The organism is Methylobacillus sp. MM3 (assembly GCF_001645185.1).
Lineage (GTDB): Bacteria > Pseudomonadota > Gammaproteobacteria > Burkholderiales > Methylophilaceae > MM2.
Genome location: NZ_LXTQ01000057.1, coordinates 1 through 57671, shown reverse-complemented (window position 1 = coordinate 57671; position 57671 = coordinate 1). Strand labels below are relative to the sequence as shown.

The window sequence follows — 57671 nt, the reverse complement described above, 5'->3', positions numbered from 1 at the left end:
CATTTAACAGGAGGAATGATAATGGTTCCCATTACCGGAATCAACGCAATTGTAAAGAAATGTTAGTTTTTCATGACATATTAGCGATCGCTATGACCCAAAGATTTTTCCGGTGCAATCCGGTCGCGTATCAGTTGCTTTAATTCCTTGGCCTCGGGGAACCGTCCGGCAGCCTTGCGCGAAAAGAGGATTTCACCGCCCAGCCTGACTTCAAAAATACCGCCCGAACCCGGCTTGAGGCAAACTCCACCTATCTCGCTTTCAAAAGTTGTCAGGAGTTCCTGCGCCATCCAGGCCGCACGCAACAACCAGCGACACTGCGTGCAATACTCAATTTCAACGATGCTCTCATTCATCCGAAAGACCTCTTGATTGGCAAGAAAAACATCATAATCTTTCGCTTGGCATGCCTGCCACAAATAGCGGAAAATGAACCCCGCAAAAAAATGCTGTCTTAAGAGTCATCCTCAATCAAGGAATTCTCATCACAATGCGCGCTAAATTACAAAAACTCAGCCTGATCAGCTTCGGTACCGTTCTGGGCGCCATGTTGTTCCTCAGCTACTCGGCCATTGCGGACAAGGAAACGAAACCGCAACTTCCGCTGGAAGACCTGCGTGCATTCGCAGAAGTGTTCGGCAAGATCAAGAGCGATTACGTCGAGCCGGTGGAAGACAAGAAGCTGATTTCCGAGGCGATCAACGGCATGTTGTCCGGCCTCGATCCGCACTCGGCCTATCTTGATGTGGATGCATTCAAGGATCTGCAGGCCGGAACTCAGGGTGAGTTCGGCGGATTGGGTATCGAAGTGGGCATGGAAGACGGCTTCGTCAAGGTCGTTTCCCCGATTGAAGATACGCCCGCCTATAAGGCCGGCCTGAAATCCGGTGACCTGATCATCAAACTCGACGAAACGCCGGTCAAGGGCATGACGCTGAATGACGCGGTGAAGCGCATGCGCGGCAAGCCCGATACGCAAATCACATTGACGGTGCTGCGCAAGACGGAAACCAAGCCGCTGATCATCACGCTGACCCGCGCCGTGATCAAGGTGCAGAGCGTCAAGTACAAGCTGGCCGAGCCCGGCTATGCCTATGCGCGCATCACGCAATTCCAGGAGCACACCGGCTCCGATCTCGCCAAGGCACTGAAGGCGATGCACACCGAAAACAAGGGCGACCTCAAAGGCCTGATCCTCGACCTGCGCAATAATCCAGGCGGCCTGCTGAATGCCGCAGTCGGTGTTTCCGCAGCCTTTTTGCCGCAGAACGAGCTTGTGGTTTATACCGAAGGCCGCATCGATGACGCCAAGATGCGCCTGACCGCGAACCCTGAAAACTACGTGCGCGGCGGTCCCAAGGATGATTACAACCATGACCTGCCGGCGGAAATGCGCTCCGTTCCCATGGTAGTGCTAATCAATGGCGGCTCGGCTTCGGCTTCCGAAATCGTCGCCGGCGCCCTGCAGGATCACAAGCGGGCCATCGTGCTGGGCACGCAAAGCTTCGGCAAGGGCTCGGTGCAAACCATCCTGCCGATGAACAACGGCACTGCGATCAAGCTGACTACAGCGCGTTACTTCACGCCCAAGGGCCGCTCGATCCAGGCAACCGGCATCGTTCCCGACATCCAGGTAGAAGAAGCAACGCTGAATCTGGCTGAACAGGGACTCAGCATCCGCGAGTCCGACCTCAGCCGTCACCTGCTGAACCCGAAGGATAACGGCACACCCTTAACGCCGGAGAAGCCGAGCAAGATCATCACGCCGGAGCCGGCTGTACCTGGAACCGAAAAGACCGACGACAAGGTTGCGCCTATGGAGCCCGGTTCCAAGAACGACTTCCAGTTTACACAGGCGGTCAATCTGTTGAAGGGTCTGCAAATCCTGCAGAAGAAGTAAGCCTGACGGAGTAACATGCATGGGCGGCCATCGTGCCGCCCATATTCTTTTATGACTGCAGAACTCATCGCACAATCGAATCCCACGCTCGCTGCCGAAGCGGATCGCTGCGTCGCCTGCGGCCTGTGTTTGCCGTATTGTCCGACCTACCGCAAAACACAGTCCGAAGCCGACTCCCCGCGCGGACGCATCCAGCTCATCAAAGCCGTTTCGGAAGGCAAACTACTCGCCAGCCCGCGCTTCGCGCAGCACATCGACCTCTGCCTTTCCTGCCGCGCCTGCGAAAGCGCGTGCCCGAACGGCGTGCGTTACGGTGCGCTGGCAGACAGCGCGCGCGCGATGATCGCCGGCAAACCAGGCTGGAAGCAGCGCGCGGCGAACTGGCTGCTGGAGCACCGCCGGGCCCTGGCCTTGGCCGGGCGCATCGCCCGCTTCGGGCAAATCACGGGCCTGCGCCGCGCCGCTACCGCATTGCTTCCCCGCCTCAAAGCTTCGGCCGAGCTCTTGCCCATCGTGCCCGCTCAGGAAATCTGGCGCACCTGCTATCCGGCGCATAACGCCAAGGGCGAAGTCGCGCTGTTCCTCGGCTGCGTGACTTCCGTTGCCGACACCGACACGTTGCGTGCGGCGATCCATGTGCTCAACCATCTCGGCTACACCGTGCGCGTGCCGCTAGATCAAGCTTGCTGCGGCGGGATTGCGCGGCAATCCGGAGACGCGGAAGCCTCCGCGCGCATGCTGGAGCGCAATGTCAATGCCTTCGCCAAATTGGGCGATATGCCGATGCTCACTGTCGCCAGCGGCTGCGGAAGCGGCCTGCGCGACCACATGGGCAAACAGGTCACGGACATTTCCGCTTTCCTCTCCGCCGCAAACTGGGGCGACGTGGTGCCGGACGCCTTGAGCGGCACGATCCATGTTCACGACTCCTGCACGCTGAGAAACGCGATGCGTCAGCATAGCGAGGTTTACTCCCTGCTGAAGCGTATCCCGCAAGCCGACGTATGTGCCTTGCCCGGCAACGGCCAGTGCTGCGGCGGTGCCGGCACCTACATGCTGACGCAACCAGAAATGGCACAGCGCCTGCGCGATGATAAAATCAGCGCATGCGCCGAATCCGGCGCCCGCCTGCTGGCGACATCCAACATCGGCTGCGCACTGTATATCGCCGCCGGCCTGCGCGAAAACGGCATGAATGTCGAGATTGCGCATCCCGTCGTCATTCTGGCCAAACAATTGGGGTGGAAACCATGAATCTGATCGACCGCTTCATCGCCGAATTCGACCAAGGTCTGCGTACCGTGCTGGCCGAAGCGCAAACCTTGCGCCCTTTCCCTGACCGCGATAAAAGCGAATCTCAGCTCAGCGATTCCGAAAAACGCCGCGCCGCCGCACTGATGCGCATCAATCATAGCGGCGAAGTCTGCGCCCAGGCGCTTTATAACGGACAAGCGCTTACCGCACGCAATCCGGCTACGGAGGCCGCTTTGCGTGAAGCCTCGCAGGAAGAAACCGAACACCTTGCCTGGTGCGAAAAGCGCATCAGGGAACTCGGCAGCCACAAGAGCTTCCTCAACCCGATGTTCTATGCCGGTTCCTTTGCCCTCGGCGCTTTCGCCGGCGCTCTAGGCGACAAATGGAATCTCGGCTTTCTCGCCGAAACCGAAAATCAGGTCGGCAAGCACATCGAAGGCCACCTCAAGCGCCTGCCCGACCAGGACGAGAAAAGCCGCGCCATCCTCGAACAGATGAAAATCGACGAAGCCAGGCACGCCACTACCGCCATTACCCACGGCGGCGCCCCCTTGCCGCTTCCGGTCAAGCTGGCGATGGAGCTCTCCTCAAAGATCATGACCAAAACAACGTACTGGATTTGAGGATGTGTTCACACTAATTTCACGACTGCGTTGTTTTAAGAAAGCGATGGATGCAAGGCGCACGGCACAGCGAATGATCATTCCATTCGCAAGCTGTGCAACACCGCAGACGCGCTTTCTTAAAACAACCCTCCGGGACGGGGGCGATTTGGGCGCCCTCCTTTGTCGCAAGCCACTCATTGTGAGCGACATAACTGCGTGTCTTGCTTCGCGGATGGCATCCCAAATCGCCCCCGTCGCAGACGCGAAATTAGTGTGAACACATCCTTTATGCCTCAATTCAAAGCCAACCTCGACACCTTCCCCGTCATCGACGGCATCGCTCGCCTGGAGTTGCTTGACAACACCGGCAAGATCGCCGGCGTCATCGAAAACAAGGCCGGCAGCCAGGGCTCGCTGCGTCTGTATCTGCATCTGGTAAATCTGTACGGCAGCATCACGCCGGAAGCTGCTGAAAAAGGATTGGAGCTATATGCGGAACATACTGCTGATGCTGAAGATAATCCGGGCAAGCACCCGAATATCGACCGCCTGTTTGAGGTGATAGAGAAACAGCAAACGCTGACGATACGCAAGATCGCAGCTTAATAAAAAAGCCGGCATGCCGGCTTTTTTATTGCTCACTACTTACCGTTGCACGACACGGCAATTTGCACAGACACGGTAATGTCTGGTGGGATGGATAGCATCATGAGTTACCTAGGCGCCAAGCGTAGCTTATGCTCCAGCCTGTTCCTCTACGATCTCGAAATCATGCGTAATCTCCGCCGTCTTCCCTAGCATCAGCGACGCCGAGCAATATTTCTCGGCCGACAGCTTGATCGCCCGCTCCACCTGCGCAGGAACGAGCTTGCGGCCCTTCACCACAAAGTGCACATGAATCTTGGTGAACACCTTGGGCACCTCGTCCGCCCGTTCAGCCTGGAGTTCCGCATAGCAGTCGGTGACGTCCTGGCGGGATTTTTTCAGGATGGTGACCACGTCGAAGGCGGTGCAGCTACCCATGCCGATCAGCAGCAACTCCATCGGGCGCATGCCGAGATTGCGACCGCCGGATTCCGGAGCACCGTCGATAACGATGGCATGGCCGGTTTCCGACTCGCCGACGAAGCAGACGTTTTCAACCCATTTGACGCGTGCGTGCATGATTTTTCCTGTAATGGTTCCGAATTAAGTGATTTTATCCGAAAGGAGCTTGTGTAAACTAACGTCAATTCATTTCGGAACGGCCCGCCATGCAGTACAAGGATCTACGCGACTTCCTCTCGCAACTCGAAACGCTCGGCGAACTGCGGCGCGTGAATGTGCCGGTAAACCCGAAACTTGAAATGACGGAAATCTGCGACCGCGTACTCAAATCCGGCGGCCCGGCCATCCTGTTCGAGCAACCTGCGGGCCATACCATACCGGTACTCGGCAATTTGTTCGGCACGCCGCGCCGGGTGGCATTGGGCATGGGGCAGGAAAATGTCGAGGCGCTACGCGATGTTGGCAAGCTGTTGGCCTTTCTGAAAGAGCCGGAGCCGCCGAAAGGGCTGCGCGATGCGTGGGAGAAATGGCCCAAGTTCAAGAAGATCCTCGACATGGCGCCCAAAACTGTCAGCCGTGCGCCGTGCCAGGAAGTGGTACTGGAGGGCGACGAAGTCGATCTCGCGAAACTCCCTATCCAGACCTGCTGGCCGGGAGACGCCGGGCCGCTGATTACCTGGGGCCTGACTGTAACCAAGGGGCCACTTAAAGAGCGGCAGAACCTCGGGATCTATCGCCAGCAGGTGATCGCCAGGAACAAGGTCATCATGCGCTGGTTGGCACATCGCGGCGGCGCGCTGGATTTTCGCGACTGGTGCAATGCGCACCCGGGAGAGCCGTTTCCGGTGGCGGTGGCACTGGGCGCCGATCCGGCGACCATACTCGGCGCGGTAACGCCGGTGCCGGATACCTTGTCCGAATACCAGTTTGCGGGATTGCTGCGCGGCGGCAAGACGGAAATCGTCAAATGTGTGAGCAACGGCCTGCATGTGCCGGCGGGGGCAGAAATCGTGCTCGAAGGCCACATCATGCCGGGCGAAACCGCGCCCGAAGGGCCGTTTGGCGATCACACCGGCTATTACAACGAAGTGGACAGCTTTCCGGTGTTCACGATCACGCATATCACCATGCGGCGTGACCCGATCTACCATAGCACCTATACCGGCAAGCCGCCGGACGAGCCGGCCGTGCTGGGCGTCGCACTCAACGAAGTGTTCGTGCCGCTGCTGCAGAAACAATTCCCCGAAATTACGGATTTCTACCTTCCGCCGGAGGGATGCAGCTATCGCCTCGCGGTCGTCAGCATGAAAAAGCAGTATCCCGGCCATGCCAAGCGCGTGTTGATGGGAGTGTGGAGTTTCCTGCGCCAGTTCATGTACACAAAATTCATCATCGTCACCGACGACGATGTGAACATTCGCGACTGGAAAGAAGTGGTATGGGCCATGACCACCCGAGTAGATGCGGCACGCGATACCGTGATTGTCGAGAATACGCCTATCGATTACCTGGACTTTGCCAGCCCGGTATCAGGCCTTGGCAGCAAGATGGGCATAGACGCCACCAACAAGTGGCGCGGCGAAACCACGCGCGAATGGGGCCGCCCGATCACGATGGACGAGGCGGTGAAATCGCGTGTGGATGCAATGTGGGATAGTTTGGGGCTGGAGTAGCGAAGCTATTCGCCAACGTTACCCCTCGCCCCAGCCTCTCTTCCTCAAAGGGGAGAACGGCTGAAAATGCGAGCGCCTGCGTTACAGGAGAGCGCTCGTAGCGCTGCCTGAATCCGCTTAATGCGACGGCGTATGCGTGTCCTTGGTTTTTTCCTCGTTCCAGATGCAGTAGCCCAGCCAGAAACATACGACTACCACGGTGAGAATAATCGTGGCCAACGACATGATTCCAACGGTCGATCCGAACAGTACTTTCAGCATGATGCCCTCCGCTTTGTTGTTAAATAATATATTAGGATAGTTTAATCCTAATTAAAGGCAAAAAACAAGCACCCGAAAGTGCTTGTTTTGATCACGATCCTTTAATCGCTCAGCGCAGGCCCAGCAACTCGACGTCGAATACCAGTGTGGCATTCGGCGGGATCACACCGCCTGCACCGCGCGTGCCATAGCCCATGTGCGACGGGATGATCAATGTGCGCTTGCCGCCGATCTTCATGCCTGCCACGCCTTCATCCCAACCGCGAATGACCTGGCCGCCGCCGAGATAGAAGGAAAACGGTTCGCCGCGATCGAGCGAGCTGTCGAACTTGTCGCCGTGACCGTCAGGTTTGCTGGGGTCGTACAGCCAGCCGGTGTAATGCACGGTGACCTCAACCGGGGGCACGGCTTCCTTGCCGTCGCCGATGGTCTGGTCGATTTTCATGAGATCGTTCACTGCCTTGGGCATGGTAGTCATGGTTTTTTCCTTGGATTGATGGTGAGCATCGACGGCAATCGCGCCGACGGCGAACAGGGCGAGCAGCGCAGCCCCGGCGAAAATAGTGGTTTTTTTCATGGAAGCCTCGAATGAGATTCGGAACGCGACATGATACCGCAAGAGCGCCCGTCTCTGCTCCTGCGCGAGCGCAAAAGTGGTCATGTTATGCAAGGGAATACTCCTGCTTGCAATTCAAGCGGGATGCTGGAATGCTTCGCTGTTCTGCGATGATTACTCACCTTATGTTTGCTGGATTCCGACAACTTTCGATACATGACGCGGCACAAGGCGCAGCGATTCCCGTGCTCGTGTTTTACCCCACGGAACTGCCCGCGACCACGGTAACGCTGGGGCCTTATCAGTTCGAGGTCAGCCCGGATGCGCCGATAGCGCAGGGCTCATATCCGATCGCCGTGATTTCGCACGGCAGCGGCGGCACGCACATCCTGTATCGCACCATCGCCATGCATCTGGCGAAAAACGGCTACGTGGTCGCGGTGCCGGAACATCCCGGAAACAACCGCCTCGACAATTCGCTGTACGGCACGGTGGATAATCTGGTCAATCGGCCGCGCCATGTAAGGCTGGTGATCGACGCGCTCATCGCGGATACCGAACTCGGACCAATAGTGGAAAAGGACAAGGCAGCGGTGATCGGGCACTCCATGGGCGGTTATACCGCACTGGCCGTGGCCGGCGGAACGCCCTGGTCCAGGGAAGGCAAGCCGGTAGCGGTCGAGACCGACGCGCGGGTGCGCGCCATCGTGCTGCTGGCCCCGGCCACGGCGTGGTATCAGCCCGAAAATGCGCTGGAAGGGGTCAAGGTGCCTATCCTGATGATGACCGGCGAGCACGACGACGTCACGCCGCAATGGCATGCGGACCTGGTATTGGATCGCGTGCCGGAACGGGAGCGCGTGCATTTTCGCGTGGTCGAAAACGCCGGGCATTTCTCGTTTCTCAGCCCGTTTCCGCCCAAGCTGAAAGCGGGCGGCTTTGCGCCCACATTGGACCCGGAGGGATTCGACCGCGAAGCGTTTCATGAAGAACTACCGGAAGAAATACGACAATTCCTCGACCGGCACCTGAAATTCGCCGGTTAATCGCGATAGTGGTATAGCCACTCCAGCAATGCCTCCTGCGCCGGCTTGCTGTTGGCAGCGCGGGTGTCGTTCACCATGAACACCACGACCCAGCGCCGACCCTGGGCATCGAGCAAATACCCCGCTACCGCCCTGACATTATCCAGCGAGCCGCTCTTGAGATGGGCGCGGCCCGCATATGCGCCGTTGGCCGTGCGCCGCTTGAGCGTGCCGTCCACGGCATACACGGGAAGAGAAGACATCAACTCCGGCATGAACGGATGATCATGCGCCGCAAGCAGCAATTCGCCGAGGTGCCGCGCACTGATGCGTTCGAGGCGAGAAAGCCCGGAACCGTTTTCGAGGACGAGCTCCGGGAAATCCAGGCCATTGGCTGCGAGCCAGGCGCGGATGACCTCAATGCCCTTGGCCGGACTGCCGGGCACGCCGCCGCGCTCTGCGCCCAGGGTCATCAGTAATTGGCGGGCCATCAGATTGTTGCTGTATTTATTGATCTGGCGGATCACATCCGAAAGCGGCGGCGACGTCATGGACACAATGGACGCCATATCCGGTGGCACGATGCCTTCGCGCATCCGGCCGTTAAGTATCCCGCCCTGCTCCCGCCATAAACTTCTGAATAGCTGGAAAACGTATTCCGCATGGCGCGGCAGGCTGAGGTCCAGGACTTTTTCGCCGCATTGAGCGGAATAAGTGCCGCTGAATACGATGACCAGCTTGTCATCGCGCTCCTGCACTTCGTACTCCAGCCGGTTTTTCCAGTCGCCGCAGCCGGTACGGTCGGCCTTGAGGCGATTGACGACCTGAAGTTGCGGCAGTTCGGGATCAACGGCGATGACGACGGCATCGCTTTCCGCGCGGAAATGGAAACCGGTGGCCTTGAAATTCACCAGCAGCGCATCCGGGCCCGCGTTGTAGGGACGATAGGGATCATCATCGAAAGCGCCGGGGTCGAAGGCGATGGACTCGAAATAGCTGCGATCCAGCACCAGATCGCCCCGGATTTCCTTGATCCCGGCGAGGCGAAGCGCGTGAACGAGGCTCCAGAATTTCTCCAGCGTCAGCGCCGGATCGCCATAGCCCTTGAGGATGAGATCGCCGTCGATAACACCTGCTACAGCCGGCCTGGAGGAGTAGATTTCAGTACGCCAGGTATAAGCCGGGCCCAGCATATCGAGACCGGCGTAAGTGGTCAGCAGCTTCATCACCGAGGCCGGATTCATCGGCTGTTCGGAATGCTCGGCGAGTACGGGTAGATTGGCATCGACGCGGCGGGCGTAAATCGAGACGGACGCCTCGGGAATACCGGCCGCTTTCAGCGCCTGGGCGACCGGCTCTGGCAGGGCCGCCGCCTGCGCCGCTGAGGCAAGGAATGCAAAAAGAAGAATGGCGAACCGCATCAGCCCATGACCTTGCGCAACACGGCAATCGTCTGGCATGCAAGCCATGCGATCTCATCGTCGGAAATCACATACGGAGGCATGAAATACACAGTGTTGCCGATGGGGCGCAGCAGCAGCCCGTGTGCCAGGGCTTCCTGGTAGAAACGGTGCGGGAAATCCGCCGGGGCATCGACCACGTCGAAAGCCCAGATCATGCCGGTGTTGCGCAGATGCGCGACGGGCATGTCGCACAGCGGCTGAAGGGCTGCGTTCATCTTTGCCTGCCTGCCGCGATTCGCGTTCAGGATGTCGTCTTCCTCGAAAATCGCCAGGGTCGCGAGTGCGGCGCGGCAGGCGAGTGCGTTGCCGGTGTAGCTGTGCGAGTGCAGAAACCCCCGTGTGACCGAGTCGTCGTAAAACGCCTGGTAAACCGTGTCGGTCGTCAGCACGGCGGAAAGCGGCAGGTAACCGCCGGTGATGCCTTTCGACACGCAGATGAAATCGGGGCGAATGCCGGCCTGCTCGCACGCGAACATCGTGCCGGTGCGGCCAAAGCCAACGGCGATTTCATCGGCGATCAAATGGACTGCATAGCGGTCGCAGAGCGCGCGGGCCTGCTTCAGGTAGGCCGGATGATACATCGCCATGCCGGCCGCGCCCTGCACCAGCGGCTCCAGGATCAGGGCGGCGATTTCCCCGTGATGCCCGACGAGGTAGCCGTCCAGCGCCTCGGCGCAGCGCAGTGCGTACTCCTCGGCGGACTCGCCCTCCTCCGCCAGCCGCCAGTCGGGGCTGGGCATCTGTACGCTTTGCCGCAGCAGGGGCGCGTAGGTGTCCTTGAACAGCGCGACGTCGGTGACCGAAAGCGCGCCTACGGTTTCGCCGTGATAACTGTTGTTCAGGCTGACGAAGCAGGACTTCTGCGGTTTGCCGGTGTTGCGCCAGTAATGAAAGCTCATCTTGAGCGCGATTTCCGTTGCGGAAGCGCCATCGGAACCGTAAAACGCATGCCCCAGCCCGGTGAGCACGCCGAGCTTCTCCGAAAGCTCGACCACCGGCTCGTGCGTAAAACCGGCGAGCATCACGTGTTCCAGCTTGTTCAGTTGATCACGCAGCGCGGCGTTGATGCGCGGATTGCCATGGCCAAACAGGTTGACCCACCATGAGCTGACGGCATCCAGGTAACGGTTGCCGTCGAAATCGTGCAGCCAGACGCCTTCGGCGCGCGCAATCGGCACCAGCGGCAGGTTTTCCAGCGATTTCATTTGCGTGCAGGGGTGCCACACGGCCGCGCTGCTTCTGTTGCGCCAGCTTTCGTTGTTCATTCGGTTTCCTCGGCGAAGCTGAGATCGATGACGCCGCCATTCATGCGTTCAAGCAGGACCTCAAGCGCGTGATGCGCCTGGCGCAATTGCGGAATGCCGGCACGGGCGTCACCATTGTTTCCGGCCTGGTAAAGCTCCATCAACCGCATGCCGATCCGGTGCATATCTTCATGCGCCAGTTCAAACTGCCGCAGCAGGCCATGATCGAACGTCTCCTCGCGGTCGGCATAGGCGATCCAGCGGCCGGTATGGCATTTGTGATGGTCCATGATCGGCCAGTTCGGCGGAGACGGCTGCCGGGACTGTAAGCACTCCACCATCCGGTTCATCCATTGCTTGCCCTCGATTTTCTTCAGTAGCGAAAGCGAATGTGCCGAAGAGATCGGCGATTGCGCGTAAGCCATCCATTCGGGGAAAGGCCGGAAATCCTTCGCCCATGGCAGGATCAGTTCGGCTGGCATCGGACGGGCAACGCCGTATCCCTGCACGACCTGGCAGCCCATGATGAGCAGCATCAAGCCATGTTCGCGGGTTTCGACGCCTTCGGCGACCACATCGCGCCGGAATGCGTGGGCCAGCCCGACCACTCCCTCGACGATGGCATAGTCGTCGGGATCGTCGATCATGTCGCGGACGAAGCTCTGGTCGATCTTGATCGTGCTTGCCGGCAAATGGCGCAAATGCGCCAGCGAGGAATAGCCGGTGCCGAAATCGTCCAGAGCGATGCTGACGCCCAGGTTGTCGCGACATGCCCCGATAATGGCGCTGACCGCCGACAGATCGCCCATGACGCTGCTTTCCAGGATTTCCAGTTCCAGGCGGGAAGCAGGAATATCCGGATGTTTCGACAACGCGGACTCAAGTTGCAGGAAGAAATCCTTCCATTGCAGGAACCGGGGAGAAAGATTCACGCTGACCTGGATATCGAGGCCGGCACTGCGCCAGGCACTGAGCTGCTCCAGCGCCTGCTCGATCACCCAGGCGCCCAGCACGTGCTCGAGCGCCGTCCCTTCGATTACCGGCAGAAACTGGGCTGGCGGCAGGGTGCCGCGCTCGGGATGATTCCAGCGGATGAGCGCTTCCGCGCCCAGCACTTCTCCGCTCTTCATATTCACCTTGGGCTGGTAATACAGGCAGAACTCGCCGGCGGCCAATGCCTCCTCAAGCCGGCCGAGCAGTTGACGACTGCTCTGTATCTGCTGGTCCTGCGCGGGATCGAACAGGCGGAAACGGTTGCGCCCGTCGAGCTTGGCCTGGTACATGGCCTGATCCGCATGGCGCAGCAAGGTATCGGGGTCGGCCTCGTCCATCGGATAAATAGTGACCCCGCTGCTGGCGGCAATCGTGACGGAGCGCTCATCGAACTGGTACGGCTGGGCAATGGCGGCGTGGATGCGGGCCATGGCCTGCTCGACCTGATCGACGGCATGGATATCGCCGATCAGCAGCGCAAACTCGTCGCCGCCAAGGCGCGATACGGTGTCTTCTCCACGCAGGCTGGCCTTGATGCGCGCCGCCACCTCGATCAGCAGACGGTCCCCGGCCTCGTGCCCCAGGCTGTCATTGACTTCCTTGAATCCGTCCAGATCGAGATAGCACACGGCAAGCATGGCCTGCTCGCGCCTGCAATGGGCAATCGCCTGCGCAAAGCGGTCGGCGAACAGCGTGCGGTTGGGCAGCCTGGTCAGCACGTCGTAATGCGCCATCAGTTCCAGCGTCTGCTGCTGAAGCTTGATCTGGGTGATATCCGAGAACAGGCTGACGTAATTCACGATATTGTCGCGTTCGTCGCGCAGTGCGGTAATCGTCAGCAATTCGGCATACATTTCACCGTTCTTCTTGCAGTTCCAGACTTCACCCTGCCAATGGCCGAGCGTCTTCAAATCCGTCCAGATCGCTTCGAAGAACTCGGGCGGATGCTTGTCGGACTTGAGCATGCTCGACTGCCGGCCGATGACTTCCTCCGGGGCATAACCGGTGATCTCGCTGAAGGTCGGATTGACGTCGACGATGGCGCCGGCAGCATCCATGATCAAGATGCCTTCATGTGCATCGCTGAACACGCGTGCCGCCAGGCTGAGTTTTTCTTCGGCGCGGCGGCGCAGGCCGATTTCACGGCGCAGGCGCCAGTTCCAGTAAAGAATGGACAGCATCAATACCAGCCCGCCGCCTCCATAGAGCACCATCGTTTTATAGGGAATGCCCGGCTCGATGCTGAGACCGTACCAGCGACTGACAATCGCATCTTTTTCCTCTTTCGGGATGCTGTCCAACGCCTTGTCCAGAATCGCGACCAGTTCCGGCTCGCTGGATACCACGGCCATCCGGTGTTCGCTGTAATAAGAAGTCACGCCAGCCACTTGCAGCCCGGCCAGACTGCTGCGCATGATTTCATAATTCGCAGAGGCGGTATCGCCGACATACGCCTCCGCCTTGCCCGCCGAAACGGCTTCCAGCGCCCGATGGACGCTGGGTACCGCCACCACCTCGATATCAGGATATTCGCGGCGTAGCGTCTCTTCCATGAAATAGCCTTTGACCACGCTCACGCGCTTTCCGCGCAGCCGCTCCAGATCCCCTAAATACCCGGAGCTTTGTGCGGTAACGATCGCTACGGACACGCGGCTGACAGGCTGGGTGAAGCGCAAGTAACGCTCACGCTCGGGCGTCTTGACGGCAAAGGCGATCATGTCCAGTTGCCGTTGTTTCGCCATATCCAGCACCGCCTGCCAGGACTGATCCTTGATGATATCCATGCGCACATCCAGCTTTTGCGCCACCAGCGCCAGCAGATCCGCCGCCATGCCCTGGTAGCGGCCTGTTTCGTCCACCCATTCGTAAGGTGCGAAATCGCGGTCGATACCAATGCGCAGTGTCTTGTGCGCCTTCAGCCAGGCCTGCTCCTTCTGTGACAGGCGCAATTCGTTTTGCGCTTTGTCGGGCAGGATGAAACCGTCCAGCGAGGCATCCTTTTTCGCCAAACCAAGCCGTTGGTAGATTTGCAGCAGATTGGCAAAACGCTTGTCGTCGATGCTGCCGAGCGGAATCAGTTGGGGCAGGATGAGGCCGGCCATTTCGCGCGCCTCGTAATCCAGGTGCTCCTTCGACACCGGCGCAATCCGGGAAACGTATTTTTGCCTGATCATGCGGGCGACCTCGTCCGGATGATCGAGCGCATACGCCCATCCTTTCAGCGTAGCGCGCCGCATTTTTTCCACGCGCTCCGGATGGCCGGCGATTTCGCCTTCGGTGGTAAACATCAGGTCGCCGGGGATATCGACGCCGTAATTGAGTGGGTTGATGACATTGAAGGCGATGCCTTTTTGCGTCAGCAGAAAAGGCTCGTTGGTGATATAGGCGGAAACCACATCCACCTTGCCCGTGACGAGATCCTCGTAATTGAAGCTGTGGCGTAGCCAGGTATAGCGATCCTGCCCAATGTCCGCCCCGGAAAACATCGCCAGCAGCGGGGCGTTGTTATTGCTGTCCATCATCACCCGCTTGCCGACCATTTCATAGGGGCTGACGATGCCCGAACTTCTCAGGGTGAGGAACACCAGGGGGTTATGCTGAAAAATACCGGCAATCGCCACCACTGGCTTGCCATTCAATCGGTCCAGCAACAAGCCCGAGTCATGTATGCCGTACTGGGCATGCCCATCCAGCACCCGGGCTGTGATCTCGGTGCCCGGAATGCGCTCCAGCAGGGTGACATCCAGGCCTTCGTCGGCGTAGTAGCCTTTTTCCCGGGCGGCGTAGTAGCCGGCAAACTGGAAGGAATGCAGCCATTTGAGCTGCACCGCGACTTTCTCGGCCTCCGGTGCTGCGGCGGCAAGCGCCGGACCAGGAATCCATTGCCCGAGCAGCAAGAAAAACCAACAGATGACTGCTCTCAACATAGAAGTGGGGCGCGGAATCAGGCCGAATAAAAGACATGCCGATTATACTGGAAGCCCGCCCCTCCGTTGCCAGCATTCCCTTCGAAATACAATCGGCGAAGTCGCAATTAAATCGATTGCAGGCAAGGACTTATTTCACTAGAGTACCCGCATCGACGGCATAGAAAATGCGGCCTAATGATTCAGACAATAAGATCAGGTTCGCCGAATATTTCCTTCCAGTTCGCCCGCCTATCCAAAGTGGCGGCTTTGGCAGTCGTTTATTATTTTCTCGCACGCTGGAGCCTGCTGCTGGCCTTCGAGGGCACCAACGCCTCCCCGATCTGGCCGCCTTCCGGCATCGCGTTCGGCGCGATGCTGCTGCTGGGCCGCAAAGTCTGGCCAGCCATCGCAATCGGGGCATTCTCCGCCAACCTGGCCGCGTTTTCGGCGAATTATCCTGTCGGCCTGCCGACGCTGGCGGCCTCGGCAGCCATCGCCGCCGGCAACACGCTGGAAGCGCTCGCCGGCTACGCCCTCTTGCGCCGCCTGAAAGTGCTCGACTCCCCGCTGGATCAACCGCAGCATGTGTTCCGCTTTCTGACGGCGGTACTGCTGATGTGCATGGTCAGCGCGGTCATCGGCACCACCACCTTGCTGGTGGGCGGCTTTACTCCAGTCTCGGCGTTGTGGCCGGTGTGGATCAACTGGTGGCTGGGCGACGTCGGCGGCGCCCTCGTCGTCACGCCGCTGATGCTCATCTGGCTGGCGAAGGGCGGGCCATCGCGGCAGATGCGATTCCGTCCGGGGTGGTCGATGGTGGCCGCGCTGGCCGTCTTTACACTGGCGTCGTGGCTGATCTTCGACGGCCATCACTCCGCCAACCATCTTGATCGCCTGCTGCTGTACCTGCATATGCCATTGATCGCGCTGATCGCCTACCGTTACGGCCAGCCCGGCGTATCGGTCGCCTTGCTGCTGCTTTCCGGCGCTGCCGTCTGGCACACGACCCACGGTACGGGGCCGTTCGCGACGGCCGACCTCAACAGCTCCCTGATCCTGCTCGTCACATTCATCGTGCTGTGCTGCATGACCGGCCAGATTCTCGCGGCGGACATCAATCAGCGGATGCAATTCCAGACCGCGCCGATTGCCTTTGGCGATGTGAAAGTGCCCTGGCTGACGCTGCTGGCGGCACTGGGGTTGACGATGTTCATCTGGCATACCGTATCGGAAGATGCAGAAAATGACGCACGCGACCATTTCGAATCTTTAGGCACCGAAGCCCAGCTACGCATTATCGAGCGCATGACGGATTACCAGCAGATCCTGCGCGGCGGCGTAGCCTTGTTCACCTCTTCCCAACGGGTCACACGCGAAGAGTGGCATAAATATGCGCGCGTTCTGGAAATCGACAAGCGCTTCCCCGGCATGCAGTCGTTCGCCTTTGCGGAGTGGGTGCACGCCCCGGACAAGCCGGCCCATGTCGCGCGCATCCGCAACGAAGGGTTTCCGGATTATGCGATCCGCCCGGCGGGCGAGCGCGAAGCCTATCTGCCGGTCAATTACATCGAGCCGTTCGACTGGCGCAACCAGCGCGCATTCGGCTACGACATGTACTCCGAAGCGGTGCGCAAAAAAGCGATCGCGCAGGCCGCAGATACCGGAAACACCACCATTTCCGGCAAGGTGAGGCTGGCCCAGGAAAACGGCCAGGACGAGCAGACTGGCTTCGTAATGTATGTCCCGGTTTATCGCAACGGCATGCCGATCGACACCGTGGAGCAGCGGCGGCACGCGCTGATGGGCTACGTCAGCAGCGGATTCCGCATGAACGACCTGATACAGGGCATCATGGGCGAGCAGTCTCCATGGCTGAGACTGGAAATTTTCGATGGCCAGCAGGCCAGCGAAGAGGCGAAAATGTTTGACAGCGCAGCACCCACGGCGAGGAAGCCGCAGGCGTATTCGGCGGACTTCCCGCTGCACATCGCGAATCATCTGTGGACACTGCACGCGACCTCGCTGCCCGCCTTCGAAAAAAACATAGATCACCAGAAAGCGCAGATCATCCTGACTGCGGGCATCATCGTCAGCCTGCTGCTGTTCATGCTGGTGCGCTCATTGGCGATCACGCGTGAAAGCGCGCTGGCGCTGGCGGACGACATGACCGCCGCACTGCGCACTTCGGAATTGGAGCTGCGCAAGCTGAACAGCCGTCTCGCGCTCGCTGCCGAGGCCGGCGGTATCGGCGTGTGGGACTGGAATGTGCAAACCGGACGCATGGCCTGGGATGCCAGGATGTATGAGATCTATCAGATCGATCCCCTCACCGCGAGCGGCACCTACCTCATGTGGCGCGACCGTATCCATCCGGACGACGTGGCCGGCATCGAAGGTGCCGTAGCCGCTGCGCTCATTCATGGCGCGGCGTTTGCGCAGGAATTCCGCATCGTCCTGCCCGATGAGTCCTTCCGCCGGATCAAGGCCAACGCCGTCGTTGTCCGCGACGAGCGCGGCCAGCCCCTGCACATGATAGGCATCAACATCGACATTTCCGAGCTGCGCCAGGCCGAAGAGTCGCTGCTCGCCAGCGAGAAGCGTTTTCGCAGCATTTTCGAGCATGCGCCTATCGGTATCGCGATCGTGTCGCTCGACGGCCACTGGCTCAGCGTCAACACCGCGACCTGCGCCATCGTCGGCTACGGCAGGATGGAATTGGAGCAGATGACCTTCCAGGAAGTCACGCACCCGGATGACCTGAAAAACGATCTTGGCCATGTGCAGCAACTGATGGAAGGCCATATTCCCTCCTATCAGATGGAGAAACGCTACATCCGCAAGGACGGCCAATTCGTATGGGTGCTGCTGACGGTCACCCTGTTGCGCGACGAGGCCGGCAAGCCGTTGTATTTCATCGCGCAGATCATGAACATCAGCGACCGCAAGCAGAAGGAACAGGCCATCGCCGCCGCGCTAGCGGAAAAGGAAGTATTGCTGAAGGAGGTCTATCACCGCGTCAAGAACAACCTGCAAGTCGTTACCAGCCTCTTCAACCTGCAAATCCGCACCTTGCCCGAGGGGACGGCGCGTACCGCGCTGCAGGAATCGGCCAACCGCGTGCGGGCCATGGCGCTTGTGCACGAGAAGCTCTACCGGTCGACCAACCTGTCCTCGATCGCGCTCGACGGCTATATCGATGACATGTGCCGCCAGCTTGGCACGGTCGCCGCCGTTTCCCAGCGCGACATCCGTATCACGACCGAACTGGAACCGATCGAAATCGGACTGGAGTTGGCCGTACCGGTCGGCCTGCAACTCAACGAGCTGATCTCCAATAGCCTCAAGCACGGCTTCCCCGACAGTCGCCCGGGCAGTATCCATATTCGCCTTGCGCGGCATGAGCCGGACAGCGACACCGTCACGCTGGAGGTGACGGATGACGGCGTCGGGTTGCCGGCCAGCCTGAACATCCAGACTGCGTCGTCCCTGGGCCTCAAGCTGGTCGCCACGCTGGCGTCCCAGATCGACGGGAAACTCGATATCTCAGCACGCGACGGCGGCGGTACCCACGTCAGCCTGACCTTTCGTCTCGACAGCCCGCAGTGGCCCGGTGCCACCCTTTAACCCGCAAGAAAGGATTCCGCATGCAGCCAGCCAATATCCTGATCGTTGAAGACGAGTCCATCGTGGCCATGGATCTTTCTTATCAGCTACAGGAGATGAATTACCAGGTCTGCGCGATCGCGGACAACGGCAAGGATGCGCTGGCGATGATCGAACAGCACCGCCCGACGCTGGTGCTGATGGACATCATCATCAAGGGCGACATGGATGGCATCGAGACCGCGCGGCACATTAGCCATCGCTTCCATACGCCCGTTATCTTCCTTACCGCCTACAGCGATATGCACACGGTAGAACGCGCGGCGCAAACCGCGCCCTACGGCTACCTGACCAAGCCCTTCCAAGCCAACGAGCTGCGCGCCGCCATCGAAGTGGCGCTGTACAAGTCCGGACTGGAAACGCGGCTGCGCGAATCCGAGCGCTGGTTTGCCACCGCGCTGCGCTGCGTCGCGGATGGGGTGATCGCGACGGACAAGCAGGGGTTGGTCCAGTTTCTGAACCCGGCGGCGGAGGGAGCGCTCGGCTGGAAGCTGGCGGACGCCAAGGGACGCCCCGTGGAGGACTTGCTGCTGCTGCGCAATCCGCGCACCGGCGAGCGGGAAACGAACCCGATCTCGCGCGCCTTGCAGAACAACGGCGTCGTCGGCATCGAATTCGGCACCATGCTCGCCGCGCGCAACGGCCAGCAGCGGCCGATAGACGATTCCGCCGCGCCGATACGCGATGTTGATGGCAACATCCTGGGCGCGGTGATGGCGTTCCGCGACGTCAGCGAACGGCTGGCCATCGAGCAATCGCTGCGCCGCAGCGAAGAGCATTTCCGCAAGGCCTTCGACTTCGCGCCGGTGGGCATGGCGCTGATCAGCCTGGACGGGGCATTCCTGCAAATGAACGCGGCGTTGTGCCGGCTACTGGGCTACGACCAGATGGAATTGTCGGCAATGTACCAATCCGACCTCACACATAAATCCGACCTGAGCATCGAAAAACAGCAACTTGCCACGCTGCTTTCCGGAGGCCTGTCGACGGTGCAGTTCGAAAAACGCTTCCTGCCCAAAAGCGGCAACGAGTTATGGACGCTGGTCAGCGTCTCGCTGCTGACGCAAGGCAGCGCGCCGATGTGCTACCTCTACCAGATCCACGACCTGACCGAGCGCAAGAATTCGGAATACGAACTGGCGCGCCTGGCGCACTTCGACACGCTGACCGGGCTCGCCAACCGTTCCAGGCTGCTGGAGGAGGCGGACGACCAGATATTGATCGCCCGGCGGCAGAATACCGGGCTGGCGGTCGTGTTCCTCGATCTCGATCATTTCAAGGAAATCAACGACAACCTCGGACACGAGGCGGGCGACCAACTGCTACAGGAAGTCGGCGCCCGGCTCAAGGCCGCGGTGCGCGAGACCGACTGCGTGGCGCGCTTCGGCGGCGATGAGTTCGTGCTGCTGCTGCCCAATATCCACACGCCGGACGATGTATCGAACGTGGTCAACAAGATTTTGGCGGATTTTACCCGGCCCGTGATGCTCGAAGGCCAGCCCGTCAACATCGGTACCAGCATGGGCGTCAGCCTGTTCCCCGGCGACGGCAAGAATGCCAAAACCTTGCTCAAATGTGCCGACAGCGCGCTCTATCAGGCCAAGGCCGAGGGGCGCAACAATGTTCAGTTCTACCGCGCCGAACTGACCACGCGCATCGAGCAGCGCTTCAAGCTGGAAAAGGAATTGCGGCATGGCATCGAGCACGGGGAATTCGAATTGTATTACCAGCCCATCGTTTCCCTGACCGGCAGCGAGGATATATGCGCCGAAGCGCTGATACGCTGGCAGCATCCGGAACTCGGCCTGCTACGGCCGGAAATGTTCATTCCCTTCGCCGAAGAAACCGGCCTGATCGTACCCATCGGCGACTGGGTCATCGCGACTGCCTGCGCGGAAGCCGCGGGCTGGCAGAAGGCCGGCAAGCCCGTATCGGTGTCGATCAATATCAGCGCCCGGCAATTCAAGAGCGGCAACCTGACGCAAAAGATACGCCAGGCCCTGGCCGGCAGCGGCCTCGATGCTTCCCTGCTCTGCCTGGAAATCACCGAACAATTCCTGCTGCAGGACACCGAGCAGAACCTGGCGTTGATCGGCGAACTGAAAGCCATGGGAGTGAAGATCGCCATTGACGATTTCGGCATCGGCTATTCGTCGCTCAGCTATTTCAAGCGTTTCGGCCCCACGCAAATCAAGATCGACCGCTCTTTCATCAGCGGCGTCATCGACGATATGGAGAATGCCGCCATCGTCCGGGCCATTATTGCGCTGGCGAAAAGCCTGAAGATTCAACTGGTGGCCGAGGGCATAGAAAACCGGCAGCAACTGGCGTTCGTAATCGAGGAAGGCTGCGACAAAGCCCAGGGATTTTTTTACGCCGAACCCGCTCCGGCCGAGGTTTTCCGCCGCAACTGGGTAGAAGCGGTCACCGCCTGAATCAGGCCTGATTGGGGATATAGCCAGTCAGCGCGCACTGCGAATGCCGCGCGATGGCGAGCTTCTTCCCGGCGTGCGGCGAATGCGGCAGCAAGGCCCGGCCCAGCACCATGCCATTCGTGTCGCGCTGCACCAGTTCGTCGGTCTCGAAATCGAACTCCAGTGTCGGCATTTCATTCCACTTCTCGTTGAACAGCGTGTTGAACGGCGTGTACAAGCCGCGCTCCGGGCTGTTCGATTGCAGCGCGAACACGTACTCCGGCACCGCGTTCACCTCGAATCCGTCCTGGCAATACTGCACCCACACGTAATCGCCGATGATTACCAGCTTCCAGAATGGCCGATGGTCGTAAAACTTGAGGGTGACTTTCTTGCCGCTACTGCGCAAGGATTTAAGATAACCAACGCTTTCGTGAATTTCTTCCAGCATGCGGCCGTAGTAATCGCGCTCGTCGGAAAGCGAATCCGCCCGCATCCGCGCGCCGTCGCTCATCGGGTTGAGCAGCATCACGCGTATTTCGCGCGATTCATGCAGCACCTCGTGAAACTGGCTATCGGTCTGGGCAAAGGTATCGTAGCCGGTCACGGTCATCACGCAGGCACACTCCGCTGCGGGGATTTTCCGGATCAGCAGGCGTTCGCGCCACCGCGTCAGCCAGCCACTCTTGCTGCTCGCATGCACCAGTGCCGCCAGCCTGGCGCTGTCGACAACCTCGCGATTCTGCAAGGCATTCTTGACGGCGATGAACACCACCACCAGCAGCGCCGCAAATCCGGCCTCGGCGAAGAACAGCATATCCGGGTTGGTCGAGATCATCGGCCACCAGCGGTAGATGAATGAATTCACCATGCCCGGCAGCGAAAAGGCGATGGCCACGGCCACCACCATCAACATGGCGTTTGCGATAAATTCACCCATGGAAGACACATGACGAAAGTTTTGTTGTCGATGCATTCCGTTCCCCTTTCAAAGGAAAAGCATCGCGCCCCTGCCAGAGTGGCAAGTGGGCGCATGGTACAAAGAACCTGCTTGATCAGTGCTTCGATTTGCCGAACGCGTTTCCGTTCCCGGAACCGCCGCCGGCAGTGCTGACGCGCCCTCCCGCGAGGCCGCCGGCATGCACGCCGTTGCCTTGTGCGTTGACGACACCGGAAACCCCGGCACTGGTGCCTCCGGCGGTTACGATGCCGGATTTGGCATGCCCGTTGCCGGAGCTGTATCTGGCCTGCGAAGCGCCGCCACCGCTGGCAGTCACAATGCCGGATTTCGAGGGCTTGCCGGAAGAGGTGGCGTTCAGTTTCGCGCCGCCCGCGGTGGTAATGCCGGTAGCCTTTCCGGAGGTGGGCTTGACCGTGACGGCTGCCCCGCGATCGCTCGGCACGAACGCGGCCTTGGAGTGAGGCGAAGGGCTGATATCCAGCGTGTGTGCGATTTTCCCCCAGCCCATGCCATGGCTGCGCAATTGCAACACGCCAGCCAGCTGCGTGGTCTCCCCGGCGGCATTGGTGACAGTGCCTCCCATCAGCGCTGCATGCAGTTGTTCGGCTGTCGGCGAGTCGATGCCCGCCGCCGCCAGGTCGCGCGTGGCGTAATCCAGCGTGTGCGTGATGTTGCCGTAGCCCATCGGGCGGGTGGGCGGCGTAAAAGTGAGCGTGGAGAGCGTGCCGTCCGGGTTCGCTTCGACCAGTGTAACGGGGGTCGCGGTTCTGAGCCCGTCGGCCAAATTGGCGAGGTTATCCGCGGAACCCGCCGTGGCAAGGTATACAGACTCTATGCGTTGCAGATACAGCGCATCATCCGTTAAGGCGACTGTAGTTTCCGCTGCTGCAGCCGATAAAGCCACCGTGACAGAACTTGCTGCCAGAGCCATCTTCAGTGCGTTCATGCTGCTCTCCTCATGACGGTTTTATGCGCTACCCTCCATCATCCGCTCGGTTTGCAGAATGATTTCAGTAGCGGTCGCGCTATCGTAGATAAGACCGCCGTTCGTGGCGGTCACCCGCATTCGCGTCGTATTCGAGGTAAGCGGCTCCAACTGAACCTGTATCGTACGACCGGACGCCGTAGCGTTCAGAATCTCGGTCTTGTCCTGCTTGGTAGTGGAAACGATCTTGATTTCCATGCGATTCAACGCGGCCAATGCGGCGTGTTTGACCTTACCGCTGGATGCGGTGAATGTCCGGTATGTAATGCCGTTTAATGTATGCGATACGGCAGTCGATCCGCCGACACCGAGGGCGGTCACTCCCAGCGGCATACATCCGGTCATCAACCCCGCTAGCAATATGCCTGTTACCCCGCGCCATGCCATGTGTGACATAAGCTCCACCTTTATCGTTTTTACTTGATTATGTGGAAAGACTTACAAGAAGCGTGCCATAAATTTATCTTTCTAAATCAGTTAGTTGCAACATCCAAGCTCATCAGCTTGTCTCAAAAACGAGACAAGGGCGCGCAGATGCCTTCCAAGCCCATGATTTTTAATTAAAAATCATGTCTCCGCCGGGCGACAAGCATGCCGCGTACGGTCTATTGTTTGCAGGATGACACGCTTGCCCATCCGAATCCCTCCGGTTTCCACTGTACGGAACAACAGCCAGGCCGTCAGGTACACCGGCGGCGCCACCAGTGCCGCGCATACCAGCAAGCGCAACGGCCCGCTCAGTGCGAGATAGGCTGTCGAATGCGTCAGCATCCCGGCAACGGGAATGAGGATCAACAGGTGCAGCAAGTAAACGCCATATGAGGTATCGCCCAGAAACCGGCTGACGCGGCTGGAAAGCACGGCCCGCAACTTTTCGATGCTTCCCTGCAACAATCCGCTTCCGGGCAGGCTGCCGTCATTCATCAGGTAGAACATGCCGATCACCACCACCATCCGCCCGAGCGCCTGATCGGAACGCTCGATCAGGCCGACGGCGATCAGCACCATGACCGACATTGCCAGCGCGACTTTCATCCCGCCCTGCAAGCGGCTGACCGCCAGCCAGATGCCGATGAAAAACAGGTAGAGCTTGAGCGGGAGGAAAGACGGCATTGCAAACTGCTCGAAATATCCCTTGAAAATCACCAGGCTAATGCCCGCGAGAGTGATCGTCAGCAGTCCGGCCGTGAGCAACCCCATGCGCAACACCAGCAGCATCAGGAAAGGGAACGCCAGGTAGAAAGACATCTCCAGTCCGATGGACCAGTCCGGCAAGGGCGTGCGGAAGGCATAGTCGGGAAACGCACCGAACAGGAAACTGACATGCATCAGGATATTGCCCAGGCTCTGGTCGTCGTAGCGTGCGGGCGAGGTTGCGGTTGCCGGCCATTGCAGCGCAATCGCGTCGCGCCAGTCGCCTATCCACGGCCCGAGCACCAGCGCGAAAAACAGCAGGAAATAATACAAGGGCGCGATACGGAAAAAACGCCGCAGCCAGAAGGTGAAGAACGTGGATTTTGCGTCCCACGGCTCTTTTTCCTGCCGCAGCACATAGTGATGCGCCATCAGGAAACCTGACAGCAGCATGAACAGATCGACTGCCAGTTCGCCCCAGGAGAGCACCGGAATGCCGCGCATCCCGCTCAGTATTTGCGCATGCGAAACCAGCACCCACAGCGCGGCAAAGCCACGCAGCCCATCCAGCCAGGGCAAATGATCGGTATTGTTTGCGTGAGCGGCTCCCTGCTTCATGTCGATAGCATCCTCGCGTACTTCATCGATTTTTGTATGGAATGGTGCGCATCGGGCGTTCGGGCGCGCCTTGTCGCGATTCATGAATGAGAACACCGAAATGCCGCAAAGGTTGTTAGCGCATATGGACTATTTATCGCGCGACCTCTTCGCGATAAAAGCTTGAGGCAAGCCAACACTTACACTCCTGACCGAATGAAACAACGCAACGATATCGACGGCCTGCGCGCGGTCGCCGTCCTCCCGGTGGTGCTGTTCCACTACAACTTCCTCAAGCTGATGCCGGGCGGCTTTGTCGGCGTGGATATCTTCTTCGTGATTTCCGGCTTCCTGATCACGCGCATCATCTACGACGGGATCGCCGACGGCAGCTACAGCATCGCCGATTTCTACTATCGCCGCGTGCGCCGCATCTTTCCGGCGCTGTTCGCGATGTTCGCCTTCTGTCTGGTCACCGCCTTTCTGATCAGCTTTCCGAATGACGCGCACGATGTCGGCCACAGCGTGCTGGCCTCGACGTTTTTCGTATCCAACATCCTGTTTTATCTGACCAGCGGCTATTTCGACCAGGCGAGCGAGATCAACCCGCTGCTACATACCTGGTCGCTGTCGGTGGAAGAGCAGTTCTATGTGCTGTTCCCGCTGGTGGTGTTCGCCATTCGCAAGTTTTCAAACAAGACCCGCATCCGCATTCTGTTTGCGATGGCGCTGGCCAGCTTTATCGCGTCGTCGCTGATGCTGCCGGCGGATCGCTCGGCGGTGTTCTACCTGGTGCAATACCGCGCCTGGGAGTTGCTGCTGGGTGCGCTGCTGGCGCTGGGCGCAGTGCCACAGACGCGCACGCCGTGGGTGGCGGAGTCACTCGGCGTGCTGGGGATAACGATGATTGCCGCCAGTGTGATGCTGTATTCCAGCGCCACGCCCTTCCCCGGCTACTCCGCACTGCTGCCCTGCCTGGGCGCGGCGCTCGTCATTTACTCCGGTACGGCTGTGACCACGCTGGTCGGTTACCTGCTGTCGCTCAAGCCGGTGCGCTTCATCGGTCTGGTGTCGTATTCCTTCTACCTGTGGCACTGGCCGATACTGGTGTTCTACCGCTATTACTTCATGCACGAACCACATGGCCTGGCAGAGCGCGGCGCACTGATCGCGGTGACCTTCCTGATCTCCGTGCTTTCTTGGCATTTCATCGAAAAGCCTTTCCGTGTGCGGCGCGAGAAAACCGATGTGCCGCGCACCTTGCGCGTGGCAGGCTCGGCGATGCTCGCCTTCAGCCTGTTCGGCCTCGCGTTAGGGCCAGCCAACGCGCAGTTCTGGCAATACCCGGGACGCGTGACCAACACCATGGCCTACGTGAATTACGAAGTCACGGACATGATGCGCACCGGGCAATGCTTCATGTCTACCAGCGCCGGGGATTTCAAACGCTTTGACAAGCCCGCCTGCCTCGCACTGGATGTCAGCAAACCGAATTACCTGATCTTCGGCGACAGCCATGCCGCGCATCTCTGGTATGGCCTCAAACGGACTTATCCCGACGTGAATTTCATGCAGGCGACTTCTTCCGGCTGCAAGCCGCTGATCGGGCGCAACACCGACCCGACTTGCAACAAGATGGTGAATTACATCGCCGAGGGCTTTGTGCCGAAATCGCACCCCGACGCGATCATTCTCTCCGCCAACTGGCTAGGCAGCGACGCCGCCGACCTGCAAAAGACAATAGACGCGTTGCGCCCGCACACCAAACGCATCATCGTGTTCGGCCCCATCGTCGCCTACGATCAGCCATTGCCGCGCATCCTGGCGCGCAGCCTTTACGCGCAAGACCCGGCGGTCGTCGCCAGCCATCGTATCCCCGGACGCGACGAAATCGACCGCGCGCTCGCCGACAGGCTGCGCACCCAGGATGTCGAATACATCTCGCTATTCCGCACGCTGTGCCCGTCCGATTGCGTCACCTGGATCAACCGCAATACCCCGCTGCAATACGATTACGGCCATTTGACGCGCGAAGGCTCGGTTTTCGTCGCCTCGCTCATCGACAAGCGCCTGTTCGGCGCGGCGCACTAAACGGGCTCGCGCGCTATTCCGCTCGCATCGCCGCCAGATACGCTTTCAATGCGCGAAAGCTGACGCCGCGGTCATCGCCCAATAGGTAAGCGCGGACCTGCCGGCTTCGCCATGCATGCATTTGTTCCGGAGTGCGCGGAACGGCGCAAAACGGAATCCCATGCGCGGTACATTGCCGGGCAATTGTCTCGACCGCCGCGCGCACCTCGGGGTGATGCATCTGGCCGGGTACGCCATAGGATTGCGAAAGATCCACCGCTCCTTCCAGCACAAGGTCGATGCCCGGCACGGAAAGAATGTCGGGCAGTTGCGCTATACCCTCCTTGTCCTCAATCATTGCCACCACCATGATTTCCTCGTTGGCGCGTGCAAAATAGGCCGGCAGATCGAGCGTGCCGAAGCCGGTCATGCGCCCGCCGCTGATGCCGCGATTGCCCAGCGGGTGATAGCGGCTGGCGGCGACGATGGCCTCTGCTTCCTGACGGTTGCGCACATGCGGCACGACAACGCCTTGCGCACCGGCATCCAGCACGCGCAGGATCACCTCAGGCTGGCAGCCCGGCACCCGCACCAGCGGCGTGATGCCGGCACATTCCGCGGCGCGGATCATGTTTTCCAGCGTTTCCGGATTCACGCCCACATGCTCCAGGTCGAGAATGACGAAGTCGTAGCCGGCGTAGCCGATCATTTCCACCATCAGCGGCAACGGCAGCGAGCACAGCAGGCCGTGGACGGTTTTGCCGTCGGCCAGCGCCTGTTTAAGCCGGTTCGATTGCAGCATGCGCGTGCGTCTCCACCGGCAGATACCATTGCGCCGGATGCGGATGGCGCAGGAAATCATGATGCGAAATGTGCCAGGCATAGGCCCCGGCATACGGGAAGACCAGCACGTCGCCGCAGCGCACGCGTTCGACCGGGGCATCGAAGGCCAGCAGATCCTTGGGCGTGCACAATTGTCCGACCACGCTCACCGGCTTCCCGACGGCCTCCGGGCGCGGCCAGGCATACGGCCAGTGCGCCACCGGCAGCACATGGAAAGGATGGCTGTGGCCTTGTGCATATGGCGTACGAAAATGATGCGTGCCGCCGCGGCCGATGACGAAGGTCTTGCCGTAGCTCGGCTTGATGTCGATCACCTGCATCGCGTAATACCCGCACGCCGCCGTCAGATAGCGGCCCAGTTCGAAACGGACGATGACGCCCGGCAGGCCGCTGTCGTGCTTCAGCTTTGCGAGTCCGCCACTGAAATGGCCCCAGTCGAATTGCTTGTCCGGCGCACGATAATGGATGCCGATGCCGCCGCCGACATTGATTTGCGCGATATCGAGGCCATATTCCTCCCGCCACGATTTCACGCGCGCCAACATCGCCGCCAGTAGTCGCAGATGCGCTGCCGCGTCCAATTGATGCGACATCAGATGAAAATGAAAACCGCGCAAGCGGAGCCGCGGATGTCGTCGCAACCAAGTCAGGCATTCCGGTAGTTGATCCATCGGAATGCCGAATGGCGTTGGCTTGCCGCCCATCATCAGCGTGGTTTCGGTGATCCCTTCCAACGGCAGGTTGACGCGCAGCAGCACGTCCGTCGTTTTCCCTTGCACTGCGGCGATCGCCTTCAATCGCTGCAGCTCGTGCAGGCTTTCCACATGCAGGGTTTCGACGTTGGCTGACAGCGCCGCCGCCAGCTCGCTATCCAGCTTGCCCGGTCCGCTGAATGCCAGCGGGATGGCAGAAAAATGCTGGCGCACCCAGTCGAGCTCACCGCCGGAAGAAATCTCGAAGCCATCCACCAGCGGCGCCAACGTTTGCAGGATCGGCAACTCGGAGTTGGCCTTGACCGCATAGAACAGCTCGAACCCCGGCGGCAGCGTCGCCATCAGGGAAGTCGCATGCCGGCGCAACGCTTCCAGATCGTAGATGTAGGCGCACAGCGGCTCGCCGGCGACAGCCAGCCGCGCACGGAGACTGGCATGTACTTCCTTCAGCCTCAATTCCACGCGGCGTCCTCCAGGCAGGATTGCAGCGGGTTCGCTACCGGTACGTATGTCGTGGCACGGTCTGCGCGCTTGAAGAAACGGTTCATCAGGTTGGTCTTGCCAGCGAACGGCAGGCCGGCCAGCAATGGCTGGATACGTGCAGAGGAAGACATATCACCATGCAGTTGCTGATAACGCTCCAACTGTGCGCGGACGATGCGCCACAGCCGCTGCTGCAACGCGGGGTCGCCGGCGCCCAACTGCGCGATCGCCTCGCACAGGTTGTTGACGAACAGGCAGTACACGATACGGTTCCAGCCGAGATCAGCGTCGTACCACAACGCTTCACGCGCTTGCGGGCTGACGTCCTGCAACTGATCCGCGCCATAACGCTCGCGCACCAGCTTCACCCCTTCGAAATCGCGCAAATAAAGCTGCTGCGGGCCATCCGCGCCGACTGCGATCACCACGTTCTGCAAATGCGGCTCGAACACGACGCCATACGCAAAAAAACAATGCAGCACCGGCATCATCAACCGCTCGGCGTATTTCGCAAACCACTGTTCGGCAGCTGCGCGATATGGCATTGCCGATAGCAGCATTTCGCGCATGCGCGCTTCGCCGTGCGTGTGATTGCCGAACAGCGCACCGGCCAGCAGCGGCGTCGCTCCCGGACGCAAGCTGCCGTCGAAGCCGCGGCGGAGGATCATGCCGAAGCCCTCGGTGACTTCCTTGTCGCGCTGCGCGTCGCCGAGCCTGAGGTCCACCGACTGGTAGGCCGGCTCTTCCATCACTTCGAGATCGGGAAAACGCGCCTGCAGATCGGGCAGCAGCGTCCGCATCAGCCGCGTCACCTGCAGCGCGCCTTCCAGCTCGTACACCGCATTTTTCCGCACGCAATTGGTGATGCGGATGTTGAGCGAGCATTTGTAGAAATAAGGATTTTCCGGATGAAACAGCGTGCGGATGGACGACGTCGGCAGATAAGCCGCCCCCTGCATGTCAAGGTCGCGCAGGCGGCCGTCGCGCAATGCGGCCTGCACGTCGGGATGCGCCAGCAGATAGCGCGCCTGCCAGGGGTGCGTCGGCATCAATGCAAATTCGGCCTCGTCGCCTAGCCCTACCGGCGCCTGCGCTGCCACGATGCGGTCGCATGATGTGTCGAGCAGCGACTGCTGCAACAAGTGTTCGCGCCGCACCGCGAAATAATGCAGCGGAAACTCCGCCCCCATCTCCGGCGAATAGCGCAGCATGTCCGCGCGCGACACACCCTGCCGGCTCTTGGGTGCAGGATGGAACGGGTGGCCGTAGACCAGCGATTGCTCGGAGGCGATATAGGCCTCCAGCGGATCCGCCGGAAACGGCCCGGGCTGCGCCGACTGGAGAATCGCCGTCGTGACTGTCACGCTGTCGCGGATTTGCGCGCGCAATTCGTCATTGGGCGGCGTGTCCGTTTGCAGCGCCAGTTCGCGCAGCAGCAGCGCCGCCATATCCTCGCCATCGAGCAGCGCCCACGGCTTGCCTGGCGCCTTGTGATAGAACGGCGAACGGTAACGGTAATTGCCCGTGCGCGACGGATGTTCGACCACTGTCAGCAGGCGGGTTTCCGTCATTGGCAAGGTAACGTGCATCGCGCTGCCGCCCTGGCTGCGCATCGCGACGTGCACCGACTGCGGCCAGTCGCCTTGCCCGAACAGCGGACCGATCTGCAATTGCCCTTGCGGGCCAGCCACTTCGCGGCAATAGCAGTTGAGCAGGGTTTCCATGGCGCGCCGGCCGGCTTCATGCCGGGCCAGCAGCGCGGGGGTTATCGGTCGTACGTATTGTGTTTGCATAGGGACTCCTTTCAGGAATTGCCGAGGCGCGGGCGCGCGACCGCCATCGCGGCAAGATAGCCGGAGGCGATCAGCAGCGCCGCGGCGCCGATGAAAAACGGAAAACGTGCGTCGAACGTATGGGCCGCGAGTCCAGCCGTGAAGCCGGCCAATACCGCGCCCCACTTGGAGCTGCTTTCCAGCCAGCCGAACGTGCTGCCGGCGCCGGCTTGCTGCACCACGCCGGCGATGAGGCCATTGAGGCTGACCATCGCGGCCGTCATGCCCAGGCCCATCAGCAAACGCCACGCGGTCAATGCCGGCCATGTCGGCGCCCACACCTGTCCCAGCAGCGATGCCGCCAGCAGCAGGCACGCCACCTTGAGCGCGACCACGCGACCGCGTTCTTCCAGCCAGCGGCTGATCGGCAGCGAGCACACCAGGTAAACAAGATGCGGCAAGCCGAAAAGCAGGCCCGCCATGGCCGGCGTCGCGGCTATGCCTGCCTTCTGGGCATAAGGAATGAAATACGGAAACGTCACCACGGTGGAGAACACCAGCGCAAATTGCAGCCAGTAGACCTGCCACGGCGTGACCTCGGCTCCGGCAATGCGTGGCTTTTCCGCGATCACTTCCCCCGCCGGTGCCGTGCCGGACGGCAACCACCACAGCATCGCCGCTGCCAGCAACGGCAGTAGGGCGAGATAGCGATAAAGCTGGATGGGTGATTCCACCTCGATCATCAGCACCCCCAGCCCCACCGGAGCCGCGATCAATGCGGCGCGGGCGGACCATTGCATCCAGTTGAGGCTGCGCGCCAGCGCCTTGCCGCTAACGAGAGTAGTCAGGTACGCGTTAGAGGCCGCGAATGTGCCGCCCAACAGGCCCTGCAATACCAGCGCCACCACAAACACACGCACGTCCGACGCAAAACCGGCCAACAGAAAACTCGCCGCCAGCCCGAGCTGGGCGCGCAGCAGCAGCGGCTTCTTGCCATAGCGGTCGGCCAGTTTTCCCCACCACGGGCTACTCATCGCAGTAAACAGAATGGGCACGACATATAGCCAGCCTGCAAGAAATTGTGCGTCGCTATGCAAGGATTGCTCGAGGATCAGCGCGAAGAATGGCGGCATGCCCAGCGCCGCAAACGCCGCGACGAAATGACAGCCCATCACCGTGGCCACCACACGGCGTTGTGTGGTCATGTCTCCGGCCTCAGGAAGTTGGGCGCGCTACGGCCGTAGTATTTGTTGACGTCCGCCGCGCCGGTATCGGATTTTTCCGCCAGCGTGGCTGCGATCAACAGGTATTTGGCGTATTGCCGCTCGTCTTGCAGCAGCACCTGCCGCGCATAGGCAACCTCCTCGCCTTCTTCCGCCAACCTATCCAGCACCGTCTCGATCCGGCCGCGCAGGGCGGCGTAAAGTGTTGCCGGCGGCTGGCCCAGCAGCGGCGCGAGGCCTTCCGCCAACACCGCGATATTGAGTTGCAGGGTGATGGTGGTGAACATCTGCGCCAGCGGCAACGCCGCGTCCACACAAATGCGGCGGTCCTGCAGGCTGTCGGTCAGCATCGCCAGATCGGCCCGGCGCCGGGCCAGGTGCCGAGGGTGTATGCGCGCCGCATCGTTGTCCTTGAGCAGCAGCCTCAAGCGTGGCTCGTGTGTGCTCAGCACGACCACGGAATTCTGCTGGTTGGATTCCAGCGCAATGCCATAGCGCAGCCACAGGCGAAGATGCAGTTGCAGCGTGAGGTCCAGGTATTCGCCCATGAAAGCCGCCAGATCGCCGGCATAGAACTGGTCCGCCAGCACCTGCGCGACCAGCCTGCCATCCGGCGTGCCGGCGAGCAGCGAGGCCACTGGCACCAGCGTCGCATCTTGCAGCGTCTCGCTCGGATAGCGGCGCAGGATATAGCCGAGAAAAGGCTGGTGCTGCACGTGCGCGCCGCATTGCTCATGCGTCAGCAACACACGATCCCGCAATGCGGGTTCGTCGGCCACGAGCCCGGCCAGCAGAGTCTGGATGCAATGGCCGTCGTGGATCGTGCTCGGCTTGATGGTGCGGATGTTCTTGGCGCCCAGCGTACGTATCGTCAACGGCAGCTTGAGATGCCATTCCGGCGCCGCTTCCAGCACCACGGTGCGTACCGACAGCGTCGGTCTGACCGCAAGCCAGGCCCGCGGCGCGCGCACGGTGTCGGCGGCCCAGTCATGCTCGCGCAGGAATCCGTCGAGATGGTGCTCCCACACATATGGGTGCACCGGCACCAGCGCATGGGTGGCTGCCAGCGCCGCCGACAGCCCGACATCTGCCATGCGCGGCCAGACCTCAGGCCAGCCCGCGTCCTGCTGCACGCTAGGGTGATATAACGCCTGCGGCACGGCCAGCCATTGCAGCTCGAAACGGCGCTGGAATTCCGGCGCGTATGTTGCCAGCGCATCCGCATCGAAGCCCAGTTTGGCGCGCGCGGTTGGGTAGAAAGGATGATCGAGAAAAGCCCCCAAGCGGTCGAAATGCAGCAGGCGCTCGTCCCAGGTGGTGTCGTTCAGGAATTCCCGATGTCTTTGTTGCTCGCTGAACCAGCGCTCGCGTTCCGTTTCGCAGATGATTCCGTGCGCTGTCGCTGTCGCACACTCCTCGGCGAAGGCTGCATACAATGCGGCGTCCGAACCCGGCAATTCGCGCGCAAAGCTCGCCAGAACCTCTTCCAGATTGTGCAGTACCCGCAACCGGGCACCCTGCTGCGCAATGAGCGGCAGACCGGCGCTGCGCCACGATTGCATGAAATTCGCCGGTGCGACCGGCAGCCACAGGCAATAATCGTCGGAATAATTCGCCACCCGGAGCCAGTGCGCATGCTCGCCCGCATGACGCAGCAGCGCCGCAGGCAAGGCTTCCCGCGGCACTACTGCGCCGCCGCTCATGCAGCCGCGCACGTCCTCGCGCAGCAGCGCGTCCAGTACGCGCAGGCTTAGGTAATCCGCCCGTAATTCCCGTGCAGGTTGCGATTCAGGCAATCTTGCCAATGCTGGCAACGCGTTCATGCCGCGATCTCCCAGGCAAGGCTCTGGCTGACGCGATCCATTTCGCGCGTCAGCGCGTCGATATCGGCACCGATGCCGCGCAGCACACCGAGATAATCCTTGTTGGAATGGGTCAGGCTGAGCGCTTCGCCGATGCGGCGTAGCGGCTTGTAACTGAGGCGCATGCCTTCGGCATGGCTGGCGAAAGCCTGCGGCATGCCGATGAGCTGGCCTGGCGAGCAGGCGGTGAAATAGCGGATCACCGCGGCATTGGAAGCAAGGTCGAGCGGCGACAGCGATTCGCCGAGGTAGAGCCGCAGCACCTGCTCGAACAGCGGGATGCCCAATGTTTCCTGCAGCAGAAACTCGCGGTAATCGCCGATGCAGCGGTAATTGACTTCAATCAGCCGCGGGCCGGACTCGGTCAGCACGAATTCGGTATGGCACGCGCCGAAGCCGACGCCGAGCGCGCGGATCATGTCCACCACCTGCTGCTCGATGTCCGCCGGCAGCCCCGTGCCCCAGCGCGCTTCCAGTTCGATGAAAACGGGCGGCGGCGAAAGCGCGACCTGGAACCCTCCCAGCACGTGCAGCGCTTTGCCGTCACCCAGCGTTTCAAGCGTGTAGAGCGGACCGTCGATATATTCCTCCAGCAGCAAGGGATAACCCGGCTGCTCCGCCCACAGGCGCTGGCACTGCGACTCGAGCGCCGCCCGGTCCCGGCACAGCGAAACCTGCAGGCTGGCCACGCCCTCGCGTGGCTTGACGATGCATGGGAAGGGCACCGTGTCGATCACTTCCGCCAGGCGTTCAGGATGGCAAACCACCGCGTGCCATAGCATGTCGACGCCGCTCCTCTGCAACGCCGTGCGCATCTCAGCCTTGTTTTTCGCCCGGTAAGCCGCCCGCCAACTCTTGCGAGGTACATCGAAATACGCTGCGGCGATGGCCGTGCTGGCCTGCAGATGATCGCTGTTCGAAAAAATCGCCGCCGGCCGTTGAGCACGACACGTGACCGCACCCATCACGGCCAGGGGATTAAAGACATCGCAGGCGATGATCTCGGCTGGGTAAGCCATACGATCAGATTGACCGAAATATTGGCGATGCGCTTCCGCATGATCGGTCAGCAGTACGACCGGTCGCTCCAGTTTTGCCGCAGCGGGTATGAAGCCTTCGTTCACCGAATCCGTCGGCACGTGAGCCAGCATGATTATTTCTTGCATATGCATCCTCTTTCGGGCATTGGGCTGTCCGGGCAGGCGACTGCGGCGGATCAGCCCAAGGTTTGTTGTTTTTTGAGAGGAGCGGCAGGGCCATGACGCGTATGCGGTGAAGCTTGCAATACCGGGAAACCGTGCCACTCGATCATTGCGCGCATTGAAGCGGGCGTTCATGGCTGGCGGATTCCCTGTTTTGAAAAGGCAGGGGGGCTGGCTATGCGCGGCTGGAATAAACCGTCCGTGCGAGAACAACTATAATATTAATGAGAATCATTATCAATCTTAATGCGCCAAGAATATCCCGAGATTCTTTAGTCCGAATGGAGGCTTGCCTTAAAGCCGGCTGGCGATATAGCGACTCGGGAATTCCTCGTGAAACGCCCTGTCGGAACAGGTATAACGATGCGTAAAAGGAGAATTGACATGATACGCAATCCCATTGATGCCGCCGCCCGGGTCGGGCCCGAGCTTTCGGCATTCATCGAAAGCCGGGTGAATGACTCGAATATCGAGACCACCGTCACCCTGGGCGATATTCGCGACTTCATCGAAGGCATGTTGCCGAGTTCGCTCATAGAAAGCGAACGTCTGCATCAATTCGATCCCGACGAGTCCCATCTGGACGAGTTGGACGCCCTCATCGAGGAATACGGCGCCGATGCGCCCGCCATCGACTTTATCCGTACCTACGCCAGCGAAGCCCTGTCGCGAGTGATCGACATTTCTCTCAATGACGACAACCACGAAGCGCCCACACTTGCCGACATTCGTACCGCCCTCAGCTCCGGCCTTTCAAACCGCCTGATAGGCGAAGGCGTGCTGGACGAAGACGAGGACGACGCCCTGCTCGCAGAGCTCGACTTCCTCATCGAACGCCATGGCCCGGACATGCTCGCCGAAGACTTGATACGCTATGAGTGACATGGCACGCGCGAAGATGCTGTAATGGCGCGATGGATATAAACCGCCAATACGCCGCCAGGGAACCGAGCCGCGCCGAAATCGACGCTCTGACCGAACCGCTCGTGCTGGAATTCGGCGCGCCGTGGTGTGGATATTGTCGCGAGATGCAGCCTTTGCTTGAAGCTGCCTTGTCGAATTACAGCGGCGTGCGGCATCTCAAGATCGAAGATGGAAAAGGCCGGCGGCTGGGGCGCCTGTTTGGAGTCAAGCTCTGGCCGACGCTGATTTTCATGCGCAATGGCGAAGAAATGGAACGCCTGGTTCGGCCCGATAGTGCCGAATCCATCGGCGCGGCGATGAAAAAAGCGTTTGTCCCCGCCTGACGGCTACCCTACCGAACCGCGCAACGCTGCCCTGCGACGTTTACTCCGCGAGGCACACTCCGTTTTCAGACAGGCTGATCGCTTCAGAGCCGTGCATTATGCCTTTGCCCAAGGATTTGGCGAGCTTGAGATTATTGGCGGCAATTTCCAGCATGTGCTGCGGCGTTTGGTCCGCGTGCGGCACTCCGGCCACATAGCCCACACACACCGATAAATACTGCTGCGTCTGTCGGTTGAGAATGCGCAGGGATTGCACGCGGTCGCAGACACGCAGGGCATGTATCCTGGCCTGTGCTTCCGACATTTCCATCGCGAGAACGACGAATCGATCGCCTTCATATCGCGCAACGAAATCGGTGGCGCGCCGAAAGAGCAGGCTCAGCGCCTTCGCGATTTTTTGCAGGGCATAATCCCCGGATCGACGATCCAGGGCATTGAATGCATTGAACTCATCCACATCGATGATAAACAGCGCGAGGTCATCCTGCTTTCTGGCCGCGATCTGCCATTGAGTTTCATACTGCATATTGAAGAATTCGCGATGGAAAACGCGCGTCAGGCCATCCACCATTTCAATGCGCGGCAAGACATTGTTATCCCGGCCTTCTTCGTCCGTTTGCACCAATCCCCTTATCGGCAACCCCAGCGTAGTCAAATCCACCCCGTTCTCCCCGTTTTTTTGATCGCACAGCGGTGCGAATTTATGTGTATCGCATAACAATATCCCAAATCGGACAATCATTCATCGCTGCCGTAACAACGTCAATGGATACATCTCACAAAACCATGCAGCAATTCGTCGCAATGCTTGTCCAACAAGAACCCATCATTTACGACCGAATTTGGGCAGCCTTGAGCGAAAACAGCAAAATCAAATGGACATATCCCATCTTTACCCTATGCAGTCCACGCGGCCGAACCATGATCCCGGGCAGAACGGAGGCGCACCCATGACCCAGCGCGGCATTGTCTTCAGCAAACCCATGGTGCTCGCCTTGCTGGCCGGCATCAAAGCCCAGACACGTCGCAAGCTTAAACACCAGCCTGCCGACCCGAACGATCTGCCCGGCCTCGCCGCTTGCCCTTATGGCCAACCCGGCGACAGATTATGGGTACGCGAAGCCTGGCGGACCTTGAAGGAACATGACGCCAGACAGCCGGGTGAACTCCCCCGCGATAGCCCGTTGCGCTACGAAGCCGATCTGCATTACAGCCACGCCGAGTTCAAGCCGGGCAAATTACGCCATGGGATTTTCATGCCCCGCTGGGCCAGCCGCATCGAGCTGGAAATTACCCATGTGCGGCTTCAGCGATTGCAAGACATCAGCGAATCGGATGTGATCGCGGAAGGCATACGGGCCATATACGGCAATACGCCGGCAGAAGATTTTCTTGCGGATGAAGAGGACGAGGATTTACTCGTCCCGACCGACTTGTATCGAGCGGTTTGGGAGTCGCTGCATGGAGCGGGGTCGTGGGAAAGCAATCCCTGGGTATGGGTGGTTGGGTTCAGAAAAATATAAAACGCGCGCTGCGCATGCGCAAAAGCCTGATTGCACATCAGCCATCTTCGCTACGTTGCCGGGGGTGAAAAACAATGCGCTCAACGCGCAGGCGATGAGACTTGCCCTCCGGGAATACCCAATCGATCGACTGGCCAACGGAAAGTCCCAGCAATGCGCTCCCCACCGGAGCCAATACCGATATCTTCCCTGCCGGAGGATTGGCCTCATCCGGATAGACAAGCTCAACCTCTCGCCGCGTATCCGTGCTTTCATCGATATAAATCAGGCGAGAATGCATGGTGACGACATTGACGGGCATGCGATCTGCCGGGACGACAATCGCCCGATCTAGCTCATCGCCCAATTCAAGGTCTCGGGCGATTTCCCGCAGTCTGACATAATCGGGCATAGACACGATCAATGCCTCGGCATCCATGGGTTTCCTGAGTTCAAGCGCAGAAAGGTATTGTGTATTCGTAGTCGTCATCAGCTGCATGGTACCCAAGCCCGCGCATACTGATTAGCATTGAATTTCGAATTACAATGTATCCAATATGGCAACAATCTTTCATCAGCAAACTTATCCCGATATTCAGCATGCTTGATCTAAATCTGATTGCCATATTCGCGCGCGTCGTGGAGTCGGGAAGCTTCGCTGAAGCTGCCCGGCGCCTGTCTACCTCCCGCTCAGCCGTGAGCAAGGCAGTCGCCAAACTGGAACTTGCGCTCGGCGCCCGCCTGCTGAACCGCACAACGCGCCACCTGAGCCTGACCGAAGTCGGCGCGGTCATCGCCGAATACGGCAGCCGTATCATTGAGGAGGCAGCCGAAGCCGAAAACCTCGTTGCCAGCCTGATGACGGAGCCGCGCGGTACCCTGCGCGTCAGTGCCTCGGTTGCTTTTGGAACGCTCCATGTTGCACCGGCCCTGGCTGAATTTCTTCCCAAATATCCTGGCTTGAAAGTGGATCTGACAATCACCGACCGCTGGGTCGATCTTGCAGAAGAAGGATACGACATAGCCATTCAGGTTACGGGCGACCCGCCTCAGCACCTGGTTGCGCGCAAACTGGCCCCCGTGAGGCGAAAACTGTGCGCGACCCCAGGCTACTTCCGCCGGCGCGGCATCCCGCATACGCCGACTGACCTGGTCATGCACAACTGCCTGGATTACACCCGATCCGGCGAACAAGGGCGCTGGCGATTTACCGGCCCCGATGGGGAAATTTCCGTTGCCGTTAACGGCCCGCTTCACGTCGACGATGACGAGGCACTTTCACAGGCCGTGCTGGGTGGCTTGGGCATGGGGCTGCTGCCCACCTTCATCATCGGCAAGGATCTTCAGGAAGGAAAGCTGCAGGCCGTGCTGTCGGAATACATTCCGGTGGAGCGTCACGTCTACGCCATGTACCCGCCAACCCGGCATCTGCCGAACAAAACCAGGGTTTTCATTGATTTCCTGGTGGCGCATATCGGTGCAGAACCCTACTGGGATCGAACCGCAAATTAAGCTTGCTCAGGCCGACAACCTTGAGAGCTGCGGTGCAGTGCAAGCCATGTGGCTACGGTTGAGACTACTGACGATAGCCTTGATGGATGCAGTCACGATATTGGTGTCCATGCCCACCCCGTAAAATTCGCGCCCTTGCGCGGCAATCTCGATAAAAGCGCAGGCACTTGCTTCCCCACCGTTTACACTGGCAGAAATGGATCGCTCTTCGAAACTGCGTACCTGAAGTTCGATATCCGCCCCTCTGAGTGCGCGGATCGCAGCATCGATAGGCCCATTGCCTTCTCCCGTAAGCAAGTAAGAAACGCCTCCGATTTCGATGGAAAGCCGAATGCCCTGGCCATTGCCATGCTCAAAGAGGTGATGTCCGCCATAGCGGACTTGCTCTGCGGGTTCGAGGTAAGTGGCTGAGAAAAGTTGCCAGATATCGGAAGCGCTCACTTCGCCGCCATTGGCATCGGTGTGCTGTTGCACGACCCCAGAAAATTCAACCTGCAAGCGCCGCGGCAAGGTTATGCCATATTTGCTTTCCATTAAATACGCTATTCCTCCCTTGCCTGACTGGCTATTCACCCGAATGACCGAATCGTAATTCCGGCCCAGATCTGACGGATCGATGGGGAGGTATGGAACATTCCACGGATCGCCTGCCTTTTGAGCCGCGAATCCCTTCTTGATGGCATCCTGATGAGAGCCGGAGAAGGCCGTGAAAACAAGGTCACCCACATACGGATGACGCGGATGAATCGGCAGCTGATTACAGTCTTCGACTGTGCGGCCGATGGCATTGATGTCGGAAAAGTCGAGCCCCGGCTGGATGCCTTGGGTGTACATGTTGAGGGCAATCGTAACGAGATCGACGTTGCCCGTACGTTCACCGTTACCAAACAAGCAACCTTCGAGGCGCTCCGCCCCTGCCATCAAGCCTAATTCTGCAGACGCGACCGCAGTGCCGCGATCATTGTGGGGATGCAAGCTGAGAATGATGCTATCGCGACGTTCGAGATGCCGGTGCATCCATTCGATTTGATCCGCGTAGACGTTGGGCGTCGCGACTTCCACTGTCGTCGGCAAGTTAAGGATTACCTTACGCTCCGGAGTGGCGTTCCAGGCAGCGGTGACTGCATTGCAGACTTTCAATGAGAACTCTAATTCAGTGGCAGTAAATGTTTCAGGGCTGTACTCAAGCACCACCTCCGTTTCCGGCATATCGGCAGACAATTCCTTGACGAGGGTGACAGCATTGACGGCCATGGCTTTAACCTCGTCTTTGCTCATGCCAAAAACAACATCCCTGAAGGGCTGGGAGGTCGCGTTATAAACGTGCACGATAACCCGCCGCGCGTCCTTGATGGACTCCATGGTGCGGCGAATAAGATGCGCACGCGCCTGAGTGAGCACTTCAATCGTCACATCCTCTGGAATGTGTTTTTCCTCGATCAGGGTACGAACAAAATTAAAGTCGGTTTGCGATGCCGAAGGGAAAGCCACCTCGATTTCCTTGAAACCGATCTGGCAGAGCATCTTGAACATGCGCATCTTCTTCTCACCATCCATCGGCTCAAACAACGACTGATTGCCATCACGCAAGTCAGTACTCATCCAGATGGGTGGTGTGGTGATGACCTTGTTTGGCCATTCACGATCCCGCAGCGCTACCGGGGTAAACGGACGATATTTTTTAGATGGGTCCTGCAGCATGAGAAGCTCCAGATGAAAATCAATAGGAGCAATTTTAAATGCTTCCCTGAAAATATTATTGCGAACTCAGGATGAGTCTTGCATGATATTGAAATATTATTTCTATATTTAATAAATTATTGAATTAATATTGCTTACTATTAGTTAATAGAGAAATCCATATGGAAATCGATCGATACGACAGAATGATTTTGGAGGCATTGCAGAGTGATGGCCGAATGAGCAATCAGGATCTGTCCGACCATATCGGGCTTTCACCCGCACCTTGCCTGCGCCGAGTACGCGCGCTGGAAGAAGAAGGGTATATCACCGGTTACAAAGCGGTCCTGGATGCAAAGAAACTCGGACTATCGCTCTTGGCGCTGATCGGTATTTCGATGGATCAGCACACTCCAGAACGCTTCGCAAACTTCGAGGCCACCATTGCCAAAATCCCCGAGGTGCTGGAATGCTTGCTCATTACCGGGCAGCAGTCCGACTACCAGCTTAAGGTAGTCGTAAAAGACATGGATGCCTATCAAGAATTACTTCTAAATCAGATCACGCGTATTGCAGGTGTGACAGGGGTCCATACCAGCTTTGTTCTCAGAAGAGTGATCGACAATCCGTCCTTGCCCCTTTCGAAAGCATGAGTATGCTCAGGGCCTTTTGCATAACCTCGCTCATCTCTTGCGAGCTGGTAAATCACTTTGAAGAAAACCGTCTTCTGTAATCGGAAGGCGATACTGACAAGTTGCGCTGGAAGGTAATACGCATATGTTCCTCATCGCCGAATCCACAGCGCCGTGCTATTTCCGAGATGCTGTGGGGAGAGTCTTCCAATAATCTCCTTGCGGCTTCCAGCCTGAATATTTCAACCGCCTTGGCTGGAGTTCTGCCTGTCTTCTGCTTGTATACGCGCGCAAAGTTACGTGGGCTCATATTGCATCGCCGGGACAATATATCGATAGTCAGATCGGCTCCAAGATTATTAACAATCCAGAGATGAAGCTGCTCGAACGACGCGTCGGCTGATTGGGATTGAAGTAATTCGCTGAACTGGGACTGCCCTCCGGGGCGCTTCATATACACGACCAGCTCACGCGCGACTTGCATCGCAATATGGCGCCCACAATCCTCCTCTATGAGAGCCAGAGCCAAATCAATACCGGCAGTGACTCCAGCCGACGTCCAGATCGACTCTTGCCGTACAAAGATGGCATCGCGGTCCAACTGGATAGTAGGGTGGCGCTCCTTTAGCATATCCATCATCGCCCAATGTGTTGCCGCCCTTTTGCCCTCAAGCAATCCCGCTTGAGCCAAAAGGAACGCCCCGCTACAGACAGAGGCTATGCGCCGGGTCTTACCCGATTTCTGATATAGCCATTCGGCTAAAGGAGTAGAGTTCTCAAGTACTTGGATGATATGCGGAGAGCCGGGGACTACAATCGTATCTATGTCTGCATCAATAAAATCAGCGAGTGGACGGGTTTCTAAAACGACGCCTTCTGCACTCGCAACCAAACCGCCATCCAGACTGACCGTATGCCGGTCATACTCGGCAAGGCCTTGTCCTACCATATATCTTGAGGCTGCCCAGAATACAGTCTGGGCTCCCGTTAAATCCAGCAATCCCATCTCGGGAAAAGCAACAAACAGGATCAGCTTTTCATGTTTCTGGGAATATGGCGGATATTTAGGGATATATGTCATTTCCGCCAAATTCTTTCATCAATAAAATGCTTGGTCAATAACCGCAGTCAAGGAGAATGAAATGAAAATCGTGGTGATAGGCGGCACAGGCTTGATTGGAAAGAAGGTTGTCAGGAATTTAAGGCAGATAGGGCATGATGTATTACCCGCATCCCCGAATACCGGAGTGAATACGATCACCGGTGAAGGTCTGACTGAAGCTATCACAGGCGCGGATATCGTGATCGATGTAGCCAATTCACCCTCTTTCGAAGATGCTGCCGTGATGCAATTTTTCGAGACCGCGGGACATAATATTGCCGCAGCCGAGCAAGTCGCTAACGTTAAACACCATATTGCCCTGTCCGTGGTGGGTACCGAAAATCTGCAGGAAAGCGGGTATTTCCGGGCAAAGCTGGTTCAAGAAAACCTTATTAAACGTTCCGGAATCCCTTATACCATCGTTCGCGCCACACAATTTTTCGAGTTTCTAAACAGCATTGCGGACTCTGCGACTTCGGGAGACCAGGCAAGGCTGACTTCAGCATTATTCCAACCCATGGCAGCAGAGGATGTTGCTTCCCTCTTATCCAGGTTTTCGCTGGAAACTCCCAGAAACCGCACTATCGACATTGCCGGCCCGGAAAAGCTGCCTCTCCACGACGCAGTACAGGCCGCATTGAAAGCAAAGAAAGATCCCCGGAAGGTGATTCAGGACGATAAAGCGCCCTACTTTGGCATGGTAATAAGCGACCGGTCTTTGACACCGCAAGGTGAAGCCACGCTGGGACAAACAACATTAAAAGATTGGCTGGCATTGCAATGAATCAATTCAGGACGCCTGCAGGACGATCCATTCTTGCAATGGTAGCGGCGAACAGCATTTTCCTTACACTGAATGGTTTGTTCATGATTGCCGACCCCAAAACATGGTATGAAATGGTACCTGGTGTCATCAATACCGGATTCTATAACCAGCACTTCATCCGTGATATTGGCATCGTTCAGCTTCTGCTGGGTATTGCCTTTGTGGCTGGCTGTTTCCGACCTCGGGAGCGTCTGGTACTTTGGGGAGCCGCAACCATTTGGCTAATCGCTCACGCTATTTTTCACCTGTGGGAGGTGGCAGTAGGCATTTGCGGCCCATCAACATTGTTGCGGGATTTTCCAGCTGTAACACTTCCTGCAATCATAGGACTTGTTGCGATCACCTTTCTTCGGATCAACAACCAAGCAGGACATCAACAACCCGACGGTTGAGCGTTAAGTGGTCTGATGAACACGAAAAAGGGCCAGTTTCCTCGCGGAACTGGCCCTTTTCTCTATCTGGTGCGCTCGAAACGAATACGGCATGTCTCGGTCTAGCTCTTGGCCTGTTTTAGTAACTCAAGCTGCGTTAATAATGCTCGCAGAGCCTGCAGGATTATCCAGAAAGGAAAAATGTCCGGTGTTCTTTAGAGTAGCGAAGCGTACGTGTTTGGGTAATCTACGTCGATTTTGTTCAAATGCATAAGAAGGTGACCAATCCTTGTCCCCGTAGATTACCTGGGTGGGAATTGAATCCGGAATTTTGGGATATTCCTTATCGGCAATTTGTGGCCAGCTAGAGGCTTCTTTCATTAGTGATTTCATCACAAAAGGAAACCTTTCATCCTGACTAGGCACGGTAAGCAATTTTTCGACAAACTCATCGGACAGATTCTTGTTGTTTGCGAATCCGGCCTGCAATATCAATCGGAACAATGCCGGAAACTCAAGTTTGAAAGGTTGTTCAGTGTATCGTCCGACATAGGAAACGACGCTGCCTATGGGCCCACCGATAAGAGAGCCCATGCTGTCGTGGGGATTGAATGCGATTACCTTGGAAACGCGTTGCGGCATGCGTGCGGCCAGACATAGCGCAATGGTCCCGCCGATCGATTCTCCCACCAGGGTTATTTCTTTCAGATCAAGCTTCTCTACCAGAGCGGCGATCGTCTCGACGAAGAGCGTCGCGTTGTAAGGCTGGGTCAATTCTTTCGATGAACGGCCATAGCCGGGCAGATCGGGAACGATGATCCGGTAATGATCTGCCAATAGCGGCGCGATGCGCTCGGTATACTCGATTTGAGTACGCAGTGTATGCAGTAGCAGCATTGTGCGTTCGCCTCGCCCTGTTTCCCAATAACATATGTCCCGATCATTAACCCGAATATTCGAATATGCGTTCACCTTGATGCTCCTTTAAGAATTGTTTTCTTAAAGGCAAAAACTCCAGCTCCTCATCGAGGAACCGAAGTTATTGCCCTCATCTTGCTTCATGCTCAGGATTTTGTGTAACGGTAGTTTGCCTGAAACTTGCGGGTGAAAAGATCCGATGCTGTCTCAGTCTTCACTGGCTTGCTATCAGATACCGCCGGAGTGATGCGGGGCGTTTTACCGAGCACGGTGCTTGCAAATGCCCCGAGAGATTTATCGACGTCTGGCGTTTCATTTGAGACTGAGGTAGCAGCCGGTTTCCAGTTACCTTGTATTGTCCCGTAAACAAAAGTGTTCCGAGACTGATCAAGATTATTTCCATCGGCCAAAGCGATGCCACTTGCTGCGGTAATCGAAAAAAGCAGACTGTTGATAAGAACTGATTTGATTTTCATGATGTAGACCCTCATTCAAGTTAAGAAAAATGTTCCATTAATTTCCCTGAAACGAAAAACCGCTGGCCCTTCGTCGAGTAATTATGTAACATGGATTACATTATTAGGCCGTGATTTGCTTTTGTCAACATATTTATGTAATCTAGATTAAATTATTTGAAATTGAGGTTTCAAAATGCCCCCAGCAGGTCGTCCAAGAACATTTGATCGCGAGGAAGCGCTAAAGAAAGCCATGCTGGTTTTCTGGGAGAAAGGCTTCGAAGGCACCACCATGGCTGACTTGATCGCCGCCATTGGAATGAAAGCTCCCAGCGTGTATGCAGCCTTTGGAAACAAAGACACCTTGTTCAGAGAGGTGGTAGAGCTTTATAAGAATAAAGTCGAGCAAGGGCCTCTTAAAGCCCTCAACGAAACAACTTCAATCTTGAATGCTCTTGAAAATTCCCTGAATGAAAGTGTCAAGATGGTTTCAGGGCCCGAGGCATCCAGCTGCTTGATTATGGCGGGTGCGATCAACTGCGCACCGGAACATCAGGAACATGTTCAACACCTCAGGAATCTGAGGGCTATGTACAAGGAAACACTGAAGAAGAGATTCATGCGGGCAATAAAAGATGGTCAGTTAATTGAAGGTGCTGAGCCTGATGCATTGGCCGAGTTCTATTTTGGTTTCATACATGGCCTGGCATTGCGGGCAAAGGATGGATCCACAAAAAGGGAACTCCACTCCTCATGCAAATTTGCATTGGAGGCACTCAGGTCGGTGTTACGCGACTCCAATGTTCAGCATTAGTGTTTCCTTTTAATTTAGGAATTACGGGCTGACCTTGCGGCCAGCCCTGGCAAGTTTAAACGCGCAGCCTATGCAAATCCCGGGTTGCTCAGGATAAGCCGGGAATTCACTCACGAGCACGCTACAGCGTAGGCTCAGACTGCCTCTGCTAACTTGCAATTTGTTCGGCTGCGGCCTCTTTGATTCCAGCTGCCGCTTGGGCGGCAAGACCGTTGGCTGCTGCTTGTGAATCTTGAAATTCCTCAAGCGCATGGACTTTGCCCCAGCGCAGGGTAAACACGTGAAGACCACGATTAACGTACGCATCGCCATTCAAGAGCGTGCCGGTACCGTCCCACTCGACAAACACAGTTGTATTCCAGGGCAATCCCTTCACCCAGATGTTGTTGACCTTGATTTTGAGATTGGGCAGGACACGGCCGAGACGCTCAAACCAGCGGCGCAGGGCTTCTTTGCTGTGGCGCTCACCACCCAGTGCGTGAACGCCCGAAACGCGGTGATGAACATGCGGCGCGACTGCATTCACTGCCTCGTCCCAACGATGGTTGTTGACGTCGTCGAAAGTCTGACGGATTTTGCTCTTAACAATGGTGCTGTATATCATTATCAAGTCCTCCAATTATGTGAAAGGATGGCCAATCGCGGGTGCCAAGCCTAAGCTTTTGACTGGCTCTGAATCTACGGCAGTGCTCTGTATCTGAATCATGCCTTTCATGGTTGCGTTAATGCAGCTCTAGTTTTCAGCGGGTACCGCTGTTGTTAGGGCGTTTGAAGATTGTGAAATCCCATTGCTCCCTTCCCAGCCACCACCGAGAGCCTTGAATGCTGCAACAGCCGAACGGGCAGATTCGATTTGCGCTTGGACTTTTGCATCGGATGTTCGCAACAGATTTTCATCTGCGTGCAATACCTCGATCAGGCTGACTACGCCCTTTTGATATGCGGCAAAAGAGGAATCCCGCGCCTGGGAAAGCGATTGCTCGCCTTGCAACAAGATAATTGCCTGCTCTTCACGTTTAACCAAAGCAGATATGGAGTTCTCCACATCCTCGGTCGCCCGAAGTGCCGCCTGGCGATAGGCAGCCAGGGCCTCGGCCTCCTGACCTTTTGCCAGATCGATCTGCGCGTTGATGCGCGAAAAATCGAATAGACGCCAACGCAGGCCAAGTACTCCCGCTGCTTGATTCGCCCCGGCGCTGAGAAGATTTCCTCCCGAGATGGCTGATGCACTGCCGAGCAACACACTAAGTGCAAGTTTTGGATAGTATTCGGCCGTTGCCGCACCAATTTTTGCATTGGCTGCCGCCAACCGGCGCTCCGCCACGATCAGATCAGGTCTGCGTCGCAGCAAGTCCGCAGGGGATCCCGCCGAAGATATTTGTGGAGCTACAGGTATTGGGCCGGCTTTGCCAAATTCAGCTCTATAGGTACCAGGCGCAACCCCAAGCATCACATCCAGGGCATTCATGGCGGAATCTAGGCCGGCTTCAAGCATTGGAATGGTCGCTTTAACCTGAGCGACCGCACCCTCGGCCTGTTGCACCTGAAGCCTGGGGGCGAGGCCTTTGGAATACAGCATGTTCACCTTCGAGAGAAGTTGCTGCTGCGTTTCGAGTTGCTGCCTGGCGACACCGAGTCGAGCCTGCAATCCACGGATAGTGATGTAAAGATCTGCCGTTTGTGCTGCAACCGCGAGGCGAGTTGCGGTTCCTCCTGCCTGGGCCGCCTGGTATTCCGCCACCGCAGCCTCTTGCCCGCGGCGCAATCCACCGAATATATCCAGCTCCCAAGCCGCAGTCAGGTTTGCCTCGTAAAGACTCCCATCCCTATCATAGCCGGGAACAGCGTTAAGCAGTTGTCCTATGGGAGTTTCAAGCGATTGATGGTTTTTAGCGGCTTGCGCACTCACGTTGCCTGAAGGAAGTAACGCGGCACGCGCCGACCCGAGGCCAGAGCGTGCTTGTGCAATGCGCGCTGAAGCCTGGGCCATATCCAGGTTTTGATCCAGTGCCAATAGCACGAAGCGACTTAACTGCGGATCGCCGAACCCCTCCCACCAGGCAGCAAGATTCGCGTTTGATATAGCGCTGCGCTGTTCAAGCTGAGTCTGGCCAAGATAACGCTCCGGGAGCGATACATTCGGCTTCTTGTAGTCAGGGCCGACTGCGCAGCCGGCCATAAGACTGGCGCCTAACAAAAGAGCAAGAGGGCGGCAAGAGAACATAGCGATCCTTGAACTTTATAGAGTTGAATGGTGACTATATTACAATATGGTCACTGTTTGTCAATCTATTCAAGTCGAGGTAAGCTAATTAAATGAACGAAAAAACCCAACCCATCCCGAGAGGTCCTTCCGACCATAATGTCCGAACACAGATTGTGGAAGCAGCGGCTGAGCATTTCAGCCGCTACGGCTACGAAAAAACAACCGTTTCCGATCTGGCCAAGGCCATTGGTTTTTCCAAGGCTTACATCTATAAATTCTTCGACTCAAAGCAGGCCATTGGTGAGGTGATTTGCACCAATTGCCTGAATGCCATTCTGGAAGCCATCAATGAGGCCATGCTTGACGCCCCCACCGCTTCCGAACGGTTCCGGCGCATGTTTAAAGCGGCGGTAGAGGCAAGCGTGCATCTATTTTTTCATGACCGAAAACTCTATGACATCGCGGCGTCCGCTGCCGGCGAGCAATGGCAGGCCGTTGCCGCCTATCAGGATCAAGTCATGAAAATCATCCTGCAGATTCTGCGCGAAGGACGCGAAGCGGGCGAGTTCGAGCGGAAGACGCCAATAGACGAAACCACAAATGCCATCTATTTGGTCATGCGGCCCTACATGAATCCTTTGCTGCTGCAACACAATCTCAGCCTTGCCGATGAAGTTCCCGTCATCCTTTCAGGTTTGGTGCTGCGAAGTTTAGCTCCATAATTTTATGTGACTATTGACTAATTTGGTCACTAGAAGGAAAATGCGGTTCCTATCTTTTGGAGGGGAACCCAAATGCTTCGCCGTAAACTTGCTTCAGCCACCGTTATTGGCTTATTGCCGCTGGCACTGATTGCGTGCAGTAATAAAACGCCGCCCGACCCTCGCACACAAACTCCGTTGGTTAAAACGGGAAGCGTTCAAGCTGCTTCTGATTTATCACGCTCCTTCACGGGAACCGTCGCCGCTCGAGTTCAAAGCGATCTGGGATTTCGTGTCCCAGGCAAGGTTCTCGAACGCTTGGTCGACGCAGGCCAAATCGTTAAACGTGGTCAGCCGCTCATGCGCATCGACCCCATCGATCTGCAATTGGCGGCACATGCACAGCATGAGGCCGTAATGGCCGCAAAGGCCCGTGCCGATCAAGCAGTGGAAGAGGAAATCAGGCATCGTGATCTGGTAGCAGTTGGGGCTGTATCCGCCTCGGCTTATGATCAAATCAAAGCGGCGGCTGAAACAGCCTCTGCGCAACTCAAAGCGGCGGAAGCGGAAGCAGATGTGGCAAAGAACGCATCCAGCTATGCGGTCTTATTCGCTGATGCCGACGGCGTTGTAGTAGATACCCTGGTTGAACCGGGACAAGTCGTCAACGCAGGCCAGACCGTCGTGCGCATCGCACATTCAGGGAAGCGCGAAGCTGTCGTATACCTGCCGGAAACCTTGCGTCCCTCGTTAGGCTCCCTTGCTCAGGCGAAACTCTATGGCAAGGATAATTTGGCCGTACCGGCGAAACTCAGGCAGCTTTCCGGATCGGCAGACGGTGTGTCACGTACGTTTGAAGCGAGGTATGTACTGGATGACGCATTAGCCAATGCCCCCCTCGGTGCAACTGTCACCATTCAGATCAAGGAAAACCACGCTTCGGAGCAATCCGGCCTGGAAGTGCCTATAGGAGCCATTTTCGATTCGGGAAAAGGTCCGGGTGTGTGGGCGCTCGAAGGGCAACCGCTACACGTAACCTGGCGTCCCGTAAAAATCCTGAGCCTGGGTGACGATACCGCCCGTGTAGAAGGGAATCTCAAGGCAAATGACCAAATCGTCATGCTGGGTGCCCATCTTCTTCGCGCAGGAGAAAAAGTCAGGATTGCCACTAGCGAAGCGGCCATATCAGGGTCGAACCATGGGGAAGCAAAATGAGCTCCTTTAATCTTTCGGCGCTTGCCGTCCGCGAGCGGGCGATCACCTTATTCCTGATTATTTTGATAACGGTTGCAGGCACCATCGCCTTTTTCAAGATGGGCAGGGCCGAAGATCCTCCCTTCACGGTAAAGATCATGACTGTGGTCACTGCCTGGCCGGGAGCGACGGCGCAGGAAATGCAGGATCAGGTCGCGGAGAAAATCGAAAAGCGCATGCAGGAGTTGCGCTGGTATGACCGCACGGAAACTTACACCCGGCCCGGCCTGGCTTTTACCAAGGTGACCCTGCTCGACAGTACGCCTCCATCCGCAGTTAAAGAGGAGTTCTACCAGGCGCGAAAGAAAATAAGCGACGAATCGCTAAATCTTCCAGCCGGGGTCATCGGCCCCTTTGTGAATGACGAATATGCAGACGTAACCTTTGCCCTGTTTGCCTTGACGGCGACAGGAGAGCCGCAGCGGCTGCTGGTGCGCGATGCTGAAAAATTGCGTCAGCGCCTGCTGCATGTGGCTGGCGTCAAGAAAGTGAACATCATCGGCGAGCAACCCGAGCGCATCTATGTGGCTTTTTCCCATGATCGCCTGGCGACCCTGGGGATATCGCCGCAGCAAATTTTTTCAGCGCTGCATACGCAAAATGTCTTGACGCCCGCAGGTTCGATCGATACCAAAGGGACTCAAGTATTTATCCGGATTGAAGGTGCTTTTGACCAGCTACAGAAAATCCGCGATACACCGGTATCTGCCCAAGGCCGGATACTGAAGCTATCGGACGTGGCCACGGTAGAGCGTGGTTATGAAGACCCATCAACCTTTCTCGTCCGCAACAATGGCAAACCCGCGATCCTGCTGGGTATCGTCATGCGCGAGGGATGGAACGGCCTCGATCTGGGGCGGGCATTGGATGCGGAAGTCACATCAATCAGCGCCGAAATGCCGTTGGGCATGAGTTTGAGCAAAGTGACCGACCAGGCTGTGAATATCGATATTTCGGTCGATGAGTTCATGGTCAAGTTCTTCGTGGCTCTGCTCGTGGTCATGCTGGTGAGTTTCTTGAGCATGGGCTGGCGCGTGGGGCTGGTAGTTGCGGCTGCAGTGCCCTTGACGCTGGCTGCTGTATTTATCGTCATGGCAGCTACTGGCAAGAATTTCGACCGGATCACATTGGGATCGCTGATTCTGGCGCTTGGCCTGCTGGTGGACGACGCCATCATCGCGATCGAAACGATGGTAGTAAAAATGGAGGAAGGTTATAGCCGTATTGCCGCTTCCGCCTATGCGTGGAGCCATACCGCAGCCCCGATGTTGTCAGGCACCCTGGTCACCGCCATTGGTTTTATGCCCAATGGTTTTGCCCAATCCACCGCCGGCGAATACACCAGCAATATGTTCTGGGTCGTGGGTACGGCCCTGATTGCATCCTGGATCGTCGCCGTGGTTTTCACGCCCTATCTAGGCGTCAAGATGCTGCCGGAGCTGGAGAAGATAGAAGGCGGTTACAAAGCGATCTATAGCACCCCGAATTACAACCGCTTTCGCTCGCTATTGGGGCGCGTCATTCGTTATAAGTGGATCGTTACGGCCATCGTTATAGGCGCTTTTGTCCTGGCCATTCTCGGCATGGGTGTAGTGAAGAAGCAGTTTTTCCCCACCTCCGACCGTCCTGAGGTGCTGGTCGAGATTCAAATGCCTTATGGAACCTCGATCGAGCAGACCAGTGGCGCCACGGCCAAGGTTGAAGCATGGCTGGCGAAACAGAAGGAAGCGAAAATCGTAACGTCCTATATCGGTCAGGGCGCCCCACGCTTCTACCTGGCCATGTCGCCCGAACTACCTGATCCGTCCTTCGCGAAGCTCGTGGTGCGGACGGAGAATCAAGAGGAACGCGAGATTCTGAAGCTGAGGCTGCGTCAGGCCATCGCGGACGGATTGGCTCCGGAGGCCAGCGTACGTGTCACACAACTGGTATTCGGGCCCTATTCCCCATACCCCGTCGCTTTCCGCGTTACCGGGCCAGACCCTGAAAAATTGCGCTCCATTGCAGCCGATGTCGGGCAAGTCATGAACGCAAGCCCAATGATGCGAACCGTCAATGCCGATTGGGGCGAACGTGTGCCGGCCCTGCACTTCACTCTGCAGCAGGACCGGCTTCAGGCTGTCGGGCTGACTTCCAACAGCGTCGCACAGCAGCTTCAGTTTCTGCTGAGCGGCGTGCCCGTCACCGAAGTTCGTGAGGATATCCGCTCGGTACAGGTTGTTGGTCGGGCAGCAGAAAACATGCGCCTGGATCCGGAGAAAATATCCGGCTTCACATTGATCGGCTCGGCAGAACAACGCGTCCCGTTGTCGCAGATAGGGGTGGTTGATGTCCGTATGGAAGAGCCGATTCTGCGCCGGCGCGACCGTACCCCGACAATTACGGTACGCGGTGACATTGCCGAAGATTTGCAGCCGCCGGATGTATCTACCGCCATCATGGCGAAACTGCAGCCCGTGATCGACAAGCTTCCAGCCGGCTATCGCATCGAAGAGGCGGGCTCCATCGAAGAATCAGGCAAGGCGACCAAGGCACTGCTGCCCCTGTTCCCGATCATGATTGCGGTGACCTTGCTGATCCTCATCCTCCAGGTGCGCTCGATCGCGGCCATGGTCATGGTATTTGCCACCAGTCCGCTGGGGCTGATCGGCGTCGTGCCGACACTGATATTGTTCCAGCAACCTTTTGGCATCAATGCACTGGTAGGCCTGATCGCCTTGTCGGGGATCCTGATGCGCAACACCCTGATCCTGATTGGGCAAATCGAGCATAACCTGGAGGAAGGACTGCAGCCTTTTGACGCAGTAGTCGAAGCCACCGTCCAACGAGCCCGGCCGGTTATCCTCACTGCCCTGGCTGCGATCCTGGCGTTTATTCCGCTCACCCATTCAGTATTCTGGGGAACGTTGGCATATACCCTGATTGGCGGCACTCTTATCGGTACGGTACTCACTCTTGCGTTCCTACCGGCCATGTACGCCATTTGGTTCAAAATCAGGCTCCCGAATACTGGCGACAGTATCGCAATTGCTTCAGGAACCACTCCTTGATTTACAGATAGCTAACCGCCACCCTGTACTTCGGGCACCCCTATCAAAGGGGTGTTCGAACAAGGCAGGTGATGAGACCTCTTCGGCTTCATGCCTATCTCTACCGAGATTCCAGTAATTTTGTGAATGGCTTGGAGTTCATGTTTTCTATGAATTTTGCACAGTCTGATGATTGCACTTAAATTCGGACTTGAGCCTGAGTGACAAGTGTACAAATGCTTTTCAATAGCACAAATGAAAAAGGCCACATTGCTGTGGCCTCTATGAATTTGGCGCGCCCGAAGAGATTCGAACTCCTGACCCCTTGGTTCGTAGCCAAGTACTCTATCCAGCTGAGCTACGGGCGCGTAAATTGCAATCGACATTGCGTCGAAGAGGCGTGCATTATACCGAATTCTCCTCGACGCGCAAGCCGGCCCCTCGCTAATTTCGCCTATCCTCTTTCGCGCGAGCAGTTCCGAAGGCGGACAGACGTTATAATCGCCGGATGAAATTGCTCGCCCTCGATACCTCCACCGAATATCTTTCGCTGTGCCTGTGGCAGGACGGCGCCATGCTGTCGCGCGACTTGCTGGCGGGGCAGAAGCATTCGCAGCTTATTTTGCCGATGCTGGGCGAAATGCTGGCCGAAGCGGGATTGACTTTGCCGGAACTCGACGGCATCGCCTTCGGTGCGGGGCCGGGTTCGTTTACCGGGCTGCGCATCGGGTGCGGCGTGGCGCAGGGGTTGGCCTTCGGCGCAAATCTGCCGGTGGTCGGCGTGAGCACTTTGCTCGCGCTGGCGCAGCAGACGGACGCAGAGCGCGTGATCGCGTGCCTGGATGCGCGCATGGGCGAGGTTTATCACGCGGCTTATGTTCGCCACGGGTCGGGGTGGCAGATCGCATGCGAACCCGGTCTTTACAAGCCGCAGGATGTGCCTTCCATCGAGGGCGGCGCGTGGTTTGGCATTGGCAGCGGCTGGGCGGCTTACGGCGATATTCTGAATGCGTGTTATGCCGGGCAGGTCGATAAGTGTAATGGTCAGGCTTTCCCGCATGCACGCGATATCGCCGCGCTGGCCGCCAACGAATTTGCCGCCGGCAAGGCCCTGCCTGCCGCCGAAGCGGCGCCGATTTACATCCGCAACAAGGTTGCGCTGACGATGGCGGAACGATGAACGCAGTGGTCAAGCCATCCAACGGGTTTCGCCCGATGCAGTTCGAGGATCTCGACCGCGTCATGGAAATCGAACCCCGGATTTATTCGCATCCGTGGTCGCGCGGCAATTTCGCCGACTCGCTGCATGCCGGTTATAGCTGCTGGGTGTATGAATTCGACGGCGAAGTCGTCGGCTATGCAGTGATGATGTCGGTGCTGGATGAAGCGCACTTGCTCAATATAAGCATCGCGGGCGATTATCAAGGCCGCGGCATGGGCCGTGCGCTGCTGGAGCATGTGATCGAAACCGCCCGACGCCATGGGGCGCAAATGATGTTCCTCGAAGTCAGGCCTTCCAACACAAATGCCATCGCATTGTACGAGAGCATGGGATTCAATGAATTCTCGATCCGCAAGGGTTATTACCCGGCACATAATGGCCGGGAAGACGCGATACTGATGGGGCTGGCGTTATGAGTTTGCCGCGCGAAGAGATATTGAAAGAATTGGAATTGCTGCCGGTTTGGCGGCCGAGGGTTAGCGAGATTCAGCCGGATAACCAGGCGGATATCGCAGCTCCGGCTTTGGCAGCCGAGGCTGATGCAGGCGGGGACGCCTGCGCTCCGATAGCGCCGCCCCTTGTGACGCAGGCGCCCTCGCCTGCAAGCCCAGTTGCCAAAAAACAGGAAACTCCCGTTCCCGCCGATAACCCGCTGATCCAGGGCGTACATAATCGCGACTATCTTCCTCACCTCAAGGCTGAAGGCGGTATTTACTTCATCACTTTCCGCCTTGACGACAGTCTGCCCGCCGATGTGCTTGAACAGCTGGATGTGCTGCCGGAGCAGGAACGCAGCCGCGCCATTGAGAGATCGCTGGACCAAGGGCATGGCGAATGCCTGCTCGCCAATCCGGAGTTGGCCGGAATCGTACGCGCCGCCTTGCTGCGCGGCGCGGATACGCGCTACCGCCTGCATGCCTGGAGCGTGATGCCCAACCACGTGCACCTGGTAATCGAGCCATTGGCCGAGCACGCGCTGAACGATATCCTGCAAGACATCAAATCGTTCACCGCACACGAGATCAATGCTGCCACTGGGCGAACGGGTACATTCTGGCAGCGCGAAAGTTTCGACCGCCTGATACGCGACGATGACGAATTCGATCGTTACTGCGCTTACGTGCGACAGAATCCGGTGAAAGCACGACTTGCGACATCCCCGGAGCTGTATGCGTTTTGCGATGCTTTTAATCCGGTTGATGCAGGCGGGGACGCCTGCGCTACGACAACGCCGCCTCCTATAGTGCAGGCGCCCTCGCCTGCATCAATGGACGTATCCGCACTCACCAAAGCCAACATCGCGGAGATGGATTGGGAAGCATTGGACGCCGCCATCAAGGCATGCGAAGCCTGTTCGTTGGCAAAAACTCGCACCCAGACCGTGACCGGCGTGGGCGACCGCAATGCCGAGTGGTTGTTCGTCGGCGAGGCACCAGGCGCAGAAGAAGATCGGCGCGGCGAGCCTTTTGTCGGTCAGGCGGGTAAACTTTTGGACAACATGCTGGCGGCCATCGATCTGAAGCGCGGCGAAAACGTCTATATCGCCAACGTGCTCAAGTGCCGTCCGCCGGAAAACCGCGATCCGCACGGCGAGGAAGTCGTCAAATGCGATCCTTTCCTCAAACGCCAGGTCGAACTGATCAAGCCCAAGCTGATCGTAGCAATGGGGCGTTTCGCGGCGCAATCGCTGCTGAATACCGATAGTTCGATAGGCGCACTGCGCGGCAAGCTGCATGATTACAATGGCGTGCCGGTAATCGTGACTTATCACCCGGCCTACCTGTTGCGCAACCTGCCGGACAAGGCCAAGGCCTGGGAAGACCTGTGCTACGCCCGCCGCACGATGCAGGACTTGCAAACACAACAGGCGGCCATATCTTGATAACAACCGCCTTCATAAGGAGATAACAACATGCGTAAATGGCTGACCGCTTTCATTGTTTTTGCGACGCTGGCGCTTTCCGGCTGTGGCTACAACACCCTGCAATCGACGGACGAGCAGATCAACGCCGCATGGTCCGAAGTACTGAACCAATACCAGCGTCGCGCCGACCTCGTACCCAACCTGGTCAACGTGGTGAAGGGCTACGCCTCGCATGAGAAGGAAGTCCTCGAAACCGTCACCAACGCCCGCGCAAAAGTCGGCAGCATCCAGGCGACGCCGGAACTGGTGAATGACGAGCAGGCCTTCGCGAAATTCCAGGCCGCGCAGGGCGAACTGACCTCCGCCCTCTCCCGCTTGCTGGTCGTTGCGGAAAACTATCCGCAACTCAAGGCCGACGCCGGCTTCCGCGATTTGCAGGCACAACTGGAAGGCACGGAAAACCGCATCGCCGTGGCGCGCAACCGCTACATCAAGGCAGTGCAGGAATACAACGTGACGGTGCGCTCCTTCCCGACCAATCTCACCGCAATGCTGTTCGGCATGAAGACCAAGCCGAATTTCACCGTTGAAAACGAGAAGGCCATCGCGACCCCGCCCAAGGTCGAGTTCTAAGTGACCGGATATGTAGCGCAGGCGTCCCCGCCTGCACCGCACCCACTGCAGGCGGGGACGCCTGCGCTACAAAAGCTGGCCCGCTGGCTGGCGATGGTGATGCTGCTTCTGCTGACTGGCATGGCGGCGGCCGATGAGGTTGCCATCCCGCCGCTCACGGCACGCGTTACCGACCTCACCGGCACGCTAACGCCGGAGCAGAAATCCTCACTGGAAGCCCGCCTTGCCGCCTTCGAGCAGCAGAAAGGCAGCCAGATCGCCGTGCTGCTCGTACCCACCACCCGACCGGAAGCCATCGAGCAATACGGCATCCGCGTTGCGGAAAACTGGAAGCTGGGCCGCAAGGGAATCGACGATGGCCTGCTGGTATTGATGGCGACGCAGGACCGCGAAGTCCGCATCGAGGTCGGCTACGGCCTGGAAGGCGTGGTGCCGGATGTGATCGCCAAGCGCGTGATCGAGGAAATCATGATCCCGCGCTTCCGCGAAGGCGATATTGCCGGCGGCATCAATGCCGGGGTGGAACGCCTGATCGGGCTGGTGGAAGGCGAACCCCTGCCGCCGCCCAAGCAGCAAACCGCCAGCGGCGGCGCGTTCGATAAATATTTCCCCATGGTGTTCATCGCCGCCATCGTGATCGGCGGCCTGATGCGCGCCATTTTCGGCAAGGTGCTGGGCGGCATGGCAACAGGCGGGATCGTCGGCGGCATCGTCTGGCTGCTGGGCGCCGGCGTTTTCTTCGCGCTGCTTCTGGCCGTCATGGCATTCATCTTTACCCTCGGCGGCGGCCGCGGCTTTCATGGCGGCGGGCTGGGCGGCATGGGTGGAGGGGGCTTCGGCGGTGGCGGAGT

General features: G+C 58.1%; 50 protein-coding genes and 1 tRNA gene. 25 read left to right on the top strand and 26 right to left on the bottom strand.

Features of this window, described 5'->3' with window-relative positions:
- Window positions 1–80: 80 nt before the first annotated feature.
- Complete coding sequence (locus A7976_RS13495) at window positions 81–356, bottom strand: SelT/SelW/SelH family protein (RefSeq protein ID WP_067113000.1); 276 nt, start codon at window positions 354–356, stop codon at window positions 81–83.
- A gap of 134 nt (window positions 357–490) precedes the next feature.
- Between A7976_RS13495 and A7976_RS13490 the strand changes: the two genes are divergently transcribed.
- The 4 genes from A7976_RS13490 (at window position 491) to A7976_RS13475 (ending at window position 4365) form a co-directional block, all read left to right on the top strand.
- Entirely contained in the window at window positions 491–1900 is a 1410-nt protein-coding gene (locus A7976_RS13490) for a S41 family peptidase (protein ID WP_067112998.1), read from the top strand.
- A 51-nt stretch (window positions 1901–1951) separates the two neighbouring features.
- Window positions 1952–3154: a (Fe-S)-binding protein gene (locus A7976_RS13485; protein ID WP_067112996.1), complete on the top strand. Its 1203-nt coding sequence runs from the start codon at window positions 1952–1954 to the stop codon at window positions 3152–3154.
- Complete coding sequence (gene coq7, locus A7976_RS13480; protein ID WP_067112992.1) at window positions 3151–3777, top strand: 2-polyprenyl-3-methyl-6-methoxy-1,4-benzoquinone monooxygenase; 627 nt, start codon at window positions 3151–3153, stop codon at window positions 3775–3777. The genes A7976_RS13485 and coq7 overlap by 4 nt, the downstream gene beginning before the upstream one ends.
- Before the next feature lie 270 nt (window positions 3778–4047).
- Complete coding sequence (locus A7976_RS13475) at window positions 4048–4365, top strand: DUF2322 family protein (protein WP_067112990.1); 318 nt, start codon at window positions 4048–4050, stop codon at window positions 4363–4365.
- Window positions 4366–4494: 129 nt separating this feature from the next.
- On the opposite strand, the gene A7976_RS13470 is transcribed toward A7976_RS13475, so the two are convergent.
- Window positions 4495–4923 (bottom strand): OsmC family protein, encoded by a 429-nt coding sequence (locus A7976_RS13470; protein WP_067112988.1) that lies wholly within the window; start codon window positions 4921–4923, stop codon window positions 4495–4497.
- Between the two features lie 89 nt (window positions 4924–5012).
- Between A7976_RS13470 and ubiD the strand changes: the two genes are divergently transcribed.
- A complete protein-coding gene (gene ubiD, locus A7976_RS13465; RefSeq protein ID WP_067112986.1) occupies window positions 5013–6479 on the top strand; it encodes a 4-hydroxy-3-polyprenylbenzoate decarboxylase in 1467 nt (488 codons plus the stop codon).
- Between the two features lie 117 nt (window positions 6480–6596).
- Here the strand turns inward: ubiD and A7976_RS14920 are convergent, their stop codons facing one another.
- Both A7976_RS14920 and A7976_RS13460 read right to left on the bottom strand, forming a co-directional pair.
- On the bottom strand, window positions 6597–6740 hold the full coding sequence (locus tag A7976_RS14920) for a DUF3149 domain-containing protein (protein WP_082878157.1): 144 nt from the start codon (window positions 6738–6740) through the stop codon (window positions 6597–6599).
- Between the two features lie 109 nt (window positions 6741–6849).
- The gene (locus tag A7976_RS13460) at window positions 6850–7218 is read right to left on the bottom strand and encodes an FKBP-type peptidyl-prolyl cis-trans isomerase (protein ID WP_371440627.1); all 369 of its coding nucleotides are present in this window, start codon (window positions 7216–7218) and stop codon (window positions 6850–6852) included.
- A gap of 263 nt (window positions 7219–7481) precedes the next feature.
- Between A7976_RS13460 and A7976_RS13455 the strand changes: the two genes are divergently transcribed.
- Window positions 7482–8342, top strand: a complete 861-nt coding sequence (locus A7976_RS13455) for an alpha/beta fold hydrolase (RefSeq protein ID WP_082878156.1) — start codon at window positions 7482–7484, stop codon at window positions 8340–8342.
- Here the strand turns inward: A7976_RS13455 and dacB are convergent.
- From dacB to A7976_RS13440, 3 genes are read right to left on the bottom strand one after another with little or no spacing between them, the layout of a single operon-like run.
- The gene (gene dacB, locus A7976_RS13450; RefSeq protein WP_240483890.1) at window positions 8339–9790 is read right to left on the bottom strand and encodes a D-alanyl-D-alanine carboxypeptidase/D-alanyl-D-alanine-endopeptidase; all 1452 of its coding nucleotides are present in this window, start codon (window positions 9788–9790) and stop codon (window positions 8339–8341) included. The genes A7976_RS13455 and dacB overlap by 4 nt on opposite strands.
- On the bottom strand, window positions 9742–11049 hold the full coding sequence (gene bioA, locus A7976_RS13445; RefSeq protein WP_067112970.1) for an adenosylmethionine--8-amino-7-oxononanoate transaminase: 1308 nt from the start codon (window positions 11047–11049) through the stop codon (window positions 9742–9744). The genes dacB and bioA overlap by 49 nt, the downstream gene beginning before the upstream one ends.
- On the bottom strand, window positions 11046–14948 hold the full coding sequence (locus A7976_RS13440) for an EAL domain-containing protein (protein WP_082878155.1): 3903 nt from the start codon (window positions 14946–14948) through the stop codon (window positions 11046–11048). The genes bioA and A7976_RS13440 overlap by 4 nt, the downstream gene beginning before the upstream one ends.
- Window positions 14949–15125: 177 nt before the next feature.
- On the opposite strand from A7976_RS13440, the gene A7976_RS13435 reads away from it, so the two are divergent.
- Entirely contained in the window at window positions 15126–18554 is a 3429-nt protein-coding gene (locus A7976_RS13435; protein ID WP_067112968.1) for a CHASE domain-containing protein, read from the top strand.
- A gap of 20 nt (window positions 18555–18574) precedes the next feature.
- A complete protein-coding gene (locus A7976_RS13430) occupies window positions 18575–21028 on the top strand; it encodes an EAL domain-containing protein (protein WP_067112966.1) in 2454 nt (817 codons plus the stop codon).
- Window position 21029: 1 nt separating this feature from the next.
- On the opposite strand, the gene A7976_RS13425 is transcribed toward A7976_RS13430, so the two are convergent.
- The 4 genes from A7976_RS13425 to A7976_RS13410 all read right to left on the bottom strand — a co-directional run bounded on the left by A7976_RS13425 (window position 21030) and on the right by A7976_RS13410 (window position 24789).
- Window positions 21030–21983, bottom strand: coding sequence for a hypothetical protein (locus tag A7976_RS13425; RefSeq protein ID WP_131801033.1), 954 nt, complete (start codon window positions 21981–21983; stop codon window positions 21030–21032).
- Window positions 21984–22062: 79 nt separating this feature from the next.
- A complete protein-coding gene (locus A7976_RS13420) occupies window positions 22063–22914 on the bottom strand; it encodes a hypothetical protein (protein ID WP_067112964.1) in 852 nt (283 codons plus the stop codon).
- A gap of 21 nt (window positions 22915–22935) precedes the next feature.
- On the bottom strand, window positions 22936–23349 hold the full coding sequence (locus tag A7976_RS13415) for a DUF3568 family protein (RefSeq protein WP_082878154.1): 414 nt from the start codon (window positions 23347–23349) through the stop codon (window positions 22936–22938).
- Between the two features lie 171 nt (window positions 23350–23520).
- On the bottom strand, window positions 23521–24789 hold the full coding sequence (locus tag A7976_RS13410) for an acyltransferase (RefSeq protein WP_082878153.1): 1269 nt from the start codon (window positions 24787–24789) through the stop codon (window positions 23521–23523).
- 111 nt (window positions 24790–24900) lie between these two features.
- On the opposite strand from A7976_RS13410, the gene A7976_RS13405 reads away from it, so the two are divergent.
- A complete protein-coding gene (locus tag A7976_RS13405) occupies window positions 24901–26775 on the top strand; it encodes an acyltransferase family protein (RefSeq protein ID WP_067112959.1) in 1875 nt (624 codons plus the stop codon).
- 13 nt (window positions 26776–26788) lie between these two features.
- Here the strand turns inward: A7976_RS13405 and A7976_RS13400 are convergent, their stop codons facing one another.
- Genes A7976_RS13400 through A7976_RS13375 form a run of 6 tightly spaced genes read right to left on the bottom strand, consistent with a single transcriptional unit; the run spans window position 26789 to window position 34816 of the window.
- Window positions 26789–27556 carry an HpcH/HpaI aldolase/citrate lyase family protein gene (locus A7976_RS13400; protein ID WP_067112957.1) on the bottom strand — a complete coding sequence of 256 codons (768 nt, stop codon included), beginning with the start codon at window positions 27554–27556 and terminating at the stop codon, window positions 26789–26791.
- Window positions 27534–28772 carry a type III PLP-dependent enzyme gene (locus A7976_RS13395; RefSeq protein WP_067112954.1) on the bottom strand — a complete coding sequence of 413 codons (1239 nt, stop codon included), beginning with the start codon at window positions 28770–28772 and terminating at the stop codon, window positions 27534–27536. Before A7976_RS13395 ends, A7976_RS13400 begins: the two co-directional genes overlap by 23 nt.
- Window positions 28763–30586 carry an IucA/IucC family siderophore biosynthesis protein gene (locus tag A7976_RS13390; protein ID WP_067112952.1) on the bottom strand — a complete coding sequence of 608 codons (1824 nt, stop codon included), beginning with the start codon at window positions 30584–30586 and terminating at the stop codon, window positions 28763–28765. Before A7976_RS13390 ends, A7976_RS13395 begins: the two co-directional genes overlap by 10 nt.
- An 11-nt stretch (window positions 30587–30597) precedes the next feature.
- Window positions 30598–31770, bottom strand: a complete 1173-nt coding sequence (locus tag A7976_RS13385) for an MFS transporter (RefSeq protein ID WP_067112950.1) — start codon at window positions 31768–31770, stop codon at window positions 30598–30600.
- Window positions 31767–33611: an IucA/IucC family protein gene (locus tag A7976_RS13380; RefSeq protein ID WP_067112947.1), complete on the bottom strand. Its 1845-nt coding sequence runs from the start codon at window positions 33609–33611 to the stop codon at window positions 31767–31769. The genes A7976_RS13385 and A7976_RS13380 overlap by 4 nt, the downstream gene beginning before the upstream one ends.
- Window positions 33608–34816, bottom strand: a complete 1209-nt coding sequence (locus A7976_RS13375) for an acetyl-CoA carboxylase biotin carboxylase subunit family protein (RefSeq protein ID WP_067112945.1) — start codon at window positions 34814–34816, stop codon at window positions 33608–33610. Before A7976_RS13375 ends, A7976_RS13380 begins: the two co-directional genes overlap by 4 nt.
- Before the next feature lie 420 nt (window positions 34817–35236).
- Between A7976_RS13375 and A7976_RS13370 the strand changes: the two genes are divergently transcribed.
- Complete coding sequence (locus A7976_RS13370; protein WP_067112943.1) at window positions 35237–35734, top strand: hypothetical protein; 498 nt, start codon at window positions 35237–35239, stop codon at window positions 35732–35734.
- Between the two features lie 32 nt (window positions 35735–35766).
- A complete protein-coding gene (locus tag A7976_RS13365) occupies window positions 35767–36099 on the top strand; it encodes a thioredoxin family protein (protein ID WP_067112941.1) in 333 nt (110 codons plus the stop codon).
- 40 nt (window positions 36100–36139) lie between these two features.
- Here the strand turns inward: A7976_RS13365 and A7976_RS13360 are convergent, their stop codons facing one another.
- Window positions 36140–36721, bottom strand: a complete 582-nt coding sequence (locus tag A7976_RS13360) for a GGDEF domain-containing protein (protein WP_165601746.1) — start codon at window positions 36719–36721, stop codon at window positions 36140–36142.
- A gap of 328 nt (window positions 36722–37049) precedes the next feature.
- Between A7976_RS13360 and A7976_RS13355 the strand changes: the two genes are divergently transcribed.
- A complete protein-coding gene (locus tag A7976_RS13355; RefSeq protein WP_067112935.1) occupies window positions 37050–37622 on the top strand; it encodes a hypothetical protein in 573 nt (190 codons plus the stop codon).
- Between the two features lie 37 nt (window positions 37623–37659).
- Here A7976_RS13355 and rnk read toward each other — a convergent pair whose 3' ends face one another.
- Complete coding sequence (rnk, locus tag A7976_RS13350; RefSeq protein WP_240483889.1) at window positions 37660–38100, bottom strand: nucleoside diphosphate kinase regulator; 441 nt, start codon at window positions 38098–38100, stop codon at window positions 37660–37662.
- 101 nt (window positions 38101–38201) lie between these two features.
- On the opposite strand from rnk, the gene A7976_RS13345 reads away from it, so the two are divergent.
- Entirely contained in the window at window positions 38202–39113 is a 912-nt protein-coding gene (locus A7976_RS13345) for a LysR family transcriptional regulator (RefSeq protein ID WP_067113275.1), read from the top strand.
- 6 nt (window positions 39114–39119) lie between these two features.
- Here the strand turns inward: A7976_RS13345 and leuA are convergent, their stop codons facing one another.
- Window positions 39120–40814: a 2-isopropylmalate synthase gene (gene leuA / locus A7976_RS13340; protein ID WP_067112932.1), complete on the bottom strand. Its 1695-nt coding sequence runs from the start codon at window positions 40812–40814 to the stop codon at window positions 39120–39122.
- Between the two features lie 161 nt (window positions 40815–40975).
- On the opposite strand from leuA, the gene A7976_RS13335 reads away from it, so the two are divergent.
- Entirely contained in the window at window positions 40976–41446 is a 471-nt protein-coding gene (locus A7976_RS13335) for an Lrp/AsnC family transcriptional regulator (RefSeq protein ID WP_067112930.1), read from the top strand.
- A 52-nt stretch (window positions 41447–41498) separates the two neighbouring features.
- On the opposite strand, the gene A7976_RS13330 is transcribed toward A7976_RS13335, so the two are convergent.
- Complete coding sequence (locus A7976_RS13330; protein ID WP_067112926.1) at window positions 41499–42506, bottom strand: GlxA family transcriptional regulator; 1008 nt, start codon at window positions 42504–42506, stop codon at window positions 41499–41501.
- A 61-nt stretch (window positions 42507–42567) separates the two neighbouring features.
- On the opposite strand from A7976_RS13330, the gene A7976_RS13325 reads away from it, so the two are divergent.
- Together A7976_RS13325 and A7976_RS13320 are read left to right on the top strand one after the other, a co-directional pair.
- The gene (locus A7976_RS13325; protein ID WP_067112924.1) at window positions 42568–43311 is read left to right on the top strand and encodes an SDR family oxidoreductase; all 744 of its coding nucleotides are present in this window, start codon (window positions 42568–42570) and stop codon (window positions 43309–43311) included.
- The gene (locus tag A7976_RS13320) at window positions 43308–43745 is read left to right on the top strand and encodes a hypothetical protein (protein WP_205633540.1); all 438 of its coding nucleotides are present in this window, start codon (window positions 43308–43310) and stop codon (window positions 43743–43745) included. The genes A7976_RS13325 and A7976_RS13320 overlap by 4 nt, the downstream gene beginning before the upstream one ends.
- 126 nt (window positions 43746–43871) lie before the next feature.
- Here the strand turns inward: A7976_RS13320 and A7976_RS13315 are convergent, their stop codons facing one another.
- Both A7976_RS13315 and A7976_RS13310 read right to left on the bottom strand, forming a co-directional pair.
- Window positions 43872–44621, bottom strand: a complete 750-nt coding sequence (locus A7976_RS13315; protein ID WP_067112922.1) for an alpha/beta fold hydrolase — start codon at window positions 44619–44621, stop codon at window positions 43872–43874.
- A gap of 167 nt (window positions 44622–44788) precedes the next feature.
- A complete protein-coding gene (locus tag A7976_RS13310; RefSeq protein ID WP_131801032.1) occupies window positions 44789–45118 on the bottom strand; it encodes a hypothetical protein in 330 nt (109 codons plus the stop codon).
- A gap of 175 nt (window positions 45119–45293) precedes the next feature.
- Here A7976_RS13310 and A7976_RS13305 point away from each other — a divergent pair, with 175 nt between their 5' ends.
- Window positions 45294–45911, top strand: a complete 618-nt coding sequence (locus A7976_RS13305) for a TetR/AcrR family transcriptional regulator (RefSeq protein WP_067112918.1) — start codon at window positions 45294–45296, stop codon at window positions 45909–45911.
- 148 nt (window positions 45912–46059) lie between these two features.
- Here the strand turns inward: A7976_RS13305 and A7976_RS13300 are convergent, their stop codons facing one another.
- A complete protein-coding gene (locus A7976_RS13300) occupies window positions 46060–46515 on the bottom strand; it encodes a nuclear transport factor 2 family protein (protein WP_067112917.1) in 456 nt (151 codons plus the stop codon).
- Between the two features lie 129 nt (window positions 46516–46644).
- Complete coding sequence (locus A7976_RS13295) at window positions 46645–48135, bottom strand: efflux transporter outer membrane subunit (RefSeq protein WP_067112914.1); 1491 nt, start codon at window positions 48133–48135, stop codon at window positions 46645–46647.
- Between the two features lie 92 nt (window positions 48136–48227).
- Between A7976_RS13295 and A7976_RS13290 the strand changes: the two genes are divergently transcribed.
- From A7976_RS13290 to A7976_RS13280, 3 genes are all read left to right on the top strand, one after another.
- Window positions 48228–48839 (top strand): TetR/AcrR family transcriptional regulator, encoded by a 612-nt coding sequence (locus A7976_RS13290; RefSeq protein ID WP_067112913.1) that lies wholly within the window; start codon window positions 48228–48230, stop codon window positions 48837–48839.
- A 72-nt stretch (window positions 48840–48911) separates the two neighbouring features.
- Window positions 48912–50033 (top strand): efflux RND transporter periplasmic adaptor subunit, encoded by a 1122-nt coding sequence (locus tag A7976_RS13285; RefSeq protein ID WP_067112911.1) that lies wholly within the window; start codon window positions 48912–48914, stop codon window positions 50031–50033.
- Window positions 50030–53122 (top strand): efflux RND transporter permease subunit, encoded by a 3093-nt coding sequence (locus tag A7976_RS13280; protein ID WP_067112909.1) that lies wholly within the window; start codon window positions 50030–50032, stop codon window positions 53120–53122. The genes A7976_RS13285 and A7976_RS13280 overlap by 4 nt, the downstream gene beginning before the upstream one ends.
- Window positions 53123–53392: 270 nt before the next feature.
- On the opposite strand, the gene A7976_RS13275 is transcribed toward A7976_RS13280, so the two are convergent.
- A tRNA-Arg gene (locus tag A7976_RS13275) sits at window positions 53393–53469 on the bottom strand.
- Window positions 53470–53609: 140 nt separating this feature from the next.
- Here A7976_RS13275 and tsaB point away from each other — a divergent pair.
- The 5 genes from tsaB to A7976_RS13250 form a co-directional block, all read left to right on the top strand.
- Window positions 53610–54281, top strand: coding sequence for a tRNA (adenosine(37)-N6)-threonylcarbamoyltransferase complex dimerization subunit type 1 TsaB (gene tsaB / locus A7976_RS13270; RefSeq protein ID WP_067112907.1), 672 nt, complete (start codon window positions 53610–53612; stop codon window positions 54279–54281).
- Window positions 54278–54739 carry a ribosomal protein S18-alanine N-acetyltransferase gene (gene rimI / locus A7976_RS13265; RefSeq protein WP_067112905.1) on the top strand — a complete coding sequence of 154 codons (462 nt, stop codon included), beginning with the start codon at window positions 54278–54280 and terminating at the stop codon, window positions 54737–54739. The genes tsaB and rimI overlap by 4 nt, the downstream gene beginning before the upstream one ends.
- A complete protein-coding gene (locus tag A7976_RS15490; protein WP_082878151.1) occupies window positions 54736–56205 on the top strand; it encodes a uracil-DNA glycosylase family protein in 1470 nt (489 codons plus the stop codon). Before rimI ends, A7976_RS15490 begins: the two co-directional genes overlap by 4 nt.
- Window positions 56206–56235: 30 nt before the next feature.
- The gene (locus tag A7976_RS13255) at window positions 56236–56820 is read left to right on the top strand and encodes a LemA family protein (protein ID WP_067112903.1); all 585 of its coding nucleotides are present in this window, start codon (window positions 56236–56238) and stop codon (window positions 56818–56820) included.
- Window positions 56821–57671: YgcG family protein (locus A7976_RS13250; protein WP_067112901.1), on the top strand; the 851-nt coding region annotated here is incomplete at its 3' end. It abuts the gene before it with no gap.

Bases quoted from the DNA above. Each gene is read 5' to 3' on its own strand.
- A7976_RS13485 (WP_067112996.1), top strand. From the start codon at position 1,952: ATGACTGCAGAACTCATCGCACAATCGAATCCCACGCTCGCTGCCGAA.
- A7976_RS13345 (WP_067113275.1), top strand. From the start codon at position 38,202: ATGCTTGATCTAAATCTGATTGCCATATTCGCGCGCGTCGTGGAGTCG.
- A7976_RS13455 (WP_082878156.1), top strand. From the start codon at position 7,482: ATGTTTGCTGGATTCCGACAACTTTCGATACATGACGCGGCACAAGGC.
- A7976_RS14920 (WP_082878157.1), bottom strand. From the start codon at position 6,740: ATGCTGAAAGTACTGTTCGGATCGACCGTTGGAATCATGTCGTTGGCC.
- A7976_RS13320 (WP_205633540.1), top strand. From the start codon at position 43,308: ATGAATCAATTCAGGACGCCTGCAGGACGATCCATTCTTGCAATGGTA.
- A7976_RS13435 (WP_067112968.1), top strand. From the start codon at position 15,126: ATGATTCAGACAATAAGATCAGGTTCGCCGAATATTTCCTTCCAGTTC.
- A7976_RS13390 (WP_067112952.1), bottom strand. From the start codon at position 30,586: ATGCAAACACAATACGTACGACCGATAACCCCCGCGCTGCTGGCCCGG.
- tsaB (WP_067112907.1), top strand. From the start codon at position 53,610: ATGAAATTGCTCGCCCTCGATACCTCCACCGAATATCTTTCGCTGTGC.
- A7976_RS13365 (WP_067112941.1), top strand. From the start codon at position 35,767: ATGGATATAAACCGCCAATACGCCGCCAGGGAACCGAGCCGCGCCGAA.
- A7976_RS13305 (WP_067112918.1), top strand. From the start codon at position 45,294: ATGCCCCCAGCAGGTCGTCCAAGAACATTTGATCGCGAGGAAGCGCTA.
- A7976_RS13280 (WP_067112909.1), top strand. From the start codon at position 50,030: ATGAGCTCCTTTAATCTTTCGGCGCTTGCCGTCCGCGAGCGGGCGATC.
- A7976_RS13430 (WP_067112966.1), top strand. From the start codon at position 18,575: ATGCAGCCAGCCAATATCCTGATCGTTGAAGACGAGTCCATCGTGGCC.
- ubiD (WP_067112986.1), top strand. From the start codon at position 5,013: ATGCAGTACAAGGATCTACGCGACTTCCTCTCGCAACTCGAAACGCTC.
- rnk (WP_240483889.1), bottom strand. From the start codon at position 38,100: ATGCAGCTGATGACGACTACGAATACACAATACCTTTCTGCGCTTGAA.
- rimI (WP_067112905.1), top strand. From the start codon at position 54,278: ATGAACGCAGTGGTCAAGCCATCCAACGGGTTTCGCCCGATGCAGTTC.
- A7976_RS13335 (WP_067112930.1), top strand. From the start codon at position 40,976: ATGGAAATCGATCGATACGACAGAATGATTTTGGAGGCATTGCAGAGT.
- A7976_RS13400 (WP_067112957.1), bottom strand. From the start codon at position 27,556: ATGCTGCAATCGAACCGGCTTAAACAGGCGCTGGCCGACGGCAAAACC.
- A7976_RS13385 (WP_067112950.1), bottom strand. From the start codon at position 31,770: ATGACCACACAACGCCGTGTGGTGGCCACGGTGATGGGCTGTCATTTC.
- A7976_RS13425 (WP_131801033.1), bottom strand. From the start codon at position 21,983: ATGCATCGACAACAAAACTTTCGTCATGTGTCTTCCATGGGTGAATTT.
- A7976_RS13475 (WP_067112990.1), top strand. From the start codon at position 4,048: ATGCCTCAATTCAAAGCCAACCTCGACACCTTCCCCGTCATCGACGGC.
- A7976_RS13375 (WP_067112945.1), bottom strand. From the start codon at position 34,816: ATGCAAGAAATAATCATGCTGGCTCACGTGCCGACGGATTCGGTGAAC.
- A7976_RS13370 (WP_067112943.1), top strand. From the start codon at position 35,237: ATGATACGCAATCCCATTGATGCCGCCGCCCGGGTCGGGCCCGAGCTT.
- A7976_RS13325 (WP_067112924.1), top strand. From the start codon at position 42,568: ATGAAAATCGTGGTGATAGGCGGCACAGGCTTGATTGGAAAGAAGGTT.
- A7976_RS13300 (WP_067112917.1), bottom strand. From the start codon at position 46,515: ATGATATACAGCACCATTGTTAAGAGCAAAATCCGTCAGACTTTCGAC.
- A7976_RS13255 (WP_067112903.1), top strand. From the start codon at position 56,236: ATGCGTAAATGGCTGACCGCTTTCATTGTTTTTGCGACGCTGGCGCTT.
- A7976_RS13310 (WP_131801032.1), bottom strand. From the start codon at position 45,118: ATGAAAATCAAATCAGTTCTTATCAACAGTCTGCTTTTTTCGATTACC.
- A7976_RS13405 (WP_067112959.1), top strand. From the start codon at position 24,901: ATGAAACAACGCAACGATATCGACGGCCTGCGCGCGGTCGCCGTCCTC.
- A7976_RS13440 (WP_082878155.1), bottom strand. From the start codon at position 14,948: ATGTTGAGAGCAGTCATCTGTTGGTTTTTCTTGCTGCTCGGGCAATGG.
- A7976_RS13470 (WP_067112988.1), bottom strand. From the start codon at position 4,923: ATGCACGCACGCGTCAAATGGGTTGAAAACGTCTGCTTCGTCGGCGAG.
- A7976_RS13290 (WP_067112913.1), top strand. From the start codon at position 48,228: ATGAACGAAAAAACCCAACCCATCCCGAGAGGTCCTTCCGACCATAAT.
- A7976_RS13415 (WP_082878154.1), bottom strand. From the start codon at position 23,349: ATGTCACACATGGCATGGCGCGGGGTAACAGGCATATTGCTAGCGGGG.
- A7976_RS13495 (WP_067113000.1), bottom strand. From the start codon at position 356: ATGAATGAGAGCATCGTTGAAATTGAGTATTGCACGCAGTGTCGCTGG.
- leuA (WP_067112932.1), bottom strand. From the start codon at position 40,814: ATGCTGCAGGACCCATCTAAAAAATATCGTCCGTTTACCCCGGTAGCG.
- dacB (WP_240483890.1), bottom strand. From the start codon at position 9,790: ATGGCTTGCATGCCAGACGATTGCCGTGTTGCGCAAGGTCATGGGCTG.
- bioA (WP_067112970.1), bottom strand. From the start codon at position 11,049: ATGAACAACGAAAGCTGGCGCAACAGAAGCAGCGCGGCCGTGTGGCAC.
- A7976_RS13420 (WP_067112964.1), bottom strand. From the start codon at position 22,914: ATGAACGCACTGAAGATGGCTCTGGCAGCAAGTTCTGTCACGGTGGCT.
- A7976_RS13355 (WP_067112935.1), top strand. From the start codon at position 37,050: ATGACCCAGCGCGGCATTGTCTTCAGCAAACCCATGGTGCTCGCCTTG.
- A7976_RS13410 (WP_082878153.1), bottom strand. From the start codon at position 24,789: ATGAATCGCGACAAGGCGCGCCCGAACGCCCGATGCGCACCATTCCAT.
- A7976_RS13330 (WP_067112926.1), bottom strand. From the start codon at position 42,506: ATGACATATATCCCTAAATATCCGCCATATTCCCAGAAACATGAAAAG.
- A7976_RS13460 (WP_371440627.1), bottom strand. From the start codon at position 7,218: ATGACTACCATGCCCAAGGCAGTGAACGATCTCATGAAAATCGACCAG.
- A7976_RS13285 (WP_067112911.1), top strand. From the start codon at position 48,912: ATGCTTCGCCGTAAACTTGCTTCAGCCACCGTTATTGGCTTATTGCCG.
- A7976_RS13295 (WP_067112914.1), bottom strand. From the start codon at position 48,135: ATGTTCTCTTGCCGCCCTCTTGCTCTTTTGTTAGGCGCCAGTCTTATG.
- A7976_RS13315 (WP_067112922.1), bottom strand. From the start codon at position 44,621: ATGCTGCTACTGCATACACTGCGTACTCAAATCGAGTATACCGAGCGC.
- coq7 (WP_067112992.1), top strand. From the start codon at position 3,151: ATGAATCTGATCGACCGCTTCATCGCCGAATTCGACCAAGGTCTGCGT.
- A7976_RS13380 (WP_067112947.1), bottom strand. From the start codon at position 33,611: ATGAACGCGTTGCCAGCATTGGCAAGATTGCCTGAATCGCAACCTGCA.
- A7976_RS15490 (WP_082878151.1), top strand. From the start codon at position 54,736: ATGAGTTTGCCGCGCGAAGAGATATTGAAAGAATTGGAATTGCTGCCG.
- A7976_RS13490 (WP_067112998.1), top strand. From the start codon at position 491: ATGCGCGCTAAATTACAAAAACTCAGCCTGATCAGCTTCGGTACCGTT.